This is a genomic window from Neoroseomonas eburnea, assembly GCF_018129005.1.
GTDB classification, from domain to species: Bacteria; Pseudomonadota; Alphaproteobacteria; order Acetobacterales; family Acetobacteraceae; genus Neoroseomonas; species Neoroseomonas eburnea.
The window spans coordinates 1-56,122 of record NZ_JAAEDL010000005.1 but is presented as its reverse complement, the minus strand read 5'-3'; the positions used below and the strand labels follow the sequence as shown (position 1 = coordinate 56,122).

Here is a 56,122-nt window from a genome sequence, read left to right as displayed (position 1 = left end):
ATCGGTCCGTGCCGGCGCGCGCTACGTCCTCGCCATCCCGCCGCCCGTCCCCGCCACGCCGCAGGCCCAGGCGATTCCGCTGACCATCCTCTACGAGGACGCGGATCTCATCGTCGTCGACAAACCCGCCGGCCTCGTCGTCCACCCCGCCCCGGGCAACCCGGACGGCACCCTGGTCAACGCCCTGCTCGCCCATGCCGGGGACGACCTGCCGGGCATCGGCGGGGAGAAGCGCCCGGGTATCGTCCACCGGCTGGACAAGGACACCTCCGGCGTCATGGTCGCCGCCAAGACCGAGCGCGCCCACCGCGCCCTGTCCGAGGCCTTCGCCGCCCGCGACCTCGACCGCGCCTACCTGGCGCTCGTCTGGGGCCTGCCGCAGGAAACCCGCGGCGAGGTTTCCGCACCGATCGGCCGCCATCCGGTCGACCGCAAGCGCATGGCGGTGGCGACCCGCGGCGGCAAGCCCGCCACCACGCGCTATGCGGTTCAGCGTGCCTGGGGCGCCGCCGTCGCCCTGGTCGAGTGCCGGCTGCTCACCGGCCGCACCCATCAGATCCGCGTCCACATGGCCCATCTCGGCCATCCCCTGGTGGGGGACCCGGTCTATCTGCGCCGCACTCCCGCCGCCGCCCGCCTGCTGCCCGCCCCGTTGCGGGAGGCGTTGCTCGCCTTCCCCCGCCAGGCATTGCACGCGGCAACGCTCGGATTCCGCCATCCGGTCACCGGCGAGGCCCTCTCCTTCGCGAGCCCTCTGCCCGCCGACCTCGCCGAACTGATCGCGTTACTGGACGGTAACCGGCAGTAACCCGACTATTGCAGTTGGTTTTTCTTGCGCCCCAGGCGGGGCCGGGCTACAAACCCCATGTCGGATTCCGAAGGGTGCCGAGAAGCGCCCCGTCCGGCCGGCTCCGACGTGACCGGAGCGGGCGGCCGAGGGTATGGGCCGTAAGGAAGGCGACACGTCTGAGTGCATGCCCATCGCGGGCGCCGCCGTCACGGGGTGGCCCGCCTGGTGAAGGAGGCAGATGACCCATGGCTTCCAGCACAGCCATCCCGATGGTGACCGAAGGCAACCTCTCCCGCTACCTGCAGGAGATCCGCAAGTTCCCGATGCTCTCACCGGAGGAGGAGCTGTCGCTCGCCCGCCGTTGGAAGGATGAGGGCGACGAACGCGCCGCCCACAAGCTCGTCACGTCCCACCTTCGGCTCGTCGCCAAGATCGCCATGGGCTATCGCGGCTACGGCCTGCCCGTCGGCGAACTCATCTCCGAAGGCAATGTCGGCATGATGCAGGCGGTGAAGCGCTTCGATCCGGAGCGTGGCTTCCGCCTGGCCACCTACGCCATGTGGTGGATCCGCGCCGCCATTCAAGAATACATCCTGCATTCCTGGTCGCTCGTGAAGATGGGCACCACGGCGGCGCAGAAGAAGCTGTTCTTCAACCTGCGCCGGCTCAAGGCACAGATGTCCGCGCTCGAGGAAGGCGACCTCAAGGACGAGCAGGTGGCGAAGATCGCCCATACCCTGCAGGTGCCCGAGCAGGACGTGATCAGCATGAACCGGCGCCTCGCCAGCCCGGACCACAGCCTGAACGCCCCCGTCCGCGCCGACAGCGAGGGCGAGTGGCAGGACTGGCTGGTCGATGACGGCGAGAGCCAGGAGGAGGAACTCGCCGAGCGGGAGGACATGACCAACCGCCGCGACCTGCTCAACGGCGCGCTCAAGACGCTCAACGAACGCGAGCGCCACATCCTGATCGAGCGCCGCCTCAAGGAGGAGCCGACGACGCTGGAGGAACTCTCCCAGCAGTACGGCATCAGCCGCGAACGCGTCCGCCAGATCGAGGTGCGCGCCTTCGAGAAGCTGCAGAAGTCGATGAAGCAGCAGGTCGCGGAGCGCCGCCTGACGGTCGGCTGACGTCCGCGTACCCTGCGAAGCGTTTCAGGCGGCGGGGCAACCCGCCGCCTTTTCGTTGCGGTTTCCACTCGTCACCGTGGCGGCGGTGCGTAGAGTGCGCGCGGTCCGCCCGACCCGGGCAAGGGCAGGCTGCCCCACGCTGCAAGGATGACCGTGATGTCGCACCTCTCCCGTCGCCTGACCATGGTGATGCCGCTGCTCGCCGCGAGCGCCCTGCCCGCCGCCGCCCAGGCCCCCGCGGTGATGCTCTTCCGCGTCGTGTCGCCGCGCGACGAGATCATCATCGGCCTCACCCAGGCCGAGCTTGCCGCCCTGGGCACCGGCCCCGAGGCCGAGCGCATCGCCCGCAAGCTGGTCGCCGATGGCCAGGTCGGTGCCTGGCGCTACGTCGTCGGCCGCGCCCCGGACGGCTCCACGCGCCATGCCGCGGCCGGCCGCGTCGCCATCCTCCGGCAGGAAACCTACCGGATCGAGCCCTACACGCCGGCCCTGCCGGTCGCGCCGCCGCCCGGCTGAATTTCCCAGGCCGCTTGGGCGCGCTGCCCCTGGGCGCCTCCCGCTTGCGCGCATGGGCGACCGGTTCGGCCTTCGCCGCCGATCCATGGGCAGGCGGCAGCGTCAGACCGGGGGAGAGAACTCCCCCGGACCCCCTCCTTCTTTTGGCCGTCACCAAGGCTGGTTGGCGCGTCGGGCGCGCCCATCCTGGGCGGCGCGCTAGACGATGACGTTCATCTGCGGTGCAGCACCGAGCAACGGGCCGGTGGTGGCGTTGCCGGCATAGGCGACCTCCTTCGGGCCATCGACCAGGAAGCTCGGGCGCCGGCCGGGGCCGCGCACGACATTGCCGGCAACGGCCACCGTCGCGCCGGGCTCGCCGCGCAGCACGACCGTGGCCGGCAAGGCGGCGCCAGGCACGTCCAGCGGCCCCCAATGCTCAACCAGGTTCGTGCCGAACATGACGGCACTGAAGCGGCCCGGCGGCTGCGCGCCCTCCCGCAATTCCACCAGGCTGTCCATCGCGAAGCCGCGCATCCGGTTGTCGGTGATGCTGACCGTGCCGCCGAACCTCTCCCCGGCCGAGGGATCGAGGCCCTGCGCCGGCGCCGGCACCACGAGCAAGGCACGGTTCGCCTTCGCGCCCTCCTCCGCGAGCAGCTTCTGCCCGCCCGGCGTGCGCGCCGCCATCTCCCACTGGATGGCGTTGCCATGCACGGTCACGCGCGGCGCGGCCAGCGCGACCGCGATGCTGCGCGCCGCGCGCGGCCCCTTGCCGCCCAGCGGCACGCCCGTCTCCGCAACCAGATTGTGCTCGATGACGAGGTCCTGGCCGCCGGCGCTGGCATCCTCCTCCCCCGCCACCGGGTCGAGCAGGCTCGCGACGATCGCGCTCGCCTGCTCCTCCGCCGCGCCGCAATGGCGCAGCGTATTGCCGCTGATCCAGAGCGGACCAGGCGGTACCTGGCGGCCGACGCCGATCACCTGGATCCCCTCCTGGCGCGAGGCGACGATGTGGTTGCCGGAAATCCGCGCGCGCGTCGTCTCGATGAGGAGCATGCCGCGCTCCGCGCTGTGCACCAGGTTGGCGTCGATGCGCGGCGCATCGGCCAGGCTGGCGGCGATGCCGACGGCGCTGCGCGCGAGCAGGTTGCCCCGCACCGTCACCAGCTCGACCTGACCGACGAGGATACCGATCAGCGACCCCAGCAGCACGTTCCCGTCCACGTCGCAGCCTTCGGCCCCGGGTGCGACATTCGCGCCGAGGCCGACGACGATGCCGAAGCCCACCCCGGCAGCGACGGGCAGCGTGATGCCCGTGGTGGGTTCCCCCGGCACCGCGCGGCCTCTCATCAGCAGGTCGTTGCCGGCGACGCTCCGCGTCCCGCGCGCCGCAAGGATCCCGGCATAGCCGCTCGCGGTCCAGGCGAGCAGGTTCTCGGCGACCGTCGCATTCTCGGCATTCGCCACGATGGCGAAGGCGGGCAGATTCGCCGGACCGGCGACCGAGGTCAGCCTGCCGACCCCCAGCGAGGCCTCGCCCGCCGCGGCCGATGCCGCCGTGCCGCGGACCAGGCTTGCGACGGCGCGGCTCATCGCGATGCTCGCGGGGCTGGCGGCGGCCTTGCCGATGGCCTCGTCCATCGCGCGATCGTCGGCCTCCGCCGCAACGATGGGCGCCGCGCCCGCGCGCAAGGCCATCGTATCGAGGACCCGGCGGATCGTGACGCTGCGCGGCCGCAGGCCGGGTGAAATGAGCCCTGGACTCGGAGCAGGCGCCGTCACCGGGGGCCTGCCGGGCGTCGGTGCAGGCGTGGGTGCCGGCGTCGGCGTGGGCGCCGGTGTCGGGGTCGGCGTGGGTGCCGGTGTCGGCGTCGGCGTGGGCGCCGGTGTCGGGGTCGGCGCGGGCGTCGGCGTGGGTGCCGGTGTCGGGGTCGGCGCGGGCTGGGCCGGCGGCGCGGTCCGCAGCACGACATTGCCGATGACCATTGCGAGATCCGTATCGAGCGCGCGGCCGCTCGCCACGTCCCGCGCCAGGACGATGCCTTCCTGGTAGCCGCGGATGGCGTTGCGCTCCACCCGCAGCGCGCCGCCGCAGGCCGAGGCCCAGACCGCCACCAGGCCGGCATCCTCCTGCGCATCCGCGGTGCTGGAGGCGTCGAAGGCGCAGTCGGCGACGGTGACGTCGGCCGCCTCGTCCTGGATGAGCACGCCGAGCGGCAGCCGCTCCACCACGCAACGCGCGAGTTCCGCCTCCGGCCCGCCGAGGGAGACGGCGGCGATGCGCCCCGCGAAGTCCTGCACCGTGAAGCGGCAATCCTCGATGCGCACGCGCCGGGCCGAGGGCTCGACCACCAGCTGCGCGCCGCCACCCTCGCCGCGCAGGCTGCCGAGCTGGAACACCACCCCCGCGACATGCACGTCCGTCACCGGCACGCGCGTCGCCGCAGCACCACCGATGACGAGGATCGGCGCATCGGAGGCACGCCGCAGGATCGCCGCGCCCGGCGCCTCCGCATGCAGCGACACGCGCCCGCTGCGGATGCGCAGCACGTCGCGCAGCTCATGCACGCCCGGCTTGAGGCAGACGCAGCCGCCATTGGGTCCGAGCCGGTCGATCGCGGCCTGAACATCCTCGCCCGGCCGTACCACCATGGTGCAGCATCCGTCGCCGCCCTGCGGCGCCAGTGGCGGCCAGATGGTGCGGCAATCCGACGGCTGCGCGTTGCTGGCGATGTCGGCGAAGGAGGCGAGCATCGCGTAGTGCCGCCGAGGCCCGCGCGGTTCGGCGGCGTTCAGCAGCTCGACCGAGGCATCGGCGGTGCGCGCGGCGAAGACCCAGTAGTCTCCGGCGCGGTACTGCGTGCCACCGGAGAGCGAGAAGGTGACCTCGATGCCTTCCTCCAGCGCGACCGCGGCGGCGCCGACCGTCATCAGCCCATCGGCGTCGAGCGTGTTGCGCGGCGCGAGCTGGTCCCAGCGGATGATGCGCGTGCGCCGCGCGGCAAGCGCGGCCGGATTGGCGCCGAAGGCGCGGGTGCCGGCGGCCGGGATCTGCCGGTCGAGCACCACCTGCACGCCGTCCTCGCCCGGCTGCTCCAGGGGCGGCTCGGCGACCTGCGCCATCTCCCCGGATTCGCCGTTCAGAAAGCGGTGCTCGTCGGTGATCTCCACCCAGTCGCCCGCATTGATGCGCAGCCCGGGATCGCGCCCGATGCGCGCGACCGAGAGCACGGTGACGTTCACCCCGCCGCGCAGCTCATTGCGCATCGTCAGCACCGGCGAACGCACGGAGGCATTGTCGCGGCTCCACTTGAAGCGCGCGGTGGCGGCAGTCCCGCCGCGATGCACCTCGACGCGGTAGAGCCGGTTCTCCAGCCCGCGATAGCCGACCTTGGGCGCGATCAGGCAGGGATCCTCGGGCGCCGGCGGCGCCACCGCCGCGGTGGTCAGCCGCGCCGGCGATGGCGGGAAGAGCGCATCGAGATCGAGCGCGCAGGAGGCATCGCGCCGTCCATCCACCTTCACCTGCCACACCGATTGCAGGCGCGCCGCGGTGTCCACGCCGCCCAGGGCGACGTCGAGCAGCGAGGGGTCCTCGACCCAGGTGACCTCGCGTTCCCAGGTCTCCAGCCACGCGATCGCCGGTCCCGCCGCCGGCAGGGGCGGCGCGCCGGGCAGGAAGGGCTGGCTCAGATAGGTGATCGGGCTGCCGTCGCTCGGCAGCGCGAGCGCCAGGCGGCCTTCCACCCAGAAGCGCCCGGGTTCGATGGAAAGGTCGCGCGGCGGCCCCGCGACCACGCCGATGCGGAAGGCGTCGATGGTGCCGAAGCGGCTCGCGGCGGCGCGGCCGAAGGTCTCGCGCGCCTGCGCGACCATGCGGGCATGCATGATCGCCGCTTCCTCGTTCCAGTCCGCGTCGAGCTGGACGCGGCCCTGTTGCATCTTCACCGCGGCGAAGCGCTTGCGCGGGTCGAATGTCAGGCGGGAATAGTCGCCGGCCATGGTGGTTCCTCCGCGCGATCAGGTCACGAACACGAAGCCGGGCTCGAGGCCCAGCGGCAGGTATTCCTCGAGGCGCCGCCGCAGGTTCATCAGCCTCTGCGGTTCCTTGAGGTGGCAGGTCAGCCCCATGGCGCTGCCATCCTCCGCACCCTCCGCGATGCCTTGCGGGCAGGCGCGGCCGAGTTGCGCATAGGCCGGCTGGCCATATCGGCGCGAGGCGAAGACCGGCTGCATGGCGCGCTCGGCGCGGTGGCGCACGGTGCTGCGCTCGGCGTCGGTGAGCGGGGCGCCCTTGGCCGCCTCCGCCTCCGCGATGGCGTCCGCCACCGCCAGGTCGGGCTGGCAGCGCACGCGGCGCGGCGTGCGGCTGCCGGGATCGGTGTAGGAGAAGCGCACGCAGCCTTCGTCGCGGCGTGTGGCGCGCACCGTGCCCTCGACGATGCAGGTGTCCAGCATCGGCAGGCGCAGCGCGCGCACATCGCCAAGGACGGTGCTCCGCTCGATGGTCGATGGCGGCGCGTCGTCGCCCGCGCCGAGGCCGGCGATCGCATCCCCCGTCACGCCGTCCACCACGCTGTCCAGCACCACGAGCTGGCGCGCATGGCCCGGCAGGCGCAGCGGTCCGAGGATGCTGAACACCGCTTCCACCGACAGCCCGGTATTCGCGACATTGCCGCCGAGCGTGCCGGCGACCGTCAGGCTCTCCGGCGTCGGCGCGACCGGCGGCGTCGCGGGGCCGGTTCCGGCAATGCTGCGGCCCGGCACCAGCGTGCAATGGACGAAGCGCAGCCGGCGCAGCGTGCCGGTCAGCGCAATGCCACCTTCGATCAGCAGGCCGGAGAAGGTCACCATGCTCTCGGGATGATCGCCGGTGATCTCGAGCGGCACGGCGAGGCGCAGATGCGGCCGCACCCGGTCGGCCGCCTCGATCGCCAGCAGGCCGCGGCGGCCCGGCGCCGGATCGGCCGGTTCGATGACCAACGGGTTCGCCGTCTCGTCGTAGCTGCGGCTGTCGTTGATGCGGATGACCGCATCCGGCCGCCCGGCCAGCGCCCAGGCATCGAGTGCGCCGCGCAGCGTCGCATGCGTGTTCGGCCGCCCGCTGCCCTCGACGTCAAAAATCTGTACGTCGCCGGACGGGCGCAGCAGCCACCCGGCCCGGGCATAGGCCCCGCCGCCGAGATCGCCGACGACGCCGCGCACGCAGCCCACGCGCAGCCCCCGCGCCGTCAGCGCGGCGCCGAGCGCGATGCGCCCCGTGCGCACGTCGATGCCGACCAGATCCGTCCCCGGCTGCTGCCAGGGGTCGAGCGCCATGCAGCGGATGCGCGTGGCGGGCACGGCATCCTCCGTGCCGTCCGGCCGGATGATGGTGACGGATATGCTGGTGCCACCCGACGCCGCTGCCGCGCCGGGCGCGAAGGGGCCATAGAAGAGGCTGCTCGACGCGCCCGCCGCACGCGCAGCGGCGAGGTCCTGAAAGATCGCGCCGCGGCGGATCGGGCCGGGCACGTGGATCTCGCCGGCCTGGCCCGCCTCGTCGCCTTCGCGCCGCGCGCGGATGAACAGCGGCGCATCCTGTCCGAGCGGGCTGAAGCGCCAGCGCCAATCGGCCGGGCTCGCCTCGGCGCGCGCGTCGAGCCCGTCCATCGGCTCGCCGCGCAGGCGCCAGAGGAAGAAGCCGACCTTGGGGATGCCGTCGCGCCCGTCATCCCGCCCGAAGGGGCGGACATCGACGCTGCGCGGCGCGGTGTCGAAGGGGCCGCGGATGCGTTCCGCCACCGCGGTGCTGCGCAGGTCCACCCAGCCGCCGGCATCGAGCCGCAGCCGGTTGCGCACCCATTGCGTCCAGCCGAGCAGCGCCCAGAACTCGACCAGCCGCGCCGGCCAGCCGGTGACGTCGCGCGCCAGCTCCTCGAGCATCGGCGCGGTGCCCTTGCGGCGGCGGTAGTAGATGGTCTTCGCCACATCCGGCCGCGCCCGCGCCGCCAGCGCCGGCATCAGGCGGGAGGGTGCGCCGGGCGCGGGGCGCGCGCCGCGCATGTCGCCGAACAGGTCGAACCACAATTCGGGCTCGGGCTGCGCGGAGGGATCGAACAGTGCCGTGGTGCCGACGAGATCGCCGATATAGGGCACGATCCACGCATCGGCGGTCTCGACGAACAGCCCGTCATGCTGGCGGTGGATGTCGTCCTGCAGCGCCTCGGCCTGGGTCTCGATCACCGAGAGCAGGTCGCGCAGCGGATAGCCCTGATCCGCGTCGCGTTCCCGCCAGAAGGCGGGGAGCAGGGTGTAGAGACGCCCGCCCTGGATGGTCGCGTCGCTCATGCGAGGCCTCCGCTGGCGAACAGCAGGATGTCGGTCGTCTCGGCGAAGGCCTGCTCCGCCGGCAGGATGCGCGGCAGCACCGTGCCTGGCGCGGGCTTGGCGAGCGGGTCGCCCACCGCGGAGGCGGAGGCCCGCGCCGGGAAGAGGCGCAGATGCTGCTGCAACGGCCCCGGCGCGAGATCGCGCGCCTGGCGCTGCGCCGCCGTCCAGCCGGGATCGCCGCGCAGGCCGAGCGCATCGAGGTCCACGCCCTTCACGCCGCGCACGCCCTGCAAGGCCGCGATGACATCCGAGCGATGCAGCGGCATCGCGATGCCGAGACTGTCCGGCGCCAGCAGCGCCGCGAGCGCGCCGCGCGCAGCCTCCATCACCGCATCGCGGACGAAGGCATCCTCGATGAAGACGAGGCCGGCGATGCGCACCGGCACGCGGCGCACCGCGCCGATCAGCAACCGCCGCGTGGTGTCGCGCGCCGCATCCAGCACGGCGGCGAGCTTCGCCAGCGTGTCGGCGCTCGGCGCCGCGCCGCCGGGCGCCGCGACGGTGAGGTGCGCGAGGCGCTCGATGCCGCTCCAGATCCAGTCGGCGCGCGCCTGGGCGGCGAGGCCGCTTTCGATCGCCAGCGCCTCCAGGTCGCGCAGGCTGATGGCGCGGCCGAAGGTCAGCACCTTGCGCGGGGCGTTGCGGCGGGCGCTCTCCGCATCCTCGGGATCGGCGCCGCCGCCGGCGGGCAGCGGGTTGGTCGCCTCCCGGAGTCCCGGCGGCCGCGTCAGCGGCACCGAGAGCTGCGCCGCCCGCACCTGGCCGGCGAGGCCGAGGCCGATGCGGTAGCGCACGCGGATATTGCCCGCGCCGGTCGGCAGCCGCGCCCCGTTCAGCCCGTCGCCGAACTGCACGATGGTGGTGCCGTCCTCGGCTTCCTCCAGCACGTAGATGCGTTCGGCGGGGCCGCGGCCGAACAGGGTCTCGACCGGCGTCCAGGCTTCGTCGCCGACCAGCACGGTGATGTCCGGCACGCCACGCAGCGCACCCGCGGCGGCACGCCGCGTCACCGGCGCGCGCTTCAGCGCGAAGCGCTGCAGCGGCGTGGCCGCATCGCCGTCGCCGAGGATCTCCTCGGCCAGCGTCTCGCCATGGCTCGCATGCACGACATTGCCGAGCAGCACCGTCGCCGCGCCGTCGAGCGGCACGGCCAGCGGCGCCGCGACATCGATGGCGAGCACCGCCGGCTCGCCACCCGCATCGGCCGGCATCGCCGCGGCACCCGCCACGGTCGCGACCTGGGTGATCCTGCCATCGGTCAGGATGATGCGCCGCTTGGCGGCGATGCTGTCGAGCTCGGCCAGCGGCACCGTCACGCGGCTGCCGGTGATGGTCTGCGGATAATCGTGCCGGCGCGGATCGAGGAAGGGCTGCGCCACCTGCCACAGCCGCACCGTGCGGCGGTTGGGGATGGCGCCGAGGCCCTCCCCCATCACCCGCCAGGCGCCCCAGCTTCCGGCGTTCTGCTCGCGCATCCGCAGCGTGCCGTCGGCGAAGCGCGCGGCGACGACGATGCGCGTGCCGGCGATGGCGATCGCCGGATCGCTGCCGATCGGGCCGCCGAGATCTTCCCAATCCGTGGCGACGCCGCTCAGGCCCCAGGCGCGGAACAGCAGCTTGTCCTGGTCGCTGCGCGCGGCGATGCCGATGGTGCCGGCGGCGAGCGCCATGGCCGGCCGGCCCGCGACCACTTCCTCGCCCGGCACCTCGACCCAGGGGGAAGAACCGGTCGGCGCCACGAGGCAGAGGCGCAGCCCGTTGTCCGAGGCGGCGCGCGCCAGCACGGCGAAGAAGGTGCCGACCGCGACGACGGCGAGTTCCGCCGCGACCTGCAAGCTGGGCAGCGCGCGCCAGCCGGTCGCCGTCGCGGCGCCGATGAAGTTCGCATAGGCCTCGCCGTCCACGCCGCGCACCGCGACGCAGGCCACCCCGCCCGAGGCGGGCACCGCAGCCGCCGCGACGGGCCCCGAGGCGCGGCCGCCGAGGCTCACCCATTCGGCCCATGCCGGCGCGTTGCCCGATCCCGTGGCACGGCGCAGCCAGATCGCATCGTCCCAGCCGCGCGCGACGATCTCGGTGCGGTCGGCGGCCGGGACGAGCAGCACCGGATCGCCCTTCAGCGCACCGCCGAGCCGCACCCAGGTCAGGACGAAGCCGGGCAGGGAGCGCGTGTACCACAGCGCCGTACCCGCGCCCCGCGCGACGAGCTCGGTACGGCCAAAGCCTTCCGCGACGATCGGGTCGCCGGTCAGCGGCACCGGCGCACCGCCGACCGTCGGGAAGTTGACCGGCTCCACCGGCCCGCCCGCGCCGGGAAAGAAGGAGGCACAGATCCCGGTGGCGAGCCGCGTGACCAGCCGTGTCGAACCGGTCGTCAGGACGGAGAGCGACGGCCGTCCCAGCACCTGCCGCGCGACGGCGATGCGCGTGACCTTGTCGGTCGCCGCGCCGAAGGTCTCGGTGGCTTCCGAGACGGCGGTCACCACCGCCAGCCGCACCGGCAGCGCGCCCTGGCCGAGATCGGCCACGATGGTCGCGCCGGGCTTCAGCCCCTCGATGCGCGCGTCGAGCGGCAGGCCTGCGGCACTGTCGGCCGCCGCGATGCCGAATGCCTCCTGCACCTTCACCCAGCCGGGCGGGCGTGACCATGTGGTGGGGCTGCTCTTCTCGCCTTCGTCGAAGACGATGCGGCTCGCCGGCGCGTTGTGGCCGAACAGCCGCATGGCGCGCTCGACCTTGGCCATCAGCGCCGGCTGCGGCATGGCGCGGACATTGGGCGGGGACCAGGCGGCCTCGCGTTCGCGCGCCGGTGCGGCCAGCTTGGCCAGCGTCTTCTCCTCCGCCGCATCGGCCCAGAAGAACAGCAGCGGATCGCCGGGGCCGAGGCGTTCGGGCGCGCTCAGCAACGCGGCGCGGGAGGCGCCCTCGGCGAGCGGATCATGCGGGATCGGCACGCCGCGCACGGCGACGCGGTTCAGCCGCGCCTCGCCGGCCACCTGTTCGAGCGTCTCGAAGATCTGCGGCAGCTCGTCCTGCCCCGGCACGCTCATCACCTTCAGGCCCGGCTTCAGCGTCAGCGTCGCGCCGGGGTCGAGCGTGAAGGCGAGGTCGGTCTCCGCGGCGAGGCCGGCGAAGGGGCGATAGTCGAGCAGCCGCACCAGGCGCCGCACGGAATCGCGATGCACCGCGGTGCGCAGGTAGCTCTCATTGGCGATGCGCTCGCCGTGGAAGGTCAGCACATCGGCGAGAGCGGCCCACAGCTCGATCAGCGTGATGGCGTGGTCGTCGCCCTCGCGCGACGTCAGCAACGGCAGGGCGCGCGTCAGGTCGCGCAGCGCGGCCGCGCGGAAACCGGCGAAGCGGCCGATGCGCCAGGCGATCTCCGGCAGCGCCGGGCGGTTCCACACGATGCCGGGCGCGAGGGGCGCATCGGCCTCCCCGCAGCCGCAATAGGCCTGGTCCTGGAGGCGGCTGTCGGACATGCGTTCAGCCCTCCCCGTCGATGGTCAGCACCAGCACGCCGTTCTCCGGCCGGCTGGGATCGGCATCGAGGCGCGGGATCTCCCAGGTGCCGAGGATGAGCCGGCCGGTGTCGAGCTCGCCCGCCGGGCCGTCCCAATAGCGATGGAAGCCGCGCACGATGCAGGAGGACACGCCCGGCACCGCCGCCACCACGGCGACGATGCGGCTGAGCCAGAGCGTATCCCCGAACCGCGCCAGCGCCGGGTCGAACAACCCGCCGCGACCGATCAGCGCGGCGCGCACCACCGGCAGCACGGCGCCGCGGAAATGGCCCGGCTCCAGGCAGAGACCGATCTCGAGGCGGATCGGCACATAGGCGCCGGCGCGCACCGCCAGGTCGCGCCCGGCGAGCCGCCAGCGGTTCAGCGCGGCGACGGCGGCGCGCGCGAATGCGGGGGCGAGGTCGAAGCCGCCTCCCCGGCGCGGCACCAGCGATGCCTGCTCCGCCGGATGCAGCCCGACGAAGATCGTGTGCCAGGACCCGGTCCAGCGGATCGCGGCCCGCGCCGCCGCGACGCCGGGCAGCTTGAGCGCCGCCGCCTCCCAATCCGCCTCGGTGACGGCGCGGAACTGCTCGGCATGCATGGCCGAGGGTGCGCGCTGCCGTACGGCGTCGAGCGCCTCCGCATCCTCTCCGCCGTGCGCAGCCAGCGGCTGCCAGATGGCGGCGATCGGCGGGAAGACCGCCGGCGGCGCGGCGGGATCGGCCGGGTCGGCCAGGTCCGGCGCGGCGGGTGTCGCGACATGCACCAGCGCGCCGGCGCCGATATTGCCCGCCGCGCCATTGCCGATGCGGAAGCGCGCGGTGATCGCCGAGCCCTCCGGCAGGCGCCGCCCGAAGGCATCGTCACCGAAGCGAAGCTGCGCGCGGCCCGCCTCGTCGAGTTCCGCGACGAAATGCTCGTCGAAGGGGAAGGAGGCGAGCAGCTCGGGGACCGGCTGCCAGAGACGCGGTTCCTCCGCCGGCGCATCGACGATCAGCACGGCGGCGGGCAGCGCCTCCGAGGCCGGGACGTCCAGCACGTGCCGCGCATCCGCGAGCCGGCCCTGCGCATCGAAGCGCGGCGCCTCGGGCATCGGCTGGAAGGTGAGCGGCGCCTCGGGCAGGGTCAGCGTCGTGGTGCGTCCGCGCGTGACCGGTGCCGGCAGGGTGCCATCCACCGTGCTGCGCAGCACGGTGCGGCCATGGTCCACCGGCACCAGATTGCCGCGCGCCTGGCCGACCCAGGGGAGCGCCGCGCCATCCGCATCGCGGCCGGTGATGGTCAGGGCGAAATCCGGTGCCTGGGCGGCCTCCCATTCCACGCGCAGCAGCGGCAGCGCCGGGTCGGCGACATTGGTCAGGCGCGTCAGGCGCGGCTCTCCGTCCACCAGCGTCATCGCGGCGCCGAAAGCCGGATCGGTCGCGTCGGCGACGCGCGCGATGCGCACCGCCACCCGTCGCGCCGGATCGGCATCCGGAGCGAGACCGGTATCCGGCCCCTTCGCCTCGAACAGCAGGATCCACTCGCCTGCTGCCAGCGGCGGACGCACCGCTGTGGCGCTGTTCGGCGGCCCCTGCGTCGCGAACAGGAAGGCCGCCGTCGCGCCGTGCGGCAGGCAACAGGCGCGGCCGCCGAAATCGTGGATCCACAGTCGGTTCAGCAGGCGGTCGCAGCGGGTGCGCGCGGTCGCCTCGAACACCGTCGCCTCGGCGAGGGCGGCGTCATTGTCGTAGTCGGGTGGCGGATCGGCGGGGATGACGGTGCCGGGCCGCGCCTGCATCCCGCGCAGCGGCGCGGTGATGCGCGTGAGGAAGCGCGTGCCCGCCGGCACCGTGCCGGATCCGCTCGCGTCGAGCTGGACGAAGCCGCAGGCGTTGCGCCCCTCGTGCATGCGGTAGTCGACGAGGCGTGCATGGCGGCGTGCCGAGATGCGGCGGCGCGCCGTCTCGAGCGTCGCCTCGGTACCCACCGCATCCTGCATCCAGGCGAGGCGGTCGCCTTCGGCGGCGAGGAGTTCGACCAGCGCCGCTGCCGGCTCCGCCGGATGCGTCTCCCGCCAGGCAGGATTCCGCATCCGCGCCACGTCGAGCAGCATGCGCCGGAAGCTCTCGAAATCCCGCGCCATGTGGTCGAGCGGCGGCGTCTCGCCTTCCGGCGGCGGGCAGTCACGGACGATACGGCAATCGAGATCGGAGGGACACCCCGCCTTGAAGTTCACCGGCGCGGCGGCGAGCAGGCCATCGAGCCCATGCGCCGCCGGGTCGCGCACGCGCAACCGGTAGATCGAGAAGTCGCCGGCCTCGGTGACGAAGACACGGAGGTCGTTGCCGACCGGCGGCTCCGTCGCCACCACGCCGATCGCCAGGATGCGCGCACCACCCTCGACGACGAGATCGGTCGGCGCCAGCACCGGCGCGGGCTTGAGGAAATGCATCTCCAGCACGTGCCGGCGCCCCGGCAGCGCCAGCGGGTCGAAGCGGTACTCGACGAAGTCGAGCCCATTCAGCGTCGGATGGCCGAGCACCAGGGCGCGGCGGGCGTCTTCCCGGCAGGCGGGGATGGCTGCGTCGCTCATGGCCCGCCTCCCGCCGGCAGGGTGAAGCTTTCCTGCCGCGCCTCGCCGCCGAGGCGCGGCACGTAGGCGACGGTGACGATCAGCGAGCTGTCCTCGACCGCCACGGTCACGCTCTGCACCGCGATCCAGTCCTCCAGCCAGCGGATCAGCGCGCCGTGGATCATCTGCTGCGTCGCCGCGGCGAGCGCCTCCGAGGCCGGCTGGAACAGCAGCTCCTTCACGCCGCAGCCGAATTCGGGACGCATCACGCGCTCGCCGGGCGCGGTGAAGAGGACCTGCTCCACCATCTCGCGGATGTGCCGCTCGCGCCCGACCGTCGCACTTCGCCCGCGAGCGTCGGGAACGAAGGGGAACGCCAGGTAGGCGGCGGTGGCGGGCATGGCGTCAGTCGCTCGTCAATGCGGGGAAGCGGAAGACGTCGGTCGCGCTTTCGTCGACGTCGATCTCGAAGGAGGCGCGCCGCGCCGCCAGGTGGCGCGCCACGCCGCGGCCGATGGCGCAGAAGAAGCGGCGGCGGTCGCGCGTCGCGTCGGAATCGTCGCTCGGCAGGCTCGGCAGCCCGTCGGCGAGGAGCAGCTCGTTCATCGCCTTCTCGATCTCGAAGGCGATGCTGTTGGCCCAGGGGCTGAGGCTTCCGCCGGTGATCTCACCCATCGCTCACTCCAGGAACACCTTGGTGGACAGCATGCTGGCCGGGGGGATCGGGAAGACCGGCTGCGGCGGCGCGGGCGTGACCGGGAGCACGCCGCCGGCCATCTCGCCGGGATGGATGTGGAGCTGCAGCATGCCGACGAGCTGGCCGAGATAGGCGAGCAGCAGGTCCCCCTTCACGTGCGGATGCGGCGCATTGCCCGAGCCGTGCTGCACGATCGGCGCCTCGGACACCACGCGCGCCGCGCCCTTCACCGTGACCGTCGCCGTCGGCACGCTGAGCTCGACCATGTGCAGCTTCAGGCCGTCGCTGATGGTGATGGTCTGCGCCAGGTCGTCCATCTGCACCGTCAGCCCGGTCTCCGTCCGCCAGATGCGCGTCGTCGGCTGGGCAGGGCCGGCGGCCGGCGAGACCGGGATGGTGCCGGCCGGCCACCAGCCGCCGGTCCAGATCGGGCGGGAGGGATCGCCGGCCTCGAATTCCACCCAGACCGAGGCGCCGACCGGCGGGATCGAGAAGAAGCCCGACAGCGGCCCGACATAGGGCGCGCAGGGCACGGCCCAGCCGCTCATCATCTCGCCGAGCACTTCCGGCACCATCACCTGCATGCGGCCCTGCTGCAGCGGGTCCGTGACGTTGGCGACCTGGCCGCGATACTTGCCGTAGAAGCGATCCGACCCGCTGACAGGGCCGGTGTCCAGGCCAAGTTCATCAAGGGTGACGGGCATTGCCTCTCCTCACACCATCCCCAGGGGGTCGACGAAGATCTCGGTGCCGGTCAGCCCCACGGCATTGCGGCTGGCCTGGAAGGATTGCGTCCAGGCGGCGGTCGAGATGCTGTGGCTGACGGCGGAGACGTACCATTTGCCGCTCATCGCGCGCCCGGCACCGCGCACGAGAACGGGAAGCCCCGGGCGCAGCACACGCCCGTACTTGATCGCATCGACGCGCCCGCTCGCTGTCAGGGACCGTGAGGAGCGATCGACGATCGCCTGGTTCTGCCGGAACAGCTCGGCCGGATTGGCCGCGTCGCGCGCGGTGGGGCGCGTGATGGGCGGCGGGATGGTGCGGAACAGCGTCGGTTCCAGCCCTTCCGGCGGCTGCACGGATGCCATGGCGGGTGCCGGCAACGGCACGCCCGTCGAAGGGTCGACGCCGACCGAGATCGTGCTGGTCGCGGCCAACCCGTCGTAGCCGGTGGTGAAGTCGTGCAGGTTGGTCGCGGTGCCGAAATCCACGCTCAGCACGCCCTGCTGCGGCAGGCTGGTCATCGGCGGGTGGAAGTGGCCGATGTCGAGACCGGTGACCGGATCGGGCTGCAGATAGCATTCGTAGGAAAGGGCGCGCGCCATCTCCCGCAGCATCCGCGCATCGGTGGCCCGCTGCATGGTGGTGGTGTCGAGCACCGTGCGCGTCGGTGCCGTGGGGACCGGGAAGGGCCGGATGGCGTAGCGGCCGAAGATGATCGACGCGATCGTCGCCGGATCGAGGTTCGGATGCGGCATCGGCTGCTGGATCAGGTTCATGATCGTCGCCGTCGCATCGAGCGCGACCACTTCGGCCGTCGTGCCTTCCCGCGCGCCGGCGCCGCTCTGCCGCACCTCCCGCACATAGCCGTTGAGCAGTACCTCCGGGATCGGCAGCCCCGCCGCCACGGCGACGGAGACCGGCAGGTTCGGACGGAAGATGTCGGTGATCGGCGGGTCGAGATCGCCGATGAAATTGCGCTTCAGCCGGAAGCGCAGCCGCAGGATGGAGGCGCGGTCCACGCTGCACTCCGCCTCGATCCCCTCCAGCGCGCGCAGCAACGGCGCGGGCAGCGGCGCGAAGCCGAGGCGGACCTGGAAGAAGGCGGGCGTGAAGGGCATGCGCTCAGCGCCCCGGCGCCGGAATGGCGAGCAGGCGGCCAGGCTCGGCCTCGAGCTCGGCGGGGTCGAGCGCGTCGTTTGCATCCGCGATGCGCCACCATTGCCGCGCATCGCCGAACCACGCGAAGGCGACGCGGTCGAGCCGTTCCTCCTGCCGCAGCACATGCTCGGCCGCGCCGCCGGGCGGCGGGATCAGCCGCAGCCGCTTGTGGCGGATGGCGCGCCCGTCCTTCGTGACGTAGGTCGCGTCCGGGACGGCTTCATAGCGGCTGCCGCGGTCGAACATCGCCACCCTCCGTCAGATCGGCAGCCGCACACCGAGAAGCCCGGTGCCGGTTGCGAGGTTGAGCGCGGCCATCACCTCCTTCTGGGTGAAGGACGCCATGTAGACCCAGTAGGCCGGGCTGCTCGGCTCCAGTTCGCGATAGGTGAGGACCTTCAGCGAGACATCCGCCTTGGCGAGGATCGGGTTGAGGTTGGGATCGAAGGCCTGCTCGGTGATCGAGATCGATTCCACGCGCACCGGCAGCACGCGCGCCGGCCCCCAGATCAGCAGCGCGATCGGCACCGGCTCGCCGGCGATGAAGGCACCGCCCGCCAGCGACAGGGCCTGGTTGGCGATCACCAGCGGCAGTGGCGGATAGAGCAGGCCTTCCAGTGCCGCCAGCACCGGATGCAGCCCGACCGAGACCGCGAGCGGATCGGCCTTCTCCAGCTGATCCGCCGCGTCGATCTCCATGGTCAGCGAGATCGATTCCTCAGGCGGGCCGTCCGCGCGCTGCGGTTCCGTGCCACCACCCTGCGAGGTGCGCGGCGAGAGGCTGCGCGTCAGCGTCTCCGGATTGTACTGGAACACCACCACCGAGGGCACGAGATCGGGGAAGGCATAGGCGACGATCGCCCCCTTCAGCGTGCGCGGGGATCCGGGGAAGCCGGTCATGTCTCGTCCAGCGGGTTGTTGATGCGGTTGAACACGCCACCCTCGCCGGCCAGGGCGAAGGGGAAGCGATCGCGACCGGCGCAGGAAGGCAGCGTGCCCGGCATGTTCGGCGACGCTTCCTCGTTCGGATGGGCGGGTGCGCTGCTGCCATCCACCGCATACCAGTCGAGGACGGTGTTGCGCTCCGCCGCCGGCATCGCCCAGAAGTCGATCGGCTCGCAGAGCGAGAGGAAGCTGCGCAGGTTCGCGACGAAGACCGATTGGCGCTGCGCCCAGCCCTGCTCCGATCCGAAATAGGCGCCGAGCGCGTTGCTCGGCGTATCCTCCGGCGCGAAGCGGCTGGTCTCCTCCGCGGTTTCCTCGTGCTCGCGCCCGCGCTCCACGGCGTCCTCGTTGCCTTCGAGCAGGCCCGAATACATGAGCTGATAGAAGTGCCGCATGTCGATCAGCCCGCAGCCGCAGGTGAAGAGGTAGCGGCGGCGATTGGTCCGAGCGGTGCTGCCGGAATCGGCACTGGTCAGCGCCTCCCAGCCGCCCTTGCCGCCATTCGCGGCGACGAACCGCCCCCAGCGCATCATGCCGAGGGCACCGCTGGAATCGGCCCGATCCTCCGCCTGTTCGATCACCTCCTCCAGCGTGGAGATGTCGCTCCGCTCGTCGCGGGTGAAGCGCCGCAACACGCCACCGCGGTCCTGCGCGACATGCGCGAGCTCATGCGCCAGCAGCCGGCGTCCGCCGGGCTCCGATGGCCGGTACTCACCCTGCGCGAAGACCACGTGGTTGCCCAACGCGAAGGCGCGCGCGCCGACGCTGCGCGCGGCGCGATCGGCCACGGCACCATCATGCAGGCGGACCCCATCGAGCGGCCGGCCGAAGGCGCCGCCGAAGAAGCCGGCCTCCGCGGCGCCAAGCGGCCTGCCCGGCGCGGCGAGCGCCGCACCCACCGCCTGGCCCGCGCTCGCCGCGATGGCGCCGCCGCTGGCGCTGCGCGACAGCTTCGCCTCCTCCTCGCAGGCCCGGCACTTGCGGCGCAGGACGCCGGAGAGGGCACGGTCGGCCATCGCATCGGCCTCGCGCTCGGCAGCGTCGTCCGCCGCGCCGATGCGGAACGCCGCGACCTGCGGCGCAGGTGCCGCGGGGCCTTGGATGGCGGCGGTCCTCATGCCGCCGCCCTCCGGCGCCCGAACACGTCGATGTCGCGGCACAGCTCCGCATTCGCGCCGCCACGGTCGAAGCCGAAGCAGGAGAGTTCGCAGGACCGCGGCAATTCCTCGCCCGCCGCGCCACGCACGACGTGGATGATCTCGTGCATCACCGTGCCGGCGAGCGGACCGCAGGCCGCGGCCCCCAGCGCCGCCGTGCCGACCGTGAAGATGTTGGCGGGCATCGAGAATCCGGTCGCCTCGGCACAGGCGCCGACATTCTGCAGGTTCGCCGAATCGGCGCAGCGGAAGTCGAGCCCGTGCCGGCGGATATTCGCCGTCATGGCACGCCGGCGCGTCGGTTCGATGCAGTCGTCGTTGATGATGGTGTCGATCGCGATGCGGATCGCATCCTCCATGATCTGGAAGGAGAAGCCCGCCGTCGTCGCGCAGGATGGCCGGACGAAGGTGGTCACGCCCTGCTCCTCGAAGACATGGGTGCGTGGCCGCGGTGCCGGCTGCCGGCGCAGCGTCGCGCCGCCCTCCTGCGCCACATGCGCGAGCTCATGCGCCAGCAGGCGGCGCCCTTCCGCCTGCTGCGGGCGATACTCGCCGCGCGCGAAGACGATCCGGTTGCCGAGCGCGAAGGCGCGCGCGCCCACGCTGCGCGCAGCGCGGTCCGCGGACGGCCCGTCATGCACGCGCACGCCGTCGAGACCCGCCCCGAGGCGCGTGCCGAAGAAGGCGGCCTCGCCCGCGGGCAGCGGCCGTCCGGCCTCCGACAGCGCGGCGCCGACGGCCGAGGAGGCGTCCCCCGCCACGCCGCCGCCATCGGCGCTGCGCGAGAGCTTCTTCTCCTCTTCCTCGCAGGCCTGGCATTTGCGGCGCAGTACGCCGGACAGGGCGCGATCGGCCATGGCGTCCGCCTCGTGCTCGGCGGCATCGTCGGCGCGGCCGACGCGGAAGGCGGGCGGCGCGGCCGCCGCGGCCGCACGCTGCGGCAGGGCTTCCTGGCATCTCATGGCTTGCGCTCCGGTGCGCCGCCAAGGAACTCCCGCACCCTGCGGGGCAGGATCGGGGCCTTGACGAAGTCGATGGTCAGCATGCCGCCGATGTTCGGGCGCTTGTCCTTCTCCCCCTCCGGCGCCGGCAGCGAGCGCATCGGCGTGATCCAGTCGCCCTCGTCCGTCCGCACCGGGAAGGGCGCGGTCAGGAAGGGGCCCTCGGTCAGCCCGCCCGTCAGCGTGATGCCGGGCACGATGCCGATCTTGGCCTTCAGCGTCTTCGCCACCCATTGGTCGTTCGATGGATCGACCGTCCAGGCGGCATCGAAGGACAGGCTCGCGATCGGCGCCTTGGATCCCTCCGGCCGCAGCGCATCGAGCAGCCGCGTGCCGTCGAACTCGAGCTTGAAGGAATAGGGGCCGGTTCCGCCCTCCGGCGGCTTGAAGCTGAAGCTCGTGACCGGCCAGCCAGGCACCAGCGCCGTGGGCGCGAGGAGGTTGAATCCGGACAGCGTCTGCCGCCCCTTCTCGGTGCTGAGCAGCGTGCCGATGCCGATGCCCCAGCCCGCCGCGCCGAAGCCGATGACGCCGGCTTTGCCGCCGGTGCCGAGCTCCTCCCAGCGGCTCTTCGCCTCCTTCTCGAGCGGCTCGATGACCTTCTTCTTGACCTCCTCCTTCTTCGCCGCCTGCTCGGCGACGATCTTCAGCCCCTCGGTGAGCACGTCGCCGTCCTTCTTCTCCTTCTTCGTCCCGGTCTCCGGCCCGTCCTCGCGCCGCAGGACCATGCCGGACTGCAGGGTGTGGGCGAGCTCATGCGCGAGCAGGCGCCGTCCGCCGGGGTCGCGCGGCCGGTACTCGCCCTGCGCGAAGACCAGATGGTGCCCGAGCGCGAAGGCCCGCGCCCCGACGCTGCGCGCAGCCTGGTCGGCCTCCGGCCCGGCATGCACGCGGACCCGGTCGAAGGCCGCACCCATGCGCGTGCCGAAGAAGCCGCGATCTGCCGCTTCAAGTCCCCTGCCGGGGCCCTGCAGGGCACGCCCGACGGCGCGCGGCGCCTCTGCCGAAACGGCGGCCGCGCCGGATCGCCGCAGCCGCGCATCCTCATGCCCACCGCGGGCGCATCGCCGGCGCAGCACGCCGGACAGCGCGCGATCCGCCATGGCGTCCGCCTCGTGCTCCGCGACATCGTCCGGCGCGCCGATGCGGAAGGCGGGCGGCGCGGCCTGCGGCGGCGCGGCGAGCACGTGGCTGTCGCTCGCCCTCATCGCCGTTCTCCGAAGGCCGCCTGGGCGGCCGCGCCCGCCGCCTGGTCGAGCGTCGCGCCGGCAGGTTGCGCGACGCGCCACGCACCGGGCCGCGCCTGCTCCGGCACGCGCTGCGCCAGCGCGCGACGCACCGCCGCCTCCACCTCGGCGCGCGTCGGCGCGGCGCCGGCGAGCCCGGTAATGCGCAGCGTCCCGATGGTCACGCGCCGGGTCATCGCAAGCCTCCCGCAAGGCGCCCGAGCTTCGCGAATTCGCGCCGCGCGGCCGCGGCCAGATGCTCCATGCCGATCGCGGTCCCGGCGGCTGCGGCCAGCGCCGCGCCGTTCAGCACCACGTTGCGGATCGCCCCGCCCGGCAGGTCGAGCCGCGCCAGCGCGTCGAGGTCGAGATCGGCCCCGCGCGGCGCGCGCTTCGGCAGATGCAGCGCCCAGATGGCGCGCCGCGCCGCCTCGTCCGGATAGGGAAAGTCCACCGCGAAGCGCAGCCGGCGCAGGAAGGCCTGGTCGAGATTGCCGCGCAGATTGGTCGCGAGGATGGAGACGCCGCGATGCTGCTCCATCCGCTGCAGCAGGTAGGCGACCTCGACATTGGCGTAGCGGTCGTGGCTGTCCTTCACCTCGCTGCGCTTGCCGAACAGCGCATCGGCCTCGTCGAAGAACAGCACCGCGCCGCCCGCGGCGGCGGCGTCGAAGACGCGCGCGAGGTTCTTCTCGGTTTCGCCGATCCACTTGGACACCAGCCCGGCGAGGTCGACGCGGAACAGCTCCAGTCCCAAGGCGCCGGCGAGCACCTCGGCCGCCAGCGTCTTGCCGGTGCCGGACGGCCCCGAAAGCAGCACGGCCAGCCCGCGTCCGCGCGCGGAATTCGAGGCGAGCCCCCAGCGGTCCTCGACCTTCTCGCGCGTCTCCGCCGCCGCGACGATCTCGCGCAGGGCTGCGATGGCTTCCTCCGGCAGGACCAGGTCCATCCAGCCGGCCCTCGGCAGGATGCGCTCGCCGAGTTCGGCCAGCACCGGCGCCGCCGCTTCCCGCGCCCGTGACCAGATCGCCGTCGGCCCTGCCGCGGCGGCGCGGGCGATGGCCTCGGGCGGCAGGTCGAACTGCCGGGCGAGCCGCCTGGCATCGACCGCCGGCAGGCCCGGCGCCGCCGCGCGCCACAGCGCCGCGCGCGCGGCGAGGCTCGGCGCCGTGACCGGGAAGACAGGCATGCCGACGGGCAGCGCCGCCGCGTCGCGCGCCAGCACCACCATCGGCGCAGGTGGACGGCGCAACAGCGGGTCCTCGGCGCCGCGCTGCTCCACGACGAAGCCGAGGCAGGACAGAGCCGCTTCCCGCGCCGCCAGCCGGATCGCGGCGTCGGCATCGGCGGGCGCGGCACCGCCCTCGATCCGCAGCGGCGTCAGCCCGGCGGCACGGATCGCCGCCGCGCCGATCGCTGCACCCCCGGCCGACACCGGCCCGACCAGCCCGACCATGCGTGCCCCGCCGGCCAATGCCGCGGCGGCCCTCCCCGCCAGATCCGCAAGCGCGTGCGGCAGTTCGATCGCCGGCATCGGCTTGAGGAACTCCGCCGCCGCATCGAGCCGATCGAGGCCGAGCAGGAAGTCGCGCACCCGCGGCGCCAGGCGCAGCGCCGCGGCGGCGAGCGGCGCCTGCGCCTCGACCTCGAGCAGCCGCAAGCCGACCAGCGGTGCGGTCGGCGCGAAGGCGAGCATGCGCGACGGCGCCCCTGGCCCGCACAACGCGGCCGCCAGCCCCGGCGTTGGGAAGCCGCCGGCGGCCGCCGCGCGGCGCAGCAGCGCGGCGCAGTCCGCATCCAGCTCGGCGGCGAGGCAGAGCCCGAGGACCTCCGCTTCGAAGCCGTCCAGTCCGCAGCGCTCGGCGACGGCGGCGAAGGCGGGCACGCGGCCGGCTTCGGCGAGCACCTGCTCCGCCGCCTCGCGTTCCGCTGCCTGTGCCGCGATGTCGGCGGCGAAGCCCGGCGTCTCCTCCGGTGCGAGATGCGCCGCGAGGCGCAGCCGCCACGCCGCGACGATCGCCGCCACGTGGCGGTCGTTGCCGTGGCGCCAGGCCTGGTTCGCATCGGGCAGCGGCGCGTTCATGGCAGGTTCACCGCATCGGCGCTCTCGGCACCGTTGACGCGCACCCGCACCGGCAGGCCGGCAAGTTCCGCCGGTGTCGCTGCCAGCTCCGCGAGCCTCACCTCCACCGCCGTCGGCGTTGGCGCGGCGGTGGTGTTCGGTGGTGGCGGCACGGCAACAGCGGCTACGCGCTCGCCGACGAAGACCAGCGTCGCCGCGCGCGGCACCAGCAGCCGCTCCCCGGTGATGCGCAGGCGCTGGGCGAGCCCGCCACCGGCAGCGACGATGCTCGCGCCCGTCACCCGCGGCAGCAGCAGCAGCGTCGCGGTGTCCGAGAGATGCTGCGGCTGCGGCGGCACCGGCATGCCGGCGACCGGCTGTCCGCGATCCGGCGCCGCTCCGCCGCCGACGCCCGCCGGCTCGCGCTCGGCGATCACCCGCACGCCCAGCGCCCCGGGCTGCAACGCCGCATCGTCGGGGATCGCCGGGGTGATGATGCGCCCCGTCGGATCGGGCGTCACCTCCACCGGCGGCAGCGTGCCGAACTGCACCAGCGTGCGCGGCGCGCGGAGGTTCTCGCCTTCGATCGTCACCGTGTCGCCGATGCGCACGCGCCGCTCGCCCGTCGCGCCGGTGCGCCAGGCATCGAGGATGAGCGGCGGACGGAAGGGCTGGAGATAGATGCGCCGTTCCTGCACCGGCTGCGGCACCGGCCGCGTGACGCGCGCCGCGATCTCCACCACCGAGACGCCGAGCAGCACGCCGCGCCGCAATGGCGAGGTGTTCAGCGCCGACCAGATCTGCGTCAACTCCGACAGCTCGGCATGGCGCAGCGTGAGCGTCAGCCGCTCCGTCTGCGCCAGCAGCGCGGCATCCATCACCGGCGTGCCCTGCGGCGCGTCCGGCACGGCGGCGCCGCGCACCCGCAGCCCGGTGGTGATCACCGCATTCTCGTGCAGCACCGCGAGCGCATCGGCGAGTGCGGCCTGCGCGTCGATCTCCGCCGCCGGATCCTGTTCGTCCTGCGCGTGGGTGGTGAGCAGATAGGTCAGGTCAAGCCCGAGTGGCGGCCGGAACGGCACACGGCCCTGCGCATCCGGCCGCGGCGGCAGGTTCGCCAGATGCGGGCTCGGCGCAAGATGCAGCAGGTAGAGATTCACCCGCAGCCCGTTGGATCCGCTCGGCGTGACGTCCGGCGGCGCGAGCGAGATGTCCGCCGCGCGCGTCATGCGGTCGCGCAGCAGGGTGCGGAGCGTGCGGGAGGCGCCGGCGATGGCCAGGTGCCCCGACATCGCTACCAGCCCCCGCGGTCGCGCGCGCTGCGCATGGCGGCGTAGCGGGCGAAGCCACGATCCGGCGGCGCCGCCTGTGGCGTCGGTGCAGGTGCGGGACGTGGCGGGCGCGGCGCCGGCGGCGCCATGACCACCTCGATGCGGTCGATATGGATGTCTGGCGCGGTTGCTTCCTGCGCCGCCGAGGGAGCAGCGGAAGGAGGCGGCACGGACGCGGGAGCCGGCACCACCCGCGCAGGAAGCCGCGGAGCGCCGGGCGGCGCCGCGGCGGCCGCGACCTCCGCGGGTCGCCGACCGGCCTGGTCCGGCGGCGGCGATGCTGCGGCAACCGCACCATGTGCGGCCACGACCGGCGGCGCGATGGCCGTCCGCAGCGGAGCGACGCCCGGCCCTGGCACGGCGCCGGGGCTCGCGACCGGCGATGCCTCCGGCGGCGTCACCGCAGCATCAGTCGCCGGCGCCACCGGCACCATTGGCGGACCCGGGATGGGCATCGCCGCCACGGCCGCCGACGGGGCCGCGACGGGACCTTGCCGGCCATCGGCCGGAATCGCGTGCGAAGCGATCGGCAGGGCGGGACGCGGCTGCGACGCGGCCTCGTGCACCGGCAGCCCCGGCGCGCGCGGTACCGCCAGGGGCACCGCCGAGCGGCGCTCGGCAGGAGCAGACTGCGGCGGCATGGGCTGCGCGGCATCCAGCGCGGCGACCGGATCGAAGCTGGGGTGCAGTGCTTCGCCGCGTGCCACCGGCTGCGCGCCGCGCCAGGCCAGCCGGGCAAGGCGCGCCAGGCTCATGGCGCCTCTCCCCCCAGCAGCGCGGCGTAGCGCAGGCGCCGCTGCCGCGGCATGGCGAGGATCGCCTGCTCGCCCCAGCCCGTCGCCCGCGCGATGAGCAGCACTTCCCGCGCCAGCGCCGGACCGCGGCGCGCGATCTCCTCCACCAGGAAGGCGCCGGCGTCGAGGCTGCCCTCCACCACCGCGCCGCAGGCCGGGCATACGCAGGAGAGCAGGGTCTCGGCCATCGGATCGAGGGCGAGGAGATGCGCCGCGGTCGCCTCCTGCGCCGGCCGCGGCAAGGCCGTGATGTCGCCGTCATCCTCAATCGTCACGCAGCGGGAGAGCATCGCGGCGCCCGCCGCTTCCTCGCCGGCCAGATCCGCGACGGCCGCCTGGTCCCGTGCCGTCACCGGGCGAAAGGCCAGCCGCACCCCACCCAGTTCCAGCCGCGGCGCGGCCGGCGTCGCGGGCGCGAGCAGCTCCCGCGGACCGAGCGCGAGGTCGAGCGCTTCGCCGCAGGCCGTGCAGGCCAGCCGCGCGCGCATCGGCCCCGCGAAGGAGGCGGCGCGGATCGCGAGCGCCAGCGTCTCCCGGTCGCCGATCGACAGCGCCTCGGCATCCTCCTCCGCGATCGGGGCGTCGCCGAGGCGTTCGACACATCCGGCGATCAGCCGGGACAGCGCCACACGCACCGGCAGCCCCTGCTCCGCGGCGGCGACGCAGCCCTCCTCCTCCGCGCCGGTCATGCTGCGCAGCCGCGCCCGGCGGCGCGGCGTCGCCTCCGCGGCCAGGCCGTGGAGCAGCAGGATGTCATGTGTCGCGGCCATGGCCGCCCCGCTCAGGGCTCGTTGAAGGAGGGCTCGGACGGCTCGGCCACGTCGTAGTCGCGCTCCCAGCCCTCGTTCTCGAGCTTGATCATCTGGATCGCGACCGCGTTCGCATTGGCGTCGAGATCCGGCAGCGCCTGGAACTCGCTCACCCAGCAGCGATAGACCTTGTAGGCGAGCGCGATCTGCCCGGCCTCGTTCATCAGCTCGATGATGATGTCCTTGCGGAAATCCTTGAGCGAAACCTCGGCGCCGAGGCCCGAGCCGAAATTCCACACCTTGTTGGCCCAGGCCTCGAATTCGGTGTCGTGCGTCACGCCGCGTTCGAGCGTCACGGGCTCGTACTTGGCGCGGCCGGGCGACTTGCGGGTGAGCGAGGGATCGCCGCCCTCGCGATGCTCGACGATCTCGATCGATCGCTTGAGCGCGCCCACCTTGGACACGCCGGCGACGTAGCGGCCGTCCCAGCGCACCCGGAACTTGAAGTTCTTGTAGGGATCGAAGCGCTGGGCGTTGACGGTGAACTGGGCCATGGCCTTCCCCTCCGGGATGGTGGATCGCGCGCCCGGCGCGTCAGGTCTGGATCTGGCCTGCCATCTGCTGGATGCGCAGGATGACGAATTCCGCCGGCTTCAGCGGCGCGAAGCCGACCACGATGTTGACGACGCCGCGGTTGATGTCGTCCTGCGTCGTCGTCTCGCGGTCGCACTTGACGAAGTATGCCTCGCGCGGCGTGGTGCCCTGGAAGGCGCCCTGGCGGAACAGGGACTGCATGAAGGCGCCGATGTTGAGCCGGATCTGCGCCCAGAGCGGTTCGTCGTTCGGCTCGAACACCACCCATTGCGTGCCGCGGTAGAGGCTCTCCTCCAGGAACAGGGTGAAGCGGCGCACCGGCACGTACTTGTAGTCGGAAGCGAGCGCATCCGCGCCTTCCAGCGTGCGGCTGCCCCAGCACACCGCGCCGTAGATCGGGAAGACCCGCAGCGCGTTCACGCCGAGCGGATTGAGCACGCCGTTCTGCAGGTCGGTCAGCAGGTAGGTGAGGCTGTCGACGTTGCGCAGCCGCGCATCCGTGCCCGCCGGCGCCTTCCACACGCCGCGCGACCCGTCGGTGCGCGCCCACAGCCCGGCGATGGTGCCGGAGGCGCCGACGCTGCGCGGCCGGTTCCCGTTGAGCGGATCGGGGATGCGCGGCCGCGGGACATACACCGCCGCATTGCGGTGCCGCAGGTTCGCGTTGGCCGTCGTCCAGGCCACCGCGCTGTCGAGGTCGCGCACGCTCTCGGCCACGTCGATCAGCAGCATGGCGCGGCGGCGCTCGCAGTAGGTCGTCGCGGCGGCGTAGGCCGCGCGCATCTGGTCGGCGCCGAGATCGGCCGCGCGCGGCAGGCAGAGGATGTTGAACATGTCGACATCCTCGAGCGCGTAGATGCCGGTCTTGTTCGCCTCGACCCCGATCAGCGCGGCATCCGGCACCGGCAGGGTGCCGTCCTGGCCGCTTCCGAGGCGGTAGAGCGCATCGGCGATCGTCGCGCCGGCGGCGGGCGTCAGGCGCAGGCCGTCGTCATTCGCCGCCGCCGCATTGGCGCCGCTGAACGCGAAGCGCGTATTGGCCTGGAAGCCGAGCATCTGCCGCCCGGGCACGATGTGGAAGCGGAAGGGGCTGCCTGCCGTGCCGGCGCCGATGAGCCGCACCGTCGCACCGTCGTAGTAGCCGCGATCCGCCGGCGCGACGGTGGTGCTGGTGCGCGCGACGTCGCGGATGGCGAGTTCGAGCGCGGCGCGGACATCCGCCCAGGCCGCGCCCGCCGCCTTCGCCACGGTGATCGCCGTGGCCTGGCCGCCCGGCCGGCCGTTCAGGTTCACCGTCAGCGCAAGCGAGGTCCCGCCGCCGCTGACCGCCGCGAGCGGCCCGGAGAGATGCCCGTTCGCCGCCGGCCGCGCCGGCGGCGTGCCGATCGCCGGGAAGCCCGCATCGCGCGAGAGCTGCACCAGGCGCGAGCCCTCGTTCACCACGTCGATCGCGCTGTTCGCCAGCCCCTCGGCGAGGGTGAGGTTGCGGTAGGTCTCGGTGCGCAGCGTCTGGCGCCTTCCGTCGGCCTCGACGACCTCGGTGAAGGTGAGGTTGAACTGCGCCGTCGGATCGGCGGCGTCGTAGTCGACCTCGACATGCAGGTTGTTGCCCCAGAAGCCGTGGTCCTCGGCACTGACGCCACGCACGCGCCGCCCCGCGGTGGCGCGAAGCTGGTTGGCCGCGGCGGCGTCCTGCAGCACGATGGTGGCGGCGACGCCGTTCTCCGCCGCGACCCCGCTGCCGGTGCGCACGACGCGCACGATGAAGGCCTCGGAACCGCCATTCTCGAAGAACTGGCGGACCGCGTAGCTGCCCGGGCTGTCGCGGTGCAGCCCGCCGAACTCGCGCGTGAAGTCGGCCATGCCGAAGACCTGCACGGGAACATTGGCCGGCCCGCGGGCAAAGCCGTCCACGAAGGCGCCGACCGATGTCGAGACGCCGACGATGGTGCGTATGCCTGAGGGGATTTCCTCGATGTAGACGCCAGGATAGGTGGGCCGCACTGGCATGCCTGCTTCCTCCCCTCGATGGCGCTTCGCGCGCGGGTTTTCGTCCAAGGGTCGCGGCCCGGTCGAGGCACCCCGGATGACCGGAGGCGGCAACAGCGCATTGCCGCCACGGCGCCGGGTTCTGACTGCGACCGGAAGATCGGCTCGTCAGGATCGGCACGTTAGCGAAACCACAAAGTCGGTTGCAAGAAGATCGGCGACTGCGCGCGTGATTTGTGTTTCTTGTCACGAAGATGACGAATGCGTGTGATCGACGGAAAGCACTACGTCGATACCGCAGTGCCGTCGGCAGGCAGCCGGGCCCCGCGTCAGAGCCGAATGGCGAGGTCGATGATGGCCCCCTTGGCCGGGACGAAATCGAGCGGCGCCGAGACGATGGGTTCCCCGCCCTCCTCCTTCTTCGCCCGTCCGCGGAGAACGATCCGGCACGGCTCGGCGGAGGGGACCTGGTAGCCGCCGAAGGGCGGGAAGCGGTTCACGTCGCGCAGGAAGAACCGCCGCAGCGCGCCCCCCGAACCGCGAGGGCCGCCGGGGATCACGCCGGCGAGCGCCAGCCCCTCGGTCGCCGGCGCGCCCTCCGCGGGGGGCTTGCCGATCAGCACCAGCACCTGCCCCGCCGTGCGCTCCTGCTCGACGCTGATGGCGACCCAGGCGCGATCGGGGGGCACCTTCGGCAACTCGGTCGCGGGCGTCCGCACTTCGCGGAAGCCGAGGGAGACGAGCAGGGTGTTCACGCCCGAACTGCCGCCGGCGAGGATCGCCGCCGTCATCACCTGTCCGAGCATCTGCGGCATCGGAAGCTGCGGCGTCCTGCGCACCGCGTTCACCAGCGCCGTGACCGCATCGTACTGGAAGGTGGCGACGAAGACGTAGGCCACCACGAAGGCCAGCAGCGGCCGCGTCGCGCGCGCGTTGAAGGTTTCCACGAAGGGCCGCCAGTTGAACAGGACGGCGAGCGCGGATTCCAGCAGCACCGCGATGAGGAACAGGATGAGCACCGTCGAGGTCGCCGAGGCCAGCGCCTCCGGCGGAAGCTGCCCTGCGAAGGTCTCGGCCTGCGCCAGCGCCCTCGCCGGCAGGAAGGCGGCGGCCAGCAGGAAAGCGCCGCGGATCATCATGGATCGTGCTCCCCAGGGTCCGGTGCGGAAATTCAGTTCCGATGAGGAATCATTTTGCACCAGCAGCGCAACTGTTGCACTCTTGAAATCGACGAGGACGCGAAGCCGGCACGTCCCCACTACCCTGGCGCGATCTGGTGTGCGCCATCGCACATTCACGGACCCGGAACCGGGTTCGACTGGGCCTGGGCCGGGAATCCGGCGGTGTGACGGGCAGGCGTCGTCGCGACCGAGTGGGAGGTCGAGCCATGGAGCAGGATGCCGGTCCAGTCCTCCTCGTGAAGGCGGCGGCCGTGCCGCGCTCCTTTCGTCTGGCGATGGGGGCGGATCTCCCGGAGGTCACCGCTACCCCTCTTTTCCGCAGCATCGGCCCCACCGCCGCCGGGCCGGGCGTCGCGCCCGCCGCCGCGGCCCAATGGTTCGTGTTGCACGCACCTCTCATGGCCGCGCCGATGTCCTCCTGGGATCTCTGTCATGCGCTGCTGACCGACGGGTTCGGCGTTGCCGGCGCGCCTGCGCCGGCCTTCGCGGAGCCGGACCTGACCCAGCGGTGGATCTTCGGAAAGGACACCAGCCAGGCCTTCGCCCTCGGCGCCGGCTGCCCGGCCGCGGGCGCGCCGTTCGACCCGCGCTTCCCGAGCGGGACCACGCCGCTGTGGTACCGCGACGCCGATCATTCGCAGTTCGACGGAGCCTTCGACGGTGCCGGCGGCTCCCCGGCGACGGTGCGCGTCGCGCATCTCGATACCGGCTACGACCCGGCGCATGACGAGGTTCCGGCCCGGCTGCGCCTCGACCTGCAACGGAACTTCGTCGAGGCGGACCGCCCCAACGACGCCGCCGACATCACCGAAGGCGTGCTGACGCAACTCGGGCACGGCACCGGCACGCTCGGCATCCTCGCCGGCCGCCGCGTCGGCGCCGTGCCCTTTGCCGAGGTGGTGCCGATCCGCGTCGCCGACCGCGTCGTGCTGTTCCGCAACAGCGCGATCGCGCGCGCTCTCGACCACGTGCATGCGCTCTGCGCCGATCCGGCGAGCTTCGTCCACGTCATCACGCTCAGCATGGGCGGCATCGCCTCCCAGGCCTGGGCGGAGGCGGTGAACGCGCTCTACGAGCGCGGCGTCGTCATGGTCGCCGCGGCGGGCAACAACTTCGGCAACCTGCCGACGCGCCACATCGTCTATCCGGCGCGCTTCGGCCGCGTCCTCGCGGCCTGCGGGGTGATGGCCGACGGCATGCCCTATGCCGATCTCGGGCTCGACAGGATGGCCGGCAACTACGGCCCGGCACAGAAGATGGCGACCGCGGTGGCGGCCTGCACGCCGAACCTCCCCTGGGCGCGGCTCGGCTGCCCTGCCATCGTCGATGGCGACGGTGCCGGGACCTCCTCCGCGACGCCGCAGGTCGCGGCGGCGGCCGCGATGTGGATCGCGCGGCATCACGCCGCTCTCGCCGCCTATCCGCAGGGCTGGATGCGCGCGGAGGCGACGCGCCGCGCCATCCTCGACAGCGCCGCGCCGGGCGACGCGAAGCGCCTCGGCGCCGGCCGCCTCCGCGCGCGTGAGGCGCTGCGCCGGGCGCCGCTGCCGGCCACCCAGCTCGTCCGGCAGGAAGCGGACAGCGCCTCCTTCCCCGTGCTGCGCATCCTCACGGGGCTCGGCGTCGCCGCCGCGCCGGTCGATCCGCGCCAGCGCATGCTGGAACTCGAAGCGCTGCAACTCTCGCAGAGCGCGGCGATCGAGGCGCTGCTGCCGGAAGACCCGGAAGCGCCGCTCGACGCCGTGCAGCAGCGCCGCATCGCCGAGGCGCTGGGCGCGGACCCGCGCGCCTCGCAGGCGCTGCGCACGGCGCTGCTCGGTGCGGGCGCCCGCGCCGTTCGTGGCGCGCCTCCGCCTCCCCTGCCGGCGGGCGGCGCCATCGTGGAGACGCGGCTGCGGCACGCCATGGCGCCCGCGGTGCCGACGCCGGCCACCCGCCGGCTGCGCGTCTATGCCTTCGACCCGAGCATCGGCGCGCGCCTCGAAACCCTCGACATCAACGAGGCCGCCATCGAGATCCCGTGGGAGGAGCTCGCGCCGGGCCCGGTCGGCGGCCTGGTGGAAGTGGTGGATGTCGATCCGCCGAGCCGCGCCTGCTATGCGCCGGTCGACCTGAACCGGCCGGAGCTGCTCGCCACCGCGGGGCTGCGCCCGTCCGAGGCCGATCCGCGCTTCCACCAGCAGATGGCCTATGCGGTGGCGATGAAGACCATCGGCCATTTCGAGCGCGCCCTCGGCCGCGTCGCGCTCTGGGCGCCGCGCATCGTGAAGACCGCGAATGGGCTCGAGGAGCAGTTCGTCCCGCGCCTGCGCATCTACCCGCACGCGCTGCGCGCGGAGAACGCCTTCTACAGCCCGGACCGCAAGGCGCTGCTGTTCGGCTACTTCCAGGCCAGGGCGGAGAATGCCGGCGACAACATCCCGGGCGGCCTGGTCTTCACCTGCCTCTCGCACGACGTCGTCGCGCACGAGACGACCCACGCGCTGCTCGACGGCCTGCATCGCCGCTTCCGCGAGCCGACCAATCCGGACGTCTTCGCCTTCCACGAGGCCTTCGCCGACATCGTCGCCCTGTTCCAGCACTTCACCATGCCGGAGGCGCTGCGCCACCAGGTCGCGCGCACCCGCGGCGACCTCCGCCAGCAGAGCCTGCTCGGCGAGCTGGCCCAGCAGTTCGGCCACGCCACCCGGGGTCACGGCGCGCTGCGCAGCTTCATCGGCGACTACAGGAAGGGGCCGAATGGCGAATACGAGCTGGGGCCGGACGGGCAGAGGATCTGGGTCGCCCGCAAGCCCGAGCGCACCGACTACGCCAACGCCAGGGAAGCGCACGACCGCGGCGCCGTGATGGTTGCCGCCGTCTTCGATGCCTTCCTCCAGGTCTATCGCCGCCGCGGCGCCGATCTGGTGCGGCTCGCGACCGGCGGCACCGGCGTGCTGCAGGCCGGCGACATCCCGCAGGACCTGGTCAATCGCCTGGCCGTCGAGGCGAGCAAGGTCGCCGGCCATTTCCTCGGCATGTGCATCCGTGCGCTCGACTATTGCCCGCCGGTGGACATCACCTTCGGCGAGTACCTGCGCGCGCTCATCACCGCCGACCGCGACCTGGTGCCGGAAGATCCGCACGGCTACCGCGTGGCGCTCGTCTCGGCCTTCCGCGACCGCGGCATCTATCCCCATCGCGTGCGACAGCTCGCCACCGACAGCGTGGTGTGGGAACCGCCACCCGACCAGTTCAGCGGCGACGTCAGGACCGTGCTCAGGCAGATGGACCTGTCCTGGGACCTCTCGGTGGATCGCGAGGCCGTCCATCGCGGGTCGCGCCAGAATGCCCGCCTGCTGCACAGGCTGCTCACCTCGGGAAGCAGCGTCTCGGAGGACGATCTCCGCATGCTCGGCCTGACGCGCAAGGTCGGCCCGTGCACGATCAAGGACAGGGCCGGCAACGACATTGCCGGCAAGCTGCGCCCCATCGAGGTGCACTCCGTCCGGCCTGCGCGCCGCGTCGGGCCCGACGGCCAGATGCAGGCGGACCTCGTCGTCGAGCTCACCCAGACCTGGCGCCCGGATGCGCAACCCTGGTTGCGCTACCGCGGTGGCTGCACGCTGCTGTTCGATCTCGAAACCGGTGCCGCGCGCTACCTGATCCGCAAGCGCGTCGCCGATGCCGACCGGATCGCGACACAGGCGGCCTTCGCGGCGAAGCCGCCCGGGGACTCGCTGCACGCCAACTACTTCGGCGATGCCGGCAGCCGGCGCGCACCCTTCGCCATGCTCCACGGCCATCATTGAGCAGGAGGCGCCCATGGCCAGAACCGCCCGCAGCGGCACCCGGCGCCAAGCCGCCCCCAGGACCGCCGCAGCGCCCCGCCGCCGCCGCGCCGCATCCGATGCGGCCGCCCAGGTCCGCATCCGCATGTACCGCCAGGGCCTCGGCGACTGCTTCCTGGTGACGCTGCCGCGCAGCGATGGCAAGGGCGATGCCTTCCGCATCATGATCGACTGCGGCGTGCTGCTCGGCACGCCGGGCGCGAAGGAGAAGATGCAGGACGTCGTCGCCGACATCGCGCAGGTCAGCGGCGGCCGGGTCGACCTGTTGCTCGTCACGCATGAGCACTGGGACCATGTCTCCGGCTTCATGCAGGCGCAGGAGGCCTTCAAGGACATCGCCTTCGGCGCGGTCTGGATGGGCTGGACGGAATCCCCGACCGACCTCCAGGCGAAGCGCCTCGCCGCCGACCGCCATCTCGCGCTCGCCGCGCTGCGCCTCGCCGACAACCAACTCCGCCTCGCCGGGGCGGCGGAGGTCGCGGAGGAGGTCACGGGCCTGCTCGGCTTCTTCGGCGTCGGCGGCGGCGGGGCCTCGACCACCGATGCGCTGGACGCGGCGCGCGCGCTCGTCCCGCCCGACCGCCTGCGCTACGCCGAGCCCGGAGAGGCGCCGACCCTGCTCGCGGGCACCGGCGCACGGCTCTACGTCCTCGGTCCGCCGCGCGACGAGACGCTGCTGCTCCGCTCCGACCCATCCCGCAAGAAGCCCGAGACCTACGACCTCGCCTTCGGCGGCTTCGCCATGGAAGCGATGATGGGCGCCTCCGGCGAGACGCCGCCCGACGGCCCCTTCGCCGATCGCCTGACGATCCCGATGGAGGTCGCGCGCGCGATGCCGGAGTTCCACCGCTACTGGTCGGACGGCACCGGCGGCGCCGGCGAGGGCGAGGCCTGGCGCCGCATCGATGGCGACTGGCTGAACGCCGCGGCGGACTTGGCGCTGCGGCTCGACCACGACACCAACAACACGAGCCTCGCCGTCGCGATCGAACTCGACAATGGCGAGGTGCTGCTCTTCGCGGCCGATGCGCAGGTCGGCAACTGGCTGTCGTGGGAGAAGCTGGAATGGGAGGTCGAGGGCAGGCGCGTCAGCGGCCCCGACCTTCTCGCGCGCAGCGTCTTCTACAAGGTCGGCCACCACGGCAGCCACAACGCGACGCTGCGCGAAAAGGGCCTCGAGACCATGGCGCGGCTGCGCGTCGCCGCCATTCCGGTGGATGAGGCGATCGCCCGGAAGCGACGCTGGACCTCCATGCCGCTGCCGAGCCTGCTCGAGCGACTGGAGGAGAGGACGCGGGGCCGCGTGCTGCGCACCGATCGCCCGGCGCCGGCCGGGATCGGGGGCCTCGAGGACGCGGCGCTGTTCTTCGACTTCCCACCCTGAACCGCGGCGCGGCCGCTCCCGTGATGCGGGTCGCCTCGGCGTGCCGGTGATAACATTGCGAATAAGGAATAAAAACCAGGAGAGGGATCGGGCCATGCCTACCGCCGAAGACATCCGCTGGTTCAAGGAGCAGTTCCAGGCGCCGATCGCGGCCGCCATCGCCGGAACACCCTTCGACGTCGACATGCTGGTGGCCATCGCCTGCCAGGAAACCGGGCACATCTGGTCCACCCTGCGCCGCAAGAACATGCCGACGGCGCAGATCCTCGCCCTGTGCGTCGGCGACACGCTGGACGACACCGCCGGTCGCCGCGCCTTCCCGCGCAACAAGGCCGAGCTGATCGCCGCGCCGAAGGGCCAGATGATGTTCGACATCGCCCGCAAGGCGCTGGTGGACATGGCGGTCCACATCAACGGCTTCGCCGGCGTCGCCGCGAACCCGAACAAGTTCTGCCACGGCTACGGCGTGTTCCAGCGCGACCTGCAGTTCTTCAAGGTGGATCCCGACTACTTCCTGCAGCGCCGCTACGAGACCTTCGGCGACACCCTCGCCCAGTGCCTCGGCGAGCTGAAGCGCGGTCTGCGCAAGCTCGGCTTCGAGAACAAGGCGAGCCTCAGCGACATGGAATTCGCCTTCGTCGCCATCGCCTACAACACCGGCGGCTTCAGGCCCGGCAAGGGGCTCAGGCAGGGCCATTTCGACGGCAGGAAGTTCTACGGCGAGAAGGTCTTCGAATTCGTCCGCCTCGCCCATACCGTCGCGGGCCCCGGCGGCGCGCCCGCGATCGCGCCGCCACCGCCCGGTGCGGCCATCATGCCGCCGCCGACCCCGGTCGCCGCGCAAGGTGCCTTCTTCGCGGTCGAGACGCTGGAAGCCCCGCTGCGCGTGCGCAGCGAGCCGCGCAAGAGCGACCCGCCGGGCAAGAACGTCGTCGCCCATCTGCCGGACGGGCACATCGTGCGCGCCGTCACCGGCAGGCCGGTCAACGGCTTCCTGGAGATCGAGACGAGCCTGTCGGGTGCCAACATCCACGGCTTCTGCTCGCTGAAGCTGCTGGTGCCGGCCCCCGGCGCGACCGAGGTTCCGGTGGTCGCCCCGGCCGCCGCGCCGCCCACCCGCGGCGTCGTCGCCGTGTTCATGCCACGCAGGGAAGGCACGGTGACGAAGCGCACCGCGCCCGCCGGCGCGCATTCGCTGAACGAGCCCGACCAGCCCGGACGCACCGGCACCACGCCGCAGGAACTGGTGACCGAGATCGGGAAGATCATCGACTACCTGGCGGTCGACCGCTCCACCCACAGGCGCTACCAGCCGGGCGGCGGCAAGACCTTCTGCAACATCTACGCCCATGACTTCTGCCTCCTCGCCGGCACCTTCCTGCCGCGCGTCTGGTGGACGCAGCGCGCGCTCGATGCCCTCGCCGCCGGCCGCGAGGTCAAGCCGCTGATCGGCGACACCATCCGCGAGATGCGCGCCAACGACCTGTTCCGCTGGCTGGATGATTTCGGAACCGCGTTCGGATGGCGCCGGACGGGCACCACCACCAAGCTGCAGGAAGCGGCGAACCAGGGCGCCATCGGCCTGATCGTCGCCCGCCGCAAGGAGGACGGGAAGTCCGGCCACATCGTCATCGTCGTGCCCGAGACCGCCACCGACAGCGCCCGCCGCAACCCTGCCGGCGAGGTCACCGCGCCGCTGCAGAGCCAGGCCGGCGCGACCAATTTCCGCCGCGACACCGGCCGCGCGAACTGGTGGAACGGCGAGGAATTCGCCGAGAGCGCATTCTGGGTGCACGCATGAGGCCCCTCCCGCGACTGCTGACGGCGACGCTGTGCGTGGCTCCGGCAGCCTGCGGGATCGTGTGGGACGACGGCACCGGGCGGCGGCATGCGCTCGGCATCGGCCATGTCTCCTGGCCGGTGCCGCCGGCGGACCGGCCGGCGACGGTCTCAGGGGTCGATGTCGCAGGGGTCGCCGTCCTGGCGACGACGATCTCGAGCGGCATCGTCGTCGGCATGGCGCGGGAGCGCAGCGTGCATCTCGGCGACGAGCAGCTGCTCAGCCTCGACTGCCTGGACTGCGATCTGGCCGATGCCCGCCCGCGGGGCGGCGCGGCCCGGGAGGGAACCGAACCATGACCATCGCATCGACCCGCCCGGCCCTGCTGCTGCTCGCCGGCAGCCCGCTGCTGAGCGGCTGCATCGGTTCCGACCGCATCGCCTTCGCCACGGTGGACAATATCGGCATCGCCATCGAATCGACGCCCTACCCCTATGTGGACATCGGCTTCAGCCGGACCGAAGGCGTCGTGCAGCCGGTGTTCGAGGACGGCCGCGTCTCGGCGGTCGCGGCGGCAGGTGCGCACGACGTCCCGGTGGTGGCCCCACTCTCCGTCGCGCATGTCGCCGTCTTCGCCGGGGGGCCGGCGGCCGCGAGCGTCGCCCGGGCATCCGCACCGGCGGACGCGCCCACGCCCGGCACCAGGGGTGGCGCCGACGCGCCCCCGCCCGCGGAGGACCGCAGCGCCGGCGCGGCCTGCATCCGGGAACGGCCGACCGGCTGGGACGGCCGGCAATTGCCCGAGAATGGCAGGTCCAACCCGCTGATCTTCTCCACCACGACGTCGATCGGCTTCAGGATCGGGCTGCCGCCGCAGAATGCGACATCGGGCGTGCCGGTACCCAACGTGCATCTCGGCTACCGGCGTGCCGAGGTCGCGGTGGCCCCCGTCTTCGGCCAGCCGGGCGGCTGCAGCCAGGCCCTGGCCGGCAGCGCGCAGCCGAACACCTACCAGGTCAACAGCCCCAACTTCATCGGCGTCTTCCGCAGCGGGCAGGCCACCGCTGCGCCGCAGCCCGGCGCGCCGGTAGGCGGCAGCTTCAATGTCGGGCAGGTCTTCGCGACCGGCGCCGCCGCCGGCCACGTGGCGCGGACCGTGGCGGTGCGGAACGCATGGGGCGACGTCATCACGCCGGCCACCGGCCGGTAAGGGGCTTCCCGGCGCGACAGGCCGGCGCGCGCCGGTCGATGGGGGCGCGTCGGCGCGCCCCCATCCTGCGACTCAGCGGATCGGCGGCGCGTAGTGCAGCCCGCCATTGTTCCACAGGTTGTTCACCCCGCGCGGGATGCCGATCGGGGTGATGTTCCGCTCGTACATCTCGGCGTAGTTGCCGACCTGGCGGATGACGCGCACCGCCCAGTCGTTGTCGACGCCAAGCGACCGGCCGAGGTCGCCCGTGCGACCCAGCAGCCGCTGGATGTCGGGGTTGGTGCTGGTGCGCGCCATCTCCTCGACATTCGCGCTGGTGACGCCGAGTTCCTCCGCGGCGATCTGCGCGTAGAGGGTCCAGCGCACCAGGTCGAACCACTTCCAGTCGCCCTTGCGCACGGCCGGGCCGAGCGGCTCCTTGGAGATGATCTCGGGCAGCAGCACGAAGTCGTTCGCATCCGTCGTGCGCGTCGCGCGGAAGGAGGCGAGCGAGGAGGCGTCGTTGGTGTAGGCGTCGCAGCGGCCGGCGACGAAGGCGGCGCGGATCTCCTCCGCCTGCTCGATCACCACCGGGGTGAAGCGCATGCGGTTGGTGCGGAAGTAGTCCGCGAGGTTCAGCTCGGTGGTGGTGCCGGGCTGCACGCAGACCGTCGCGCCGTCGAGCTGGCGCGCCGAGGTGACGCCGGAGGAGCGGCGCACCATGAAGCCCTGGCCGTCATAGAAGTTGATGCCGGCGAAGGCGAGGCCGAGCTGACTCTCGCGCGCGAGCGTCCAGGTGGTGTTGCGCACCAGGAGGTCGATCTCGCCGGACTGCAGCATGGTGAAGCGCTGCTGCGTGGTGTTCGGGACGAATCGGATCTTGGTCGCATCCCCCAGCAGTGCGGCGGCGACCGCACGGCAGGTGTCGACGTCGAGGCCGCGGAACTCGCCGCGGCTGTCCGGCAGCGCGAAGCCCGGCGCGTTCACCGACACGCCGCAGATGACCTGGCCGCGGGCGCGGATGGCGGCGATGGTGTCCGCCGCCGGCTGCGCCGAGGCCTGCCCGGCCCAGGCGATCGCCGCCGCGGCCGCAACACCCGCGATCCGGGTGCCGAGATTCATCATGATCCTGTCTCCCAATGTCGTGCGCAGCCGCCCCTGTTGCGGCTGGTCCGGGGAGCAGCATGCCCGTGCCCAAGGCGGTGCGCCAAGGGTCTGTCTGTGCAGTGCGGCGGCGCCATCGGCTGGGGCGCCGGTGCGCGCGCGGATGGGCGCCCTGCCCGGCCGGCCGGCCGGCGCCCGCCACCGCGTGAAGATGCAGCATCTGCACCTCCACCATGATGCGCCGCGCGTCGTGCCGGCGCCCGCGGCGGGGGGCCGGGCCTCATTCGGTCGCCTGGCGATCACCCCGCCTCGGCGAGGATCGCGTCCGCCATCTTCTCGGCCGTCATCAGCGTCGGGAAATTGGTGTTGGCCGAAGGCACCACCGGGAAGACAGAAGCATCGACCACGCGCAGCCCCTGCACCCCGCGCACCCGTCCCGCCGGGTCCACCACCGCCATCGGATCCGTCTCCGCCCCCATGCGGCAGGAACAGGAGGCGTGCCAGACGCCGATCGTCGCCTTGCGGATGAAGGCCTCCAGCGCCTCCTCGTCTTCCATCACCTCGCGGAAGCGGAAGCCCTCGATGACGAAGCGGTCGATGAAGGTGCGGCGCAGCGCCGCCGGCCCGTCGAGGAACTTCGCGATGATCGAGGTGAGGATGCGGTTCTTCGTGTTCACCACGCCGATCCTCCGCACGCGGTCCGAATAGGCCGCCGGGAAAGGATCGGCCGTCACGGCGGCGAGCGGCGGGCTGAGCACCAGCGATGCCGCGAGCCGGAAGCCGATCATCAGCCTTTCGAGGTCGCGCCGGTCCGAGAGCAGGTTGAACTCGACATCCGGATGCGCCCGCCAGTCGGTGGAGACCAGCCGCACCTGGCCGCGCTGCGAGTAGGTCTTGTTCACCCATGTCAGCATCGAGGCGATCTGCTCGCCCACCGCGTGCCAGGCGGACTTGCTGGCCACCGACATGAACATGTCGCCCGCCGGCGCGCCCTCGATGCCGGAGGAGAAGCGCAGGCCGACCAGCATGTGGCGGCGAAGCTCCGTGCGGTTCAGCCGCGCCTCCGGCCGCACGAAGGAGGAGAGCGAGATGGCCGGGTGGTCCATCAGACCCTGTCCCACGCCCGGCAGGTCGGCGCGCACCTCGATCCCGTGCTCCTTCAGATGGGCCGCCGGGCCGATGCCCGCGCGCATCAGATGCGCCGGGGAGTGGATCGCGCCGGTGCAGAGGATCACCTGCCGCCCGCGGAACTCCTGTTCCTGCCCCTTCACGAGCGCGCGGATGCCGACGCAGCGCGTGCCCTCGAAGAGCAGGCCCATCACCTGCGTCTCGGTGGACAGCGCCAGGTTCGGCCGCCTGCGCGTCTCGGCGTCGAGGTAGCCGATCGCGGCCGAGACACGCGTCTCGGTCACGTTCACGGTCAGCGGGAAAAAGCCATCCTCGAAGGCGCCGTTCTGGTCGGGCAGCGCCTTGAAGCCGGACTGGCGGAAGGCCTCCGCCGCCGCCCGCGAATGCAGCGGCCACTGCGCCTCCGGGATGCGCCGGACGGGGATGCGGCCTTCGCGCCCATGCCATTCATTGTCGAAGTCGAGGTCGCGCTCGACCTTCCTGAAGTAGGGCAGGACGGCATCCCAGCCCCACCCGGCGGCGCCGCGCTGCTCCCATTCGTCGTGGTCGTGCGGCGCGCCGCGGTTGGCCATCTGCCCGTTGATCGACGAACCGCCGCCCAGCACCCGCGCCTGCTCGTACTTGCGCAGCGGCGGGCGGTCCATGTTCGGGTTGTTGTGGGAGACGACCTGGGTGCGGACCTTGAGCTCCGTCCAGTGAAAGCGGGGGTCGAAATAGGCCTGGCCCGGATAGGTATCGAGGATGGTCGCAGGCTCCTGGCCCGGCGGCGTGTCCGGCCCCGCCTCGCAGAGCAGCACCTTGTTCGCGCCCGGCGTGGACAGCCGGTGCGCCAGCACGGAGCCGGCCGAGCCACCGCCGACGATGATGATGTCGTACAAATCCGTTTCCCCCGTTTCGACCGCGCAAGCCTACCGCCTGCGGCGCGGCGCGCCAGCGGGGGGGCGTCAACGCAGCGCGGCGAGGGCCTCGGCGGGGGCGGTCAGCGCCCCCCACAGCAGGGCGCCGGCGGCGATCGTCGCCGCCTTGAGCTCCTGCACCGGCACGATGGCGCGCGTGTCGGCGGCGGTCAGCAGGAAGCGCAGCGCACTGTCCGGCGCGTCGAAGCCGGCGACCAGCCGCGCGGCGGGGATGCCGTGGGCGGCGAAATTGGCGTGGTCGGAATTCGTCATCAGCGGCAGGTGCGTGCGCAGCGGCAGCCCCGCCTTCGCCGCCGCGCCGCGCAGGAAAGGGCCGAGGGCGGCGAAGCCGCTGGTCAGCGCGGTGAGCGACGGCCCGCCGGCGATCGAATCGAGGTTGAGATTCAGCGCCATGCGAGCGCGCCGTTCCGCCGGCAGCGCGGCGAGCCAGGCGCGCGATCCGGCCAGCGCCCATTCCTCGGCGCCGAAGATGCAGAGCGTGAGGCCGCGCGGGCAGCCTTCGACGAAAGGCGCCGCCGCGCGTGCGAGCGACAGCGCCGCCGCCAGCCCCGTCCCGTTGTCGATCGCGCTCTCCCCGAGCGGATGCCCGTCGAGATGCGCCGAGAGCACGACCCGATCCGGCCCGCGTCCCGGCAGGTCCAGCACCAGGGTCGGCGTCGTCGCGGCGTGGTCCTCGCCGAGCAGCGTGATGCGCAGCCGCCGCCCTTCCGCCAGCAGCGCGCCCGCCTCCGCCGAGATGCCGAGTGCCGGGATCCCCTCCCCGCCCGCGCGCCCGGAGGACCCCGAGACCGGCCCGACGCCTGGCTCCGGCTGCACGATCAGGAAGGCCGCGGCACCCGCCGCCGTCGCCGCCGCGAGCTTCGCGCGGCGATGCACCGTCCAGGCGGCGAAGGGGTATTCGTGGCGCGCCAGCACCGCGCGGCCCCCCACCTCGGCCGCCGCCACCTGCTCCGGCGCGCCGCGGCCGAGGTCGAGGGTTTCGACCGCCAGCCCCTCCCGCGGGGTGGACGCGGCGCCGAGCAGCGGCGCGCAGGCCAGCTCCCGCCCGGATGCGAGATCCGTCACGCGCGCCTCGTGGCAGGTCCAGCCGGCATAGGGCACGGGCTCGTCGCGCACCTCGCCGATCGCCGCCATGCGCCCGGCCAGCACGGCGAAGCCGCGCGCGGCGCTGTCGCTGCCCTGCAGCCGGCCGCCGGCCTCGCAGATCGCGGCGAAATCCTGCGCGAGAAGCCGATCGGCGGCGAGGCGGCCGAGAAAGGCCTCGAGGCTCACTGCACCGCGATGCCGCGCGCGCGCACCACCTCGCGCCAGCGCACCAGGTCCTCGGCGATGCGTTGGCCGAAGGGCCCCGGCCCGTCGCTGCGTGGGATGACGGCCAGCGCCTCCAGCCGCGGGCCGAGTTCCGGCGCGGCGAGGATGCCCGGCATGGCCTCGGCGATCCTGCGGATCACCGGTTCGGGTGTGCCGCGCGGCGCCAGCAGCCCCCACCAATGCTCCGCCACCAGGTCGATGCCCTGCTCGCGGAAGGTCGGGATGTCGGGGTGGCTGCGCAGCCGTTCGTTCGCCATCACGCCGAGCGCCCGGATCTGCCCCGAGGTCAGCTGCGGCGCGGCGGAGGCAATCGTGACGAAGACCGTGTGCAGGTTCCCCGCCGCAAGGTCCTGGATGGCCGGCCCGCCGCCGCGATAGGGCACATGGGTGATCTGCGTGCCGGTGGCCGACTGGAACAGTTCCCCCATCAGGTGGGAGGCCGCGCCGACGCCGCCGGAGCCGAAGGTGTAGTGCCCCGGCCGCGCCTTCGCGAGCGCCGCGAATTCCGCCGCATCGCGCGCCGGCAGGGAGGGATGGGCAAAGACCAGCAGCGGCGCCGCGCCGACCATCGCGACCGGCACCAGGTCCTTCTCCACGTCGTAGGGCATGCGCGACTGCAAGGCGGGCACGATGGTGTAGGGCAGGTCGGCGAGCAGCAGGGTGTAGCCATCCGCCGGCGAGCGCGCGACGTACTCGGTGCCGAGCATCGAGCCGGCGCCGGAGCGGTTCTCCACCACCACCGGCTGGCCGAGCGCGGCGCCGAGCCCCGGCTGGATCAGCCGCGCCAGCACGTCCGACGATCCGCCGGGCGCGAAGGGCACGACGAGGCGCAGCGGCCGCGTCGGCCAGTCCTGCGCCTGGGCCGCAGGCGCGGCGAGCATCGCCCCCGCCGCCGCGCCGAGCAGCGCGCGCCTGCCTGTCGCCGCGCCCGCGCCGCACGGATCCACCCCGTGCGGCGCGGGCTTCAGAGCCCGTCTGAAAAGTCCCGCACCGGCCCGCGCCCTCACCCGGCCACCCAGGTCAGTATCCCGGAACGGGTGGCCGGGTGGGGGCGCGGGCCGGCGCCGGAGATGGAAAAGCGCCGCACGGCGCTTTTCCAGCCAGATTCTCAGCCGCGCGGGCGCAGCCCGCACCAGTCGGCGATGAAGGTCGCGATCGTCAGCGTGCATGTCCGAAGGTCCTCGATCGAAGTCCGTTCGTCGAAGCCGTGCGCCACTTCCCCCTTCGGACCGTAGCAGAGGCCCGGGATGCCGAAATAGAGGCCGTAGTAGCGCGTATCGTTCACGGCGGTGGTGCGGCGTTCCGGCAGTTCGCCGCCATGCACGGAGGCATGCGCTGCGGCGAGCACGGCCTCGGCCTCGCTGCCGGGCTCGAGCACATAGGGGTCGGTCTGGAAGCCGGTCCAGATGATCTCGGGCGGGTTGTTCGCCATGAAGGCATCGCCCGTCGCCGCCGCCTTCACGCAGGCCTCGATGCCCGCCATCGCCTCCTCCGGCGTCATGCCGGGGACCAGGCCGATGCGGCAATCCACCTCGCACCAGGCTGGCGTCGAGGACGCCCAGTCGCCGCCGCGGATGATGCCGGGGTTGAACTTGATCGGGTCCTTGATGTCGGCGTACCAGGGGTTGGACTTGGCGGCCTCGTTCAGCGTCCTGGTATGCGCGTAGAGCTCGTTGATCAGCGCATAGGCCGACATGATGGCATTGGTGCCGTCCTGGGCCACCGCGACATGCACCGGCACGCCGCGCACGCGCAGGCGGAACCAGATGGTGCCGGTCTGGGTGCGGGTGATGGTGTGGCCGGTGGGCTCCGGCACCAGCGCGGCCTCGGCGCGGTAGCCGCGCAGCAGGGTCGCGAGCGCGCCGTTGCCGGTGCTTTCCTCCTCGGTCACCGTTTCGAGATAGACATCGGCCGCCGGCTCGAACCCCGCGGCGCGGATGGCGTCCATGGCGAAGACCATGCAGGCGACGCCGGCCTTCATGTCATGCGCGCCACGGCCATACATCCAGCCGTCGCGGATCACCGCGGCATAGGGCGGGTGGGTCCACATCTCGTGCGGGCCTTCCGGCACGACATCGATATGGCCCTGCAGGATCAGGCTGCGGCCGGTCGCGTCCTTCGGCCGGTGCGCGGCGACCACCTGCACGCTGCCGGCGGGATCGACGCCGACCATCGGCGCCATCTTCGGGTGGTCCGGCACATCGGCGATGGTGAAGCGGTCGACCGCATAGCCGCGGCCCGCCATCTGCCGCGCGAACCAATCCTGCAACGGCGCTTCCTGCCCGCGCAGGGAGGGGAAGCGCACCAGTTCCTGCAGGAACTCCACCTGCTTGCCGAAGCCCGCGTCGATGGCGGCGGCGATGCGGGAACGGGCTTCGGCGTCAGGCATGTCTCTCTCGATCCTTCTCAGGACCGCCCGAGTCGCACTCCGGAGCGGCGGGCGCCGGTGGCCCGGCGCCTGCCCTCCTTCGGCGATCCGACGGTTCATCCCGGCGGGCGCGCATGCACCGCCGAGGTGTGGTTGACGGGAGAGGGATCGTAGACGACCCGGTCGCGACGACCAGCCCATGTGTTGCGCAGGAAGATGACGGGCAGCACCCCCTTGTCCTCGAGCAGGGCGCGCGCTGCCTGCTGCGTCAGCACCTGGCGCCGCTCCGGGTCCATCGTGGTCAGTGCGAGACGCACCGGCTCGTCGATCGCCGGGTTGGAGTAGCGCTGGCGGTTGAACGGACCGAGTCCGAGGTCCGGATTGCGCGTCGCCACCACCTGCCGCAGCGGGTTGATGGTCAGGTAGCTGCTGAAATAGGTCATGAAGAGCGAGAATTCCCGGTTCGTCGCGCGGGTGAACAGATTGGCCGGCGGCAGCGCCTGCACCGTCGTCTCGATCCCCGCGCGGGTGAATTGCTGGGCCAGCGCCTGCAGCAGGTTCTGGTCGGAGGGAAAGAATCCGTTCGGGCCATGGATCGTGAGGCGGAAGCCGTCCGGGTAGCCGGCCTCGGCCAGCAGCGCGCGGGCGCGGGCGACGTCGTGCGGCAAGGGCGGCAGGTTCGGCAGGCGGTGCTCCGCGATCGGTGACGCGAACTGGTCGGCCGGCGTCGCCAGCCCCTGGTACAGCCGCGTCGCGATGGCCTCCCGGTTGATGGCGAGCGACAGCGCCTCCCGCACGCGGCGATCCGCCAGCGGGTTGCGCGGCAGCGGGTTGCCCTGGCGGTCGGCGACGAAGGGCGAGGTGTCGCGCATCGAATCCGGGAAGAGGTAGACGAAGGTCACGCTGTCCACCTCGAACAGCGCGAAGCGCGGCTCGCGGCGTAGGTTCTCGACATCCTGCACCGGCACGTAGTCGATCAGGTCCACCTCGCCGGCGAGCAGCGCGGCGGTGCGCGAGGCGGCCTGCGGGATGAAGCGGATGGTCACGCGGTCCCAGGGCTCGGGCGGGCCCCAGTAGGTCGGGTTGCGCACGATCTCCATCCGTTCGTTCTGCGCGAAGGAGACCAGGCGATACGGCCCGGTGCCGATCGCCAGCCGCCCGCTGGTGAAGTCGGCCGTCGCCGGGTTCGTGCCGTGGATGCGGCGGGACAGGATGAAGGGTGCGGCCATGTCGAAATGCATCAGCGGGTTCGGCTCATGCGTGCGGATGCGGATCGTCGTCGGGTCGACGATCTCGACCGCGCTGATGGTGCGCACCGCGGGGGTGTACAGCGCCGGGCTGTTCGGCACCGTCGGGATGCGTGCGAAGGTGTAGGAGATGTCGTCGGCCTCGAAGGGCGTGCCGTCGTGGAAGCGCACGCCCTGGCGCAGCTTTACCTCCCAGGTCAGATCGTCGATCGCGCGCATGGATTCCGCCAGCCGCGGCTGCGGCACCGCGCGGTTGTCCAGTTCGAAGAGACGCTCAAAGATCTGCATGAGCATCATCGTGTTGTTGGTGGTGTTGTGGTAGTGCGGATCAAGCGCCGAGGGCGGCGTCTGCACGCCCATGGTCAGCGTGCGCTGCGCCGAAGCCGGCGCGGCAAGCGCGAAAGCGAGCGCCGCGACCGCGGCCCCGAGCGTCCTCTTCACCATTCCGTTCCTCCCTGTGGCCGGTCTGCCGCCGGCCATCGCGGGAAGCCTCCGCTGCGCGCGCAGCGCGCGTCAAGCGCGGCGTCGCGGGCGCGCGATGCGGCGGCATCAGCGCCTCCACGCGCGCGACGGGGTCGCCGGCCGACGGCGACCCTCCGTGCGTCCGCATCATCACGCGGAGGTGACGCCTTTGCCCTTGCCGATCCTAAACTCGTTAGTTAAGCATTAGACAGCCAGGAGGACGCCGCCATGACCACCGACGCCGTGATGCCCTGCCTCTGGTTCGACGGCACCGCCGAGGAGGCGGCGCGCCACTACTGCGCCGTGATCCCGGGCTCCGCCATCCGCAACGTGGTGCGCCAGGCCGGCGGCGCCGCCTTCGTCGTCGAGTTCGACCTGGGCGGGCGGTCCTGCCTGGCGCTGAACGGCAGGCAGGGCATGGGCTTCACCCACGCCCTTTCGCTCGTCGTCACCTGCGCCGACCAGGCGGAGCTCGACCGCGTGTGGGACGGGCTGGTGGAAGGCGGCGCGCCGCAACGCTGCGGCTGGCTGACGGACCGTTACGGCGTCTCCTGGCAGGTGGTGCCGGCCGGCCTCGGCCGGATGATGCGCCAGGGCGAGGAGGCGCAGCGCGGCCGGCTGATGGCCGCGCTCATGCCGATGGTGAAGCTCGACATCGCAACCCTGGAAGCCGCCTGGGCGGCGAAGGAAGGAGCAGACGCATGACCTATGTCGACGGCTTCGTGCTGGCCGTGCCGAACGCGAACCGCGAGGCCTATCGCCGCCATGCGGAGGAATTCGCGCCGCGCTTCCGCGAACAGGGTGCGATCGCCATGGTGGAATGCTGGGGCGACGACGTGCCGGACGGCAAGCTCACCTCCTTCCCCATGGCGGTGAAGTGCGGGCCGGAGGAGACGGTCGTCTTCTCCTGGATCACCTGGCCGTCGAAGGAGGTGCGCGACGCCGGCTGGGCGAAGATCATGGCCGACAAGTCGATGCAGATGGATCCCGCCGCCATGCCCTTCGACGGCCAGCGCATGATCTATGGCGGCTTCCGCACCATCGTGGAGCAGTGAGCATGACGCACGACACGAAGCTCGACCTGGTGCTGGAGCGGAAGATCGACCTTCCCGTCGCGCCCCTCTGGGCCTGCTGGACACGGCCCGAGCTGCTGAAGCAGTGGTTCTGCCCCCTGCCCTGGCGCGTGACGGAAGCGGAGATGGACCTCCGCCCCGGCGGCATCTTCAGCACGCTGATGCGCGGACCGGACGGCGAGGAGCACCCCAATGTCGGCTGCTTCCTCGAAGTGGTGACGGAACGCCGCCTGGTCTTCACCGACGCGATGCTGCCGGGCTTCCGCCCGGCGCGCGAAGCCTTCATGACCGGGATCGTCGTCTTCGAGCCGAACGGCAGCGGCACGCATTACCGCGCCGCGGCGCTGCACGCGACGGCCGAGGCACGCGAGAAGCACGAGGCGATGGGCTTCCACGAGGGCTGGGGCAAGGCGACGGACCAGCTCGTCGCGCTGGCGCGCAGCCTGTAGCGCCCCGGTGGCCGCCGGAGCGGAGGCGCGCCGCCCGTCTTCCCGGGCGGCGCGCCGGCAGGAGCCACCTCCGCGCAGGCGGAATCCTCCGGCCTGGGATCGTGGCGGCAGGGGCTCGCCTGCTGTCGGCCCCGGTCGCCTGCTATCCGACCTGCACTCGCCGCCCGCCGAGCGCGCCCGCGTAGCGCGCCGGGTCGAAGCCGACGAGGATCTCCTCGCCGACGGTGAGCACCGGCCGCTTGATCATTCCGGGCTGGGCGAGCATCAGCGCGATCGCCTTCGTCTCGGTGAGGTCCTGTCTCTCCGCCTCGGGCAGCTTGCGGAAGGTGGTGCCGGCGCGGTTGAGCAGCTTCTCCCAGCCGACCTTCCTCGCCCAGCTCTCCAGCGTCGCGCGGTCGATGCCGGCGGTCCTGTAGTCATGGAAGGCGTGCGCGACGCCGTGCTGCTCGAGCCAGGCGCGCGCCTTCTTCATGGTGTCGCAGTTCCTGATGCCGTGGATGGTGGCGGGCTCGGTCAAGATCGGCCTCCTGCGGATCGGTCGTCGCCGGATGCTACGCCGATTCGCCCGGCCGCGGCGCGCATCGCCGGCCCCGACATCGCCGGCGAGGTCGCGCGGCTGAAACGGGAAGCGCGGGGCAACATCTTCGCCTTCAGCGGCGCGGGGCTGGCGAACAGCCTGCTCGCGCATGACGTGGTCGACGAGATGCGGCTGATGGTCGCGCCGCTGCTGTTCGGCGACGGCAAGCGTCTCTTCGCCGATGGGCGGCCCGCGGCCGTCTTCGCGCTGATGGATGCGAGGCCGCTCGACACCGGCTCCGTCATCCTGCGCTACCGTCGCACACGGGAGGGCTGAGGCCATGCCGCTGACACTTCACGCACATCCTTTCTCGGCCTACTGCCAGAAGGCACTGGTCGCGCTCTACGAGAACGCGACCCCCTTCGCCTTCCGCCATGTCGACTTCGGGAAGGAAGCCGATGCGGCGGCCCTCGCCGCGCTGTGGCCCTTCCGGAAATTCCCGGTGCTGGAGGACGGCGCCACGGTGGTGCCCGAGGCGACGATCATCATCGAGCATCTCGACCGCCACCACCCGGGACCCGTGCGCTTCCTGCCCGACGACGCCGATGCGGCGCTGGAGGCGCGGCTGATCGACCGCGTGGTGGACAACTACCTGATGACGCCGATGCAGAAGGTGGTGCTGGACGCGATCCGCCCACCGGAGGCGCGCGACGCTTTCGGCGTGGACCAGGCGCGGGCGGTGATCGGAACGGCCTATGCCTGGCTCGATACCCGGCTCGCCGGGCGGGAATGGGCCGCCGGGGATGCCTTCAGCCTGGCCGATTGCGGCGCCGCGCCCGGATTGCTCTATGCGGACTGGGCGCACCCCATCCCGTTACGCCTCGCGACCCTGCGCGCCTACCGCACGCGGCTGCTCGCGCGGCCGTCCTATGCACGGGCACTGGATGAGGCGCGACCCTACCGGCACCTGTTTCCGCTGGGGGATCCGGGGCGGGATTGAGGCCGACGGGCCTTCCCGCCGGCGAGGCCCCGGCGGCATCCAGCGCCGGGCCCGCGAAACCGGCGCCGCCATGGGGGTCAACCGGCCGGCCGGCGCGGCATCAGCCGCCTGTCCAGACCTCGCCCTCGGCAGCGCGGCGCATCACGTCGCTTCTGACGGCCCGGCCTGCACCGACAGGTAGTCGATGACGCACATCGCCTGCAGCTTGAGGACGTTGATCGCCTCATCGAGCGTGACGTGCTCGTCGTCCGTCCCCATGCTGAGCGGCGAGGGTCCGCAGATCACGGCAGGAATGCCCCGCCAGCGCCAGTAGCGCGCATCGGTGCCGCCCAGGCTGCACACCGGCGGCGCGTCGACACCCAGCAGCGCCTTCATGTTGTCGCGCAGGATCAACGCCAGCTCGCCATCGGGCTCGGTGCCGCTGGCGGGATAGCTGTGGTCCTCGTTGATCGCCAGGGTGCAGCCGAATTCCTCCGCCAGGCCGGGCAGTTCCGCGCGCACCCGGTCGAGGTCGGGGCCATAGGGGACGCGGATGTCCACATGCACGGTGCAGGCGGTCGGGATCTGCGTCGCCTTGCGCCCGCCCTCGATGATGCCGGCGTTGACGGTGATGCGCAGCGCGTTGTCGGCCGCCCCCTGCCCCAGGATCGCATCGGCCGCGGCGATGCTTGCCGGATCGCGCAGGATGGCCACGATCTCCTCCGGCATCTCCGCAAACCGGAGGTGATAGCGGTCGTAGAGCGCCTGGGTCGCGCCGACGATCTGCCGGATCGGGTTGTTCGCGCGGTGCGGATAGCCGCCATGCCCGCCCGGCCCGGTGGCCGAGAGGGCGAAGCGCAGCGTCCCCTTCTCGAGGAAGCGGATATTGCCGAGACCGCTCGGCTCCCCGTTCAGGCAGGCATCACCGGCGATCTCATCCGCATGGTTGTCAAAGAGGAACCTCGTGCCGTAGCGCCCGCCGGATTGCTCGTCCGACACCACGGTCAGGGTCAGCTTGCCGAACAGCCGGTCGCGATAGGGATAGAGCAGTCCGTAGGTGAGGATGGAGGCCAGCGTCCCGGTCTTCATGTCCGACGCACCGCGCGCGACGATGCGGTCGCCCTCGATCTCCGCGGCCCAGAGCCGGTCGTCGGAGACCGGGAAGACATCCATGTGCCCGTTCAGCACCAGGTGCCGACCGACATAGGGCGCGTGCCAGCAGGAGATGATGTTGGGCATGTCCTCCCGCGCCGCGACGGTACGGTGTTCCAGCCCGAAGCGGTCGAGGATGCCGCGCACGAAATCCGCCGCCTCGCGTGTGTCGCCCGGCGGGTTGGCGCTGCGGATGCGCAGGAAGTCCTGCAGCAGCGCGATGACGTCGTCGCGCCGGGCGTCAATGTGGCGGCAGAGCGCGGCCTTGAGACCGGCGGCGGTCATTACTCCCACTCGATCGTCAATTGCCAGTCCAAGATCCTGATTCATGGCAATTTTTCCCATCAGGAAACGTAAAATACCGTCGTCCATACCGTCAGTTCGAGGCGCCGAAACGGCATGGGCGTCGCGGCGAGCTCTCCGCACCAATGGCGGGCCTACCCACGATACTCCGCATCACCGCTCGTTACCCCCGCCCCACCAGCATCCGCAGCTTCTCCAACGCCACTCGCTCGGTCTCCTTGTGGTCGATCGTCCCAGCGAACCGGCCGGACGCGTCGAGCAGGAAAACGCTCGCCGAATGGTCCATCGTGTAGCTCCCGCCCTCCAACGGCACGCGCCGATAGTAGACTCGGAAGCTGCGGGCTGCGTCGGCGATCTGCGCCTCGGTCCCCGACAGGCCGACGATCCGGGGATCGAAGGCCTGCAGGTACTCCGCCATCGCCTGCGGCGTGTCGCGTTCGGCATCGACACTCACGAACAGCCAGTGCAGCCGGTCGGCATCGGGGCCGAGCGCCTCCATGAAGCCTGTCATGTCACTCAGCGCGGTCGGGCAAACATCCGGGCAATGGGTGAAGCCGAAGAAGATCGCCATCGGCCGGCCGCTGAAATCCCTTTCAGTCACGGCGCGGCCGCGATGATCGGTCAGGCTGAACGGCCCGCCGATCGCCAGGCTCGAAGGGCCGGTCGCAACACGTGGGCGCCCGAGCGGGCCATCGGTCACGAACCAGCCGCCCGTGGTCGCCAGCAGCACGAAGCCAACGGCGGCGACACCGCCCCAGGCCAGCCAGCGCGTCAGGCGCAACAGCTTCATGACACGCCCTCAATGCCCGTCATGGCTGGTGGCTCGCGCACCGGCGGCTTCCACGGCCAGCTCGACCTCGATGCGCCCGGCACGTTCGAACACCAGCGTGAGGGGAATGCGCGCACCCCGCGCGAAGCCGCCCTGCGGGCCGATCAGCATCAGGTGCACGCCGCCGGGGGCGAGGCGCACCGCCTGCCCGGCCGGGATGGCGATGCCGCCGGCGATCGGGCGCATGCGCATGATGTCGTCGGTCATGGTCATCTCGTGCAGTTCGACGGTGCGCACACGCGCCGTCTCCGCGGCGACCAGCCGGTCCGGCACGGCCCCGGTGTTGCGGATGACCATGTAGCCCGCCGCCGTCGGCGCGCGCTCCGCGACCGCGCGCGTCCAGGGATGATCGACAATGAGATCGCCGGCCCGGAATTCATGCGCCAGGGCGGCAGGCAGCGGCAGCGATGAGGCGATGAGGCTCGCGCCGGTCAGCAAGACCGCGCGCAGGAGATGACGACGCATGGAAGGGAACTCCGACAAGGGATGCCATGCGGCCGGCGCCAGGCGCGGACCGCGACGATCAGCCTGTGTGCGGAAGGTCGGGAGGCCCGCGCGCCGGCGGCGGGCCGCGGGCAGGCGGCCTTGCGGGCACCGATGATGCGGTCGGCGCAGGCGGCTCCACCCGCGTCCATGCCGGCAATGGGAGGAACGCTGCGCCCGGCGGCGGCGGGGACGTAAGCGTCAGCCCTGCGACACGGTTTGACGGGTTAGCTTGAAGTTCCAGGGCAGCAACTCGTCGATGCGGTTGATGGGGAGGCCGGCGGCAAGGCGGTCGAGCACGGCGGCGATGTAGGCTTCCGGGTCGAGGCCGTTCAACTTGGCGGTTTCGGCGATGGTGTAGATGATCGCGGCGCGCTGGCCGCCTGCATCGCTGCCGACGAACAGGAAATTCTTGCGCGTGACAGCGATGCCTCGCAGCAGCCGCTCGGATAGGTTGTTGTCGATCGAGAGCCTGCCGTCTTCGGTGTAGCGCGCCAGCGCATCCCAGCGGTTCAGCGCATACTGCAGCGCCTTGGCCAGTGTCGATTTGCCAGAGAGCCGACGCCGCTGCTGCAGCATCCAGGCATGCAGGGCATCGAGCAGCGGCTTGCTCTGCGCCTGGCGTGCGACGCAGCGCTGCTCGGGAGACTGGCCGTTGATGGCCGCCTCGATCGCATAGAGCTCACCGATCCGCCGCAACGCCTCTTTGGCAATCGGCGATTTGGTGCTCTCGTAGACCTTGAACAGCTCGCGCCGTGCATGGGCCATGCAGGCAACATGCGTGATCAGCGGCGGCCTGCTGCCCTTCGCCGCGGTCAGCGCGTCGTAGCCGGCATAGGCGTCGGCGTGCAGCCAGCCCTCGTAGCCGGCCAGATGCTCCCGTGGCCGCTCGCCCTTGCGGTCCGGCGAGTAGCAGTAGAACGCCGCCGGCGGGCCGGTGCCGCGCCAGGGCCTGGGGTCGAAAGCATAGACCCAGAACCGGCCGATGCGCGTTCGGCCTCGCCCTGGGGCGAGGACGCGGATGGTGGTGTCGTCGGTCCAGATCACGCCCTGCGCCAAAGCGTATTTGCCGATCGCCTCGGCCAGGGGCCGCAGCCACCAGGCGCCGTGCCCGACCCAGTCGGCCAGGGTCTGGCGCTCGATCTCCACCCCCTCGCGCGCCAGGATGCCCGAGAGCCGGAACAGCGGCAGGCCATCAAGGTATTTGGAGACCAGCACATGCGCCATCAGGCCGGGCCCGGGGCGGCCCCGCTCGATAGGTAGGGCCGGGACGGGCGCCTGCAGCATCGCCTCGCAGGCCCGGCAGGCATAGCGCGGTCGGACATGCCGGATCACCTTCAGCCTGGCCGGAATCTTCTCCAGCACCTCGGTGACGCTCTCGCCGAGCCGCGTCAGGCGGGCGGGATCGGTGCAGCCGCAGCGACAGGCGAGGACGGGCTCGTGCACCACCGTCTCGCGTGGCAGGTGCTCGGGCAGCGGTCGGCGCGTGGCAGGCTTGCGCTGGTTGCCCGACTTGCCCTTTGTCCGGCGTTCCTTCTCCGCCGCCGCGGCCTCGCGCTCGGCCTGATCCTCCTCGAGGTCGCCGATCAGCATCTCGAGCTGGTCGGCCGCGGCCGCCAGCTTCTCGGAGGACCGGCCGTAGCGGTCGCGCCGCAAGGCTGCGAGCTGGACCTTCAGCTTCTCGATCTCGAAGCCGGCGTTGCGCAACTCGGCATCGCGCTCGGCCAGCGCCGCTTCGCGCTCCGCCAGCAGCGCCCGCAGCGCGGCGATCTCGGCGTCAGGCATGTCGAACGACGCGGCATCCACGCTGCGATTCTACGCGACGCCGTCACCACGGCAATTCCCGATCGGCTACACCGTTGCCGTCGGTCGTGCTGTCCAGGCCGGCATGCGCCAGTCGATCCCTTCCAGCAGCATCGAGAGCATGGCCGGGGTCAGAGAGACGACGCCGTCCTTCGCCTGCGGCCACACGAAGCGGCCCTTCTCCAGCCGCTTGGCCACGAGAACCAGGCCCTGCCCGTCCCAGACCAAAATCTTCAGCAGGTCACCGCGACGTCCACGAAAGCAGAATACCGCGCCGCTGTACGGATCCTGCGCCAGCACCGTCTGCACCAACGCCGCCAGACCATCGAACCCCTTGCGCATGTCCGTCACGCCACAGGCCAGAAACACCCGCGTGCCGGGTGGCGGGCCCAGCATCAGCGGCCACCCAGCTCGGCCAGCACCATGCGCAGCGTTATCACATCGACGGCGCCCGTCACTCGGATGCTGGCGCCGCTCGGCATCACGATCTCCAGGCTGCCCGTCGTCTCCACGACGGCAGACGCCAAGGACGGCGCAGGCAAGGCAGGCGGCGGCTCCGGCATCACCTCGACCGGCGCAAACCCCGCCATCGCCGTCGCCAGCATCTGTTTGCGCCAGGTGTAGAGCTGTCCCGTGCTCACCCCGTGCCGGTCCGCTACCGTCTGCACAACGGCGCCGGGCTCCAGCGTCTCCCGTACAATCCGGAGCCGGTCCTCCGTTGACCAGGCCCGCCGGCGGACCGCCCGCACGCGGACCTCGACTGTCGGATCGGAGCCCACTCCGGAACCGCTCTTACGACCGTCGTATGAGCGGCTTACGAGTGGCGGGGGCGGCGTCGCAGCGTCAGGCATGACCACGACATCCACGACCCACCGTGGTCATCACAAGGCCACGACAGGCTGACGCTTACGCGGGGACATCGCGTCCGGCAACCGGCACAGCGGGCAGTGGTTGGCTGGCGCGGCATCCTGCGTGCCGTCCGCGTCGATGGGTCCCGGCTGGCCGAAGGGCATGCACAGCGTCGCCCGCAGGGCGGCGTCGAAGGCCGCGCGGTCCGCCGCTGCCAGGGCGGGCAGCGGCAGCAGCAACCGGGCGATGATCCCGAACAGGACCAGCGTGGACACCGGCGCACGAAGCTCGGCCCAGACGCGCCTCATGCCTGGCGCGGCCCGTACAGGATGATCAGCGCGCCGGCCACGCAGACGGCCCCGCCGATCAGGTCCCAGCGATCGAGCGCCACGCCCTCGAACAGCCGCAGCCACACTGACCTGACCCCCTAGAAGGGGTCCGCCGGTAATGTAGTCCGGCGGGTGCTTTGGGAGGGTCATCGATGGCGAAGAGGAAGGCGCATACG

Annotated in this window: 49 protein-coding genes (1 of these 49 cut by a window edge); 13 read left to right on the top strand and 36 right to left on the bottom strand. The window is 72.2% G+C overall.

The window, feature by feature from the left end:
- From GXW74_RS06745 to GXW74_RS06735, 3 genes are all read left to right on the top strand, one after another.
- Window positions 1-808, top strand: the 3' portion of a protein-coding gene (locus tag GXW74_RS06745) for an RluA family pseudouridine synthase (protein ID WP_408903860.1). Its footprint begins 197 nt before the window's first position; only the last 808 of its 1,005 coding nucleotides appear in the window; its start codon lies off the left edge, out of view; it ends in the stop codon at window positions 806-808.
- Between the two features lie 227 nt (window positions 809-1,035).
- Window positions 1,036-1,920, top strand: a complete 885-nt coding sequence (gene rpoH, locus GXW74_RS06740) for an RNA polymerase sigma factor RpoH (protein WP_211845717.1) — start codon at window positions 1,036-1,038, stop codon at window positions 1,918-1,920.
- Between the two features lie 156 nt (window positions 1,921-2,076).
- Window positions 2,077-2,436, top strand: coding sequence for a hypothetical protein (locus GXW74_RS06735; RefSeq protein ID WP_211845716.1), 360 nt, complete (start codon window positions 2,077-2,079; stop codon window positions 2,434-2,436).
- 198 nt (window positions 2,437-2,634) lie between these two features.
- On the opposite strand, the gene GXW74_RS06730 is transcribed toward GXW74_RS06735, so the two are convergent.
- From GXW74_RS06730 to GXW74_RS06630, 21 genes are all read right to left on the bottom strand, one after another.
- Window positions 2,635-6,420, bottom strand: a complete 3,786-nt coding sequence (locus tag GXW74_RS06730) for a DUF6519 domain-containing protein (protein WP_211845715.1) — start codon at window positions 6,418-6,420, stop codon at window positions 2,635-2,637.
- 18 nt (window positions 6,421-6,438) lie between these two features.
- A complete protein-coding gene (locus tag GXW74_RS06725) occupies window positions 6,439-8,748 on the bottom strand; it encodes a hypothetical protein (RefSeq protein WP_211845714.1) in 2,310 nt (769 codons plus the stop codon).
- Window positions 8,745-12,272, bottom strand: coding sequence for a hypothetical protein (locus GXW74_RS06720; RefSeq protein WP_211845713.1), 3,528 nt, complete (start codon window positions 12,270-12,272; stop codon window positions 8,745-8,747). Before GXW74_RS06720 ends, GXW74_RS06725 begins: the two co-directional genes overlap by 4 nt.
- A gap of 4 nt (window positions 12,273-12,276) precedes the next feature.
- Window positions 12,277-14,871 carry a baseplate J/gp47 family protein gene (locus GXW74_RS06715; RefSeq protein WP_211845712.1) on the bottom strand — a complete coding sequence of 865 codons (2,595 nt, stop codon included), beginning with the start codon at window positions 14,869-14,871 and terminating at the stop codon, window positions 12,277-12,279.
- Entirely contained in the window at window positions 14,868-15,251 is a 384-nt protein-coding gene (locus tag GXW74_RS06710; protein WP_211845711.1) for a GPW/gp25 family protein, read from the bottom strand. The genes GXW74_RS06715 and GXW74_RS06710 overlap by 4 nt, the downstream gene beginning before the upstream one ends.
- A 4-nt stretch (window positions 15,252-15,255) precedes the next feature.
- A complete protein-coding gene (locus GXW74_RS06705; protein WP_211845710.1) occupies window positions 15,256-15,525 on the bottom strand; it encodes a hypothetical protein in 270 nt (89 codons plus the stop codon).
- 3 nt (window positions 15,526-15,528) lie between these two features.
- A complete protein-coding gene (locus tag GXW74_RS06700) occupies window positions 15,529-16,251 on the bottom strand; it encodes a phage baseplate assembly protein V (protein ID WP_211845709.1) in 723 nt (240 codons plus the stop codon).
- Window positions 16,252-16,260: 9 nt separating this feature from the next.
- Entirely contained in the window at window positions 16,261-17,391 is a 1,131-nt protein-coding gene (locus tag GXW74_RS06695) for a hypothetical protein (RefSeq protein WP_211845708.1), read from the bottom strand.
- 4 nt (window positions 17,392-17,395) lie between these two features.
- Entirely contained in the window at window positions 17,396-17,677 is a 282-nt protein-coding gene (locus GXW74_RS06690) for a hypothetical protein (protein ID WP_211845707.1), read from the bottom strand.
- A 12-nt stretch (window positions 17,678-17,689) separates the two neighbouring features.
- Complete coding sequence (locus tag GXW74_RS06685) at window positions 17,690-18,331, bottom strand: hypothetical protein (protein WP_211845706.1); 642 nt, start codon at window positions 18,329-18,331, stop codon at window positions 17,690-17,692.
- Window positions 18,328-19,494 (bottom strand): eCIS core domain-containing protein, encoded by a 1,167-nt coding sequence (locus GXW74_RS06680; protein WP_211845705.1) that lies wholly within the window; start codon window positions 19,492-19,494, stop codon window positions 18,328-18,330. Before GXW74_RS06680 ends, GXW74_RS06685 begins: the two co-directional genes overlap by 4 nt.
- A complete protein-coding gene (locus GXW74_RS06675) occupies window positions 19,491-20,495 on the bottom strand; it encodes an eCIS core domain-containing protein (RefSeq protein WP_211845704.1) in 1,005 nt (334 codons plus the stop codon). The genes GXW74_RS06680 and GXW74_RS06675 overlap by 4 nt, the downstream gene beginning before the upstream one ends.
- Window positions 20,492-21,742, bottom strand: a complete 1,251-nt coding sequence (locus GXW74_RS06670; protein ID WP_211845703.1) for an eCIS core domain-containing protein — start codon at window positions 21,740-21,742, stop codon at window positions 20,492-20,494. The genes GXW74_RS06675 and GXW74_RS06670 overlap by 4 nt, the downstream gene beginning before the upstream one ends.
- Window positions 21,739-21,957 (bottom strand): hypothetical protein, encoded by a 219-nt coding sequence (locus GXW74_RS06665; RefSeq protein WP_211845702.1) that lies wholly within the window; start codon window positions 21,955-21,957, stop codon window positions 21,739-21,741. Before GXW74_RS06665 ends, GXW74_RS06670 begins: the two co-directional genes overlap by 4 nt.
- Complete coding sequence (locus tag GXW74_RS06660) at window positions 21,954-23,843, bottom strand: ATP-binding protein (protein ID WP_211845701.1); 1,890 nt, start codon at window positions 23,841-23,843, stop codon at window positions 21,954-21,956. The genes GXW74_RS06665 and GXW74_RS06660 overlap by 4 nt, the downstream gene beginning before the upstream one ends.
- The gene (locus GXW74_RS06655) at window positions 23,840-25,114 is read right to left on the bottom strand and encodes a DUF4255 domain-containing protein (protein WP_211845700.1); all 1,275 of its coding nucleotides are present in this window, start codon (window positions 25,112-25,114) and stop codon (window positions 23,840-23,842) included. Before GXW74_RS06655 ends, GXW74_RS06660 begins: the two co-directional genes overlap by 4 nt.
- A gap of 2 nt (window positions 25,115-25,116) precedes the next feature.
- Window positions 25,117-25,908, bottom strand: coding sequence for a hypothetical protein (locus tag GXW74_RS06650; RefSeq protein WP_211845699.1), 792 nt, complete (start codon window positions 25,906-25,908; stop codon window positions 25,117-25,119).
- Window positions 25,905-26,717, bottom strand: coding sequence for a T4 family baseplate hub assembly chaperone (locus GXW74_RS06645; protein ID WP_211845698.1), 813 nt, complete (start codon window positions 26,715-26,717; stop codon window positions 25,905-25,907). The genes GXW74_RS06650 and GXW74_RS06645 overlap by 4 nt, the downstream gene beginning before the upstream one ends.
- Before the next feature lie 11 nt (window positions 26,718-26,728).
- Window positions 26,729-27,250 (bottom strand): phage tail protein, encoded by a 522-nt coding sequence (locus tag GXW74_RS06640; RefSeq protein WP_211845697.1) that lies wholly within the window; start codon window positions 27,248-27,250, stop codon window positions 26,729-26,731.
- Window positions 27,251-27,290: 40 nt separating this feature from the next.
- Window positions 27,291-29,300 carry a phage tail sheath family protein gene (locus GXW74_RS06635; protein ID WP_211845696.1) on the bottom strand — a complete coding sequence of 670 codons (2,010 nt, stop codon included), beginning with the start codon at window positions 29,298-29,300 and terminating at the stop codon, window positions 27,291-27,293.
- 308 nt (window positions 29,301-29,608) lie between these two features.
- Complete coding sequence (locus GXW74_RS06630; protein WP_211845695.1) at window positions 29,609-30,418, bottom strand: hypothetical protein; 810 nt, start codon at window positions 30,416-30,418, stop codon at window positions 29,609-29,611.
- A 248-nt stretch (window positions 30,419-30,666) separates the two neighbouring features.
- On the opposite strand from GXW74_RS06630, the gene GXW74_RS06625 reads away from it, so the two are divergent.
- From GXW74_RS06625 to GXW74_RS06605, 5 genes are all read left to right on the top strand, one after another.
- Window positions 30,667-34,251, top strand: a complete 3,585-nt coding sequence (locus GXW74_RS06625) for a S8 family serine peptidase (RefSeq protein ID WP_211845694.1) — start codon at window positions 30,667-30,669, stop codon at window positions 34,249-34,251.
- A gap of 13 nt (window positions 34,252-34,264) precedes the next feature.
- A complete protein-coding gene (locus GXW74_RS06620; protein WP_211845693.1) occupies window positions 34,265-35,674 on the top strand; it encodes an MBL fold metallo-hydrolase in 1,410 nt (469 codons plus the stop codon).
- Between the two features lie 94 nt (window positions 35,675-35,768).
- Window positions 35,769-37,475: a hypothetical protein gene (locus GXW74_RS06615; RefSeq protein ID WP_211845692.1), complete on the top strand. Its 1,707-nt coding sequence runs from the start codon at window positions 35,769-35,771 to the stop codon at window positions 37,473-37,475.
- Window positions 37,472-37,813: a hypothetical protein gene (locus GXW74_RS06610; RefSeq protein WP_211845691.1), complete on the top strand. Its 342-nt coding sequence runs from the start codon at window positions 37,472-37,474 to the stop codon at window positions 37,811-37,813. The genes GXW74_RS06615 and GXW74_RS06610 overlap by 4 nt, the downstream gene beginning before the upstream one ends.
- Complete coding sequence (locus GXW74_RS06605) at window positions 37,810-38,664, top strand: hypothetical protein (protein WP_211845690.1); 855 nt, start codon at window positions 37,810-37,812, stop codon at window positions 38,662-38,664. Before GXW74_RS06610 ends, GXW74_RS06605 begins: the two co-directional genes overlap by 4 nt.
- A gap of 72 nt (window positions 38,665-38,736) precedes the next feature.
- Here the strand turns inward: GXW74_RS06605 and GXW74_RS06600 are convergent, their stop codons facing one another.
- The 6 genes from GXW74_RS06600 to GXW74_RS06575 form a co-directional block, all read right to left on the bottom strand.
- On the bottom strand, window positions 38,737-39,768 hold the full coding sequence (locus GXW74_RS06600) for an amino acid ABC transporter substrate-binding protein (protein ID WP_246523010.1): 1,032 nt from the start codon (window positions 39,766-39,768) through the stop codon (window positions 38,737-38,739).
- 278 nt (window positions 39,769-40,046) lie between these two features.
- Window positions 40,047-41,753 (bottom strand): GMC family oxidoreductase, encoded by a 1,707-nt coding sequence (locus tag GXW74_RS06595; RefSeq protein ID WP_211845689.1) that lies wholly within the window; start codon window positions 41,751-41,753, stop codon window positions 40,047-40,049.
- Window positions 41,754-41,819: 66 nt separating this feature from the next.
- Window positions 41,820-43,064, bottom strand: coding sequence for a M28 family peptidase (locus tag GXW74_RS06590; protein ID WP_211845688.1), 1,245 nt, complete (start codon window positions 43,062-43,064; stop codon window positions 41,820-41,822).
- Window positions 43,061-43,984 (bottom strand): Bug family tripartite tricarboxylate transporter substrate binding protein, encoded by a 924-nt coding sequence (locus GXW74_RS06585; protein ID WP_211845687.1) that lies wholly within the window; start codon window positions 43,982-43,984, stop codon window positions 43,061-43,063. Before GXW74_RS06585 ends, GXW74_RS06590 begins: the two co-directional genes overlap by 4 nt.
- A 227-nt stretch (window positions 43,985-44,211) precedes the next feature.
- Complete coding sequence (locus GXW74_RS06580; protein ID WP_211845686.1) at window positions 44,212-45,492, bottom strand: ArgE/DapE family deacylase; 1,281 nt, start codon at window positions 45,490-45,492, stop codon at window positions 44,212-44,214.
- A 95-nt stretch (window positions 45,493-45,587) separates the two neighbouring features.
- Complete coding sequence (locus GXW74_RS06575) at window positions 45,588-47,162, bottom strand: ABC transporter substrate-binding protein (RefSeq protein WP_246523008.1); 1,575 nt, start codon at window positions 47,160-47,162, stop codon at window positions 45,588-45,590.
- A 246-nt stretch (window positions 47,163-47,408) separates the two neighbouring features.
- Between GXW74_RS06575 and GXW74_RS06570 the strand changes: the two genes are divergently transcribed.
- From GXW74_RS06570 to GXW74_RS06560, 3 genes are read left to right on the top strand one after another with little or no spacing between them, the layout of a single operon-like run.
- Window positions 47,409-47,885 carry a VOC family protein gene (locus tag GXW74_RS06570; RefSeq protein WP_211845684.1) on the top strand — a complete coding sequence of 159 codons (477 nt, stop codon included), beginning with the start codon at window positions 47,409-47,411 and terminating at the stop codon, window positions 47,883-47,885.
- Window positions 47,882-48,235 carry a DUF1428 domain-containing protein gene (locus tag GXW74_RS06565; protein ID WP_211845683.1) on the top strand — a complete coding sequence of 118 codons (354 nt, stop codon included), beginning with the start codon at window positions 47,882-47,884 and terminating at the stop codon, window positions 48,233-48,235. Before GXW74_RS06570 ends, GXW74_RS06565 begins: the two co-directional genes overlap by 4 nt.
- 2 nt (window positions 48,236-48,237) lie before the next feature.
- Window positions 48,238-48,702: an SRPBCC family protein gene (locus GXW74_RS06560; protein WP_211845682.1), complete on the top strand. Its 465-nt coding sequence runs from the start codon at window positions 48,238-48,240 to the stop codon at window positions 48,700-48,702.
- 142 nt (window positions 48,703-48,844) lie between these two features.
- Here the strand turns inward: GXW74_RS06560 and GXW74_RS06555 are convergent, their stop codons facing one another.
- The gene (locus GXW74_RS06555; RefSeq protein WP_211845681.1) at window positions 48,845-49,219 is read right to left on the bottom strand and encodes an ArsC family reductase; all 375 of its coding nucleotides are present in this window, start codon (window positions 49,217-49,219) and stop codon (window positions 48,845-48,847) included.
- On the opposite strand from GXW74_RS06555, the gene GXW74_RS06550 reads away from it, so the two are divergent.
- Together GXW74_RS06550 and GXW74_RS06545 are read left to right on the top strand one after the other, a co-directional pair.
- Window positions 49,196-49,555 (top strand): dihydrofolate reductase family protein, encoded by a 360-nt coding sequence (locus GXW74_RS06550; protein WP_211845680.1) that lies wholly within the window; start codon window positions 49,196-49,198, stop codon window positions 49,553-49,555. The genes GXW74_RS06555 and GXW74_RS06550 overlap by 24 nt on opposite strands.
- 4 nt (window positions 49,556-49,559) lie before the next feature.
- On the top strand, window positions 49,560-50,219 hold the full coding sequence (locus GXW74_RS06545) for a glutathione S-transferase family protein (RefSeq protein ID WP_211845679.1): 660 nt from the start codon (window positions 49,560-49,562) through the stop codon (window positions 50,217-50,219).
- Window positions 50,220-50,360: 141 nt separating this feature from the next.
- Here the strand turns inward: GXW74_RS06545 and GXW74_RS06540 are convergent, their stop codons facing one another.
- The 8 genes from GXW74_RS06540 to GXW74_RS06505 all read right to left on the bottom strand — a co-directional run bounded on the left by GXW74_RS06540 (window position 50,361) and on the right by GXW74_RS06505 (window position 56,032).
- On the bottom strand, window positions 50,361-51,635 hold the full coding sequence (locus GXW74_RS06540) for a M20/M25/M40 family metallo-hydrolase (RefSeq protein WP_211845678.1): 1,275 nt from the start codon (window positions 51,633-51,635) through the stop codon (window positions 50,361-50,363).
- A 181-nt stretch (window positions 51,636-51,816) separates the two neighbouring features.
- A complete protein-coding gene (locus tag GXW74_RS06535) occupies window positions 51,817-52,443 on the bottom strand; it encodes an SCO family protein (RefSeq protein ID WP_211845677.1) in 627 nt (208 codons plus the stop codon).
- A 9-nt stretch (window positions 52,444-52,452) separates the two neighbouring features.
- On the bottom strand, window positions 52,453-52,947 hold the full coding sequence (locus GXW74_RS06530; protein ID WP_211845676.1) for a copper chaperone PCu(A)C: 495 nt from the start codon (window positions 52,945-52,947) through the stop codon (window positions 52,453-52,455).
- 219 nt (window positions 52,948-53,166) lie between these two features.
- Window positions 53,167-54,771, bottom strand: coding sequence for an IS66 family transposase (gene tnpC / locus GXW74_RS06525; RefSeq protein WP_408903859.1), 1,605 nt, complete (start codon window positions 54,769-54,771; stop codon window positions 53,167-53,169).
- Between the two features lie 45 nt (window positions 54,772-54,816).
- Window positions 54,817-55,164 carry an IS66 family insertion sequence element accessory protein TnpB gene (gene tnpB, locus GXW74_RS06520; protein ID WP_211845674.1) on the bottom strand — a complete coding sequence of 116 codons (348 nt, stop codon included), beginning with the start codon at window positions 55,162-55,164 and terminating at the stop codon, window positions 54,817-54,819.
- Window positions 55,164-55,619, bottom strand: a complete 456-nt coding sequence (gene tnpA, locus GXW74_RS28330; RefSeq protein WP_272877239.1) for an IS66-like element accessory protein TnpA — start codon at window positions 55,617-55,619, stop codon at window positions 55,164-55,166. The genes tnpB and tnpA overlap by 1 nt, the downstream gene beginning before the upstream one ends.
- Before the next feature lie 30 nt (window positions 55,620-55,649).
- Window positions 55,650-55,892 carry a hypothetical protein gene (locus GXW74_RS06510; RefSeq protein WP_211845672.1) on the bottom strand — a complete coding sequence of 81 codons (243 nt, stop codon included), beginning with the start codon at window positions 55,890-55,892 and terminating at the stop codon, window positions 55,650-55,652.
- Between the two features lie 29 nt (window positions 55,893-55,921).
- Window positions 55,922-56,032 (bottom strand): YnfA family protein, encoded by a 111-nt coding sequence (locus GXW74_RS06505; protein ID WP_338148165.1) that lies wholly within the window; start codon window positions 56,030-56,032, stop codon window positions 55,922-55,924.
- Between the last annotated feature and the right edge of the window lie 90 nt (window positions 56,033-56,122).

Excerpts from the sequence above, each read along its gene's own strand:
- rpoH (WP_211845717.1), top strand. The coding sequence starts at position 1,036 with ATGGCTTCCAGCACAGCCATCCCGATGGTGACCGAAGGCAACCTCTCC.
- GXW74_RS06735 (WP_211845716.1), top strand. The coding sequence starts at position 2,077 with ATGTCGCACCTCTCCCGTCGCCTGACCATGGTGATGCCGCTGCTCGCC.
- GXW74_RS06730 (WP_211845715.1), bottom strand. The coding sequence starts at position 6,420 with ATGGCCGGCGACTATTCCCGCCTGACATTCGACCCGCGCAAGCGCTTC.
- GXW74_RS06725 (WP_211845714.1), bottom strand. The coding sequence starts at position 8,748 with ATGAGCGACGCGACCATCCAGGGCGGGCGTCTCTACACCCTGCTCCCC.
- GXW74_RS06720 (WP_211845713.1), bottom strand. The coding sequence starts at position 12,272 with ATGTCCGACAGCCGCCTCCAGGACCAGGCCTATTGCGGCTGCGGGGAG.
- GXW74_RS06715 (WP_211845712.1), bottom strand. The coding sequence starts at position 14,871 with ATGAGCGACGCAGCCATCCCCGCCTGCCGGGAAGACGCCCGCCGCGCC.
- GXW74_RS06710 (WP_211845711.1), bottom strand. The coding sequence starts at position 15,251 with ATGCCCGCCACCGCCGCCTACCTGGCGTTCCCCTTCGTTCCCGACGCT.
- GXW74_RS06705 (WP_211845710.1), bottom strand. The coding sequence starts at position 15,525 with ATGGGTGAGATCACCGGCGGAAGCCTCAGCCCCTGGGCCAACAGCATC.
- GXW74_RS06700 (WP_211845709.1), bottom strand. The coding sequence starts at position 16,251 with ATGCCCGTCACCCTTGATGAACTTGGCCTGGACACCGGCCCTGTCAGC.
- GXW74_RS06695 (WP_211845708.1), bottom strand. The coding sequence starts at position 17,391 with ATGCCCTTCACGCCCGCCTTCTTCCAGGTCCGCCTCGGCTTCGCGCCG.
- GXW74_RS06690 (WP_211845707.1), bottom strand. The coding sequence starts at position 17,677 with ATGTTCGACCGCGGCAGCCGCTATGAAGCCGTCCCGGACGCGACCTAC.
- GXW74_RS06685 (WP_211845706.1), bottom strand. The coding sequence starts at position 18,331 with ATGACCGGCTTCCCCGGATCCCCGCGCACGCTGAAGGGGGCGATCGTC.
- GXW74_RS06680 (WP_211845705.1), bottom strand. The coding sequence starts at position 19,494 with ATGAGGACCGCCGCCATCCAAGGCCCCGCGGCACCTGCGCCGCAGGTC.
- GXW74_RS06675 (WP_211845704.1), bottom strand. The coding sequence starts at position 20,495 with ATGAGATGCCAGGAAGCCCTGCCGCAGCGTGCGGCCGCGGCGGCCGCG.
- GXW74_RS06670 (WP_211845703.1), bottom strand. The coding sequence starts at position 21,742 with ATGAGGGCGAGCGACAGCCACGTGCTCGCCGCGCCGCCGCAGGCCGCG.
- GXW74_RS06665 (WP_211845702.1), bottom strand. The coding sequence starts at position 21,957 with ATGACCCGGCGCGTGACCATCGGGACGCTGCGCATTACCGGGCTCGCC.
- GXW74_RS06660 (WP_211845701.1), bottom strand. The coding sequence starts at position 23,843 with ATGAACGCGCCGCTGCCCGATGCGAACCAGGCCTGGCGCCACGGCAAC.
- GXW74_RS06655 (WP_211845700.1), bottom strand. The coding sequence starts at position 25,114 with ATGTCGGGGCACCTGGCCATCGCCGGCGCCTCCCGCACGCTCCGCACC.
- GXW74_RS06650 (WP_211845699.1), bottom strand. The coding sequence starts at position 25,908 with ATGAGCCTGGCGCGCCTTGCCCGGCTGGCCTGGCGCGGCGCGCAGCCG.
- GXW74_RS06645 (WP_211845698.1), bottom strand. The coding sequence starts at position 26,717 with ATGGCCGCGACACATGACATCCTGCTGCTCCACGGCCTGGCCGCGGAG.
- GXW74_RS06640 (WP_211845697.1), bottom strand. The coding sequence starts at position 27,250 with ATGGCCCAGTTCACCGTCAACGCCCAGCGCTTCGATCCCTACAAGAAC.
- GXW74_RS06635 (WP_211845696.1), bottom strand. The coding sequence starts at position 29,300 with ATGCCAGTGCGGCCCACCTATCCTGGCGTCTACATCGAGGAAATCCCC.
- GXW74_RS06630 (WP_211845695.1), bottom strand. The coding sequence starts at position 30,418 with ATGATGATCCGCGGCGCTTTCCTGCTGGCCGCCGCCTTCCTGCCGGCG.
- GXW74_RS06625 (WP_211845694.1), top strand. The coding sequence starts at position 30,667 with ATGGAGCAGGATGCCGGTCCAGTCCTCCTCGTGAAGGCGGCGGCCGTG.
- GXW74_RS06620 (WP_211845693.1), top strand. The coding sequence starts at position 34,265 with ATGGCCAGAACCGCCCGCAGCGGCACCCGGCGCCAAGCCGCCCCCAGG.
- GXW74_RS06615 (WP_211845692.1), top strand. The coding sequence starts at position 35,769 with ATGCCTACCGCCGAAGACATCCGCTGGTTCAAGGAGCAGTTCCAGGCG.
- GXW74_RS06610 (WP_211845691.1), top strand. The coding sequence starts at position 37,472 with ATGAGGCCCCTCCCGCGACTGCTGACGGCGACGCTGTGCGTGGCTCCG.
- GXW74_RS06605 (WP_211845690.1), top strand. The coding sequence starts at position 37,810 with ATGACCATCGCATCGACCCGCCCGGCCCTGCTGCTGCTCGCCGGCAGC.
- GXW74_RS06600 (WP_246523010.1), bottom strand. The coding sequence starts at position 39,768 with ATGATGAATCTCGGCACCCGGATCGCGGGTGTTGCGGCCGCGGCGGCG.
- GXW74_RS06585 (WP_211845687.1), bottom strand. The coding sequence starts at position 43,984 with ATGCTCGCCGCGCCTGCGGCCCAGGCGCAGGACTGGCCGACGCGGCCG.
- GXW74_RS06580 (WP_211845686.1), bottom strand. The coding sequence starts at position 45,492 with ATGCCTGACGCCGAAGCCCGTTCCCGCATCGCCGCCGCCATCGACGCG.
- GXW74_RS06575 (WP_246523008.1), bottom strand. The coding sequence starts at position 47,162 with ATGGTGAAGAGGACGCTCGGGGCCGCGGTCGCGGCGCTCGCTTTCGCG.
- GXW74_RS06570 (WP_211845684.1), top strand. The coding sequence starts at position 47,409 with ATGACCACCGACGCCGTGATGCCCTGCCTCTGGTTCGACGGCACCGCC.
- GXW74_RS06565 (WP_211845683.1), top strand. The coding sequence starts at position 47,882 with ATGACCTATGTCGACGGCTTCGTGCTGGCCGTGCCGAACGCGAACCGC.
- GXW74_RS06560 (WP_211845682.1), top strand. The coding sequence starts at position 48,238 with ATGACGCACGACACGAAGCTCGACCTGGTGCTGGAGCGGAAGATCGAC.
- GXW74_RS06545 (WP_211845679.1), top strand. The coding sequence starts at position 49,560 with ATGCCGCTGACACTTCACGCACATCCTTTCTCGGCCTACTGCCAGAAG.
- GXW74_RS06540 (WP_211845678.1), bottom strand. The coding sequence starts at position 51,635 with ATGACCGCCGCCGGTCTCAAGGCCGCGCTCTGCCGCCACATTGACGCC.
- GXW74_RS06535 (WP_211845677.1), bottom strand. The coding sequence starts at position 52,443 with ATGAAGCTGTTGCGCCTGACGCGCTGGCTGGCCTGGGGCGGTGTCGCC.
- GXW74_RS06530 (WP_211845676.1), bottom strand. The coding sequence starts at position 52,947 with ATGCGTCGTCATCTCCTGCGCGCGGTCTTGCTGACCGGCGCGAGCCTC.
- tnpB (WP_211845674.1), bottom strand. The coding sequence starts at position 55,164 with ATGCTGGGCCCGCCACCCGGCACGCGGGTGTTTCTGGCCTGTGGCGTG.
- tnpA (WP_272877239.1), bottom strand. The coding sequence starts at position 55,619 with ATGCCTGACGCTGCGACGCCGCCCCCGCCACTCGTAAGCCGCTCATAC.